The following is a 57671-nucleotide window of genomic DNA, read 5'->3' as shown; positions in this document are numbered from 1 at the left end:
ATACACTGTTAATACTTGAACAAGACGCGCAAGTACGTGCAATAAAATTAGCAGATAACGATAAAGCAATTAGCTATGAAGACTTTGTGGCACTCACTTTATCAACTAATCAATCAATTACGTGGTAACTCATGCTTGAATTTAACAACCAACAGATTGAAACCGACAAACAAGGCTACTTGCTCGACCATACTTTATGGTCAAAGGAGCTGGCGCCTATAATTGCTACTCAAGAAAACATCACTCTTAGTGAGCAGCACTGGGAAGTTATTAACTTTGTTCGTGATTTTTACATTGAATATAACACCAGTCCAGCAATTAGAATGCTTGTAAAAGCAATGGCTAAAGCACTCGGTGAAGATAAAGGAAATAGCCTTTATTTATATAAATTATTTCCTAAAGGCCCAGCCAAGCAAGCAACAAAAATTGCCGGATTACCAAAACCAGCTAGGTGCATATAATGAGAGCTAAATCAGGCAATAATCAAGCAACACAAGCCAAGCCAAAAAGAAGTACTGGGCGTACTTATTCACGCAGTGCACTTAACAAAACGCCATCTGGTAAAAGAGAAATAAAGCCGCAAATAGCATCTAAAGACAGAAAAATTGTGTTATTCAACAAGCCGTTTGATGTGCTATGTCAATTTACGGATGACGCAGACAGAAAAACGCTTGCAGAGTTTATACCTATTAAAGAAGTTTACGCAGCAGGAAGGTTAGACAGAGACAGTGAAGGTTTATTGCTTTTAACAAACTGTGGGAAACTACAAAACACCTTAACTGCTCCTGATAAAAAAACGAATAAAACCTACTGGACACAAGTTGAGGGTGAACCAACGAGTGAATCAATTAATGATTTATGTAATGGCGTAGAACTTAAAGACGGGCTTACACTCCCCGCTAACGTTAAAATAATTGATGAGCCAACAATTTGGGCGCGTAATCCCCCTGTACGCGAGCGAAAAGCAATCCCTACCACTTGGCTAAGTATTACTATTAATGAAGGTAGAAACAGACAAGTTCGTCGTATGACCGCGCATATTGGACACCCTACACTTCGCCTCATCCGCTATAGCATTGGCAACTATACGTTGGATGATATTAATTGTGGTGAATACAAAGTAATTAAGGGCGTAGTTGATGCATAAACCGCATGTCACGGTTGCAGCAATAGTAAAAAAGCAAAATGAGTTTTTACTTGTAAAAGAGCGCGATAAATTTACAAAGCAAATTTGTTACAATCAACCTGCGGGTCATTTAGAGCAAAATGAGACACTTGCACAAGCTGCAAGCAGAGAGCTACTAGAAGAAACAGGCTTAGCGCTTGCGCCTATTGGGTTTTTAGGTGTTTATAATTTGCATGCCGATAACGCAGTGCACTATTTGCGATTCTGCTTTTTATTTGAAGCACCTAATAATATAAAAGCACCAACACCAATAGATTCTGACATTATCAGCGCTAACTGGCATACATTAGAGCAAATAAAATCATTACCGCTTAGGAGCCCTTTAGTGCTCAAGTGTATTAACGACAGCCTGAATCGACCAGCGTTAAGCTTAGAAACTATTTATAATTGATTTACTCAGAGCTTAGCGCTATACAATTACGCCCTTGTTTTTTAGCATAATACAGGGCGTTATCAGCGGCTTTAACAAAGCTGACTTCATTACTATTTGTATAGTTGCTGATGGTATTAATACCCATACTTATAGATAAAAATCCGGTAAAGCTATCCTGGTGAGCAATAGCTAAGCTTTCTACAGCTTTTTGTATTTGCTCAGCTATAAACAACGCTCCTTGCCTATCCGTTTGTGGAAGTAAAACAACAAATTCTTCTCCACCATAGCGAGCCACAAAATCTTCTGGGCGACTAACCGTTGAAGCAATTTTTTGAGCCACGTCATATAAGCACGTATCGCCCGCTACATGCCCATACCGGTCATTAAATTGCTTAAAATGGTCAATATCAATAATAATCATCGATAGCATGCCTTCGCATTCTTTTGCTCGTTCAAACTCATGCGTTAGCTTTTCATCAAACCGACGCCTATTCGCAATTTTGGTTAATGCATCCAAAAAGGCCATATCCCTGAGTATATCTTCTGCTTCTAAACGCTCTGTTGCATCATTAAAAACAGCTAAAAACTCTTCACCTATATCAATCCCTGAAATTTCCATCATCACTTGCGAGCCATCACGACAAGACACTCGATAGTTATTTGCGGGTATGTCGTTATTGTTATTTAGTGCCTTTTCAAGTGAGTCTTGCCACAGCTCTTTTGCAAGTGCTCTGTATTGGGGATCTGGATACGCTTTTTCCCACCATGATTTAAGATTTGGCACATCTTCTACTGTATAACCAAAAACATCTACAAAACGTTGATTAACTTTCAAAATATCACCCGTTTTGGCACACACATTACATACAGGCATTGGCAAAACGGTAAATAACCTAGCGTAGTGACTTATCTCATGTTTGCGCATAGGGTTGAGTGTACTTTGAGGTAAGTAACTCATTGGCATATCACTTTTTTCTATACTAAGCTTTTCGTCCATTTCTAAAGCGAAATACCATTCAAGCCACCAGTGCTCTACATGCTCAAGCACCTTTAACTCAACGTTCTTTTTAACTGTTGAACCTTTTATTAAGCTAAATAACTCATGTACATGGTTTGGCTCTTGGTAAATATGAGGGTTTTTGAGTTTTATTAACTCATAAAAAAGATGATAGGCTGATTTTTTAAACCCTGTCGTTTTGCTAGAAAGTAATTCGCTATCCACAAAATCAGGTTTTCGTGTGTAATGCTCAACTAAAGAATTTATCTTGTTTATTTGATAGGCATAATTCATATATTCATTCCATTGACTATATTTCAAGCGGCTTTAAAGTGGTTTACATTCATATACTCACCACTATTTTATTTTTATTAAGTGTATATTTACCCTAGTAGTTTTGAAAGAAAATACTATTAATAAAACTCAATAACTACATGAATTATTCTATAGTCTTAATTTATTAGTAAAGATCACTTTAATATTACTAAAGTTACAGCCTGATAATACGTCTAAGTCTAGTTTGCTATTTGTTATACAAATAAAATAGTGACAAATTATGTCCTTTGCCGCCCTACGCTCTTTAAGCACAAACAAAATACATGCTATAATCGCGGCCTTTCCAAGTTAACAGCAATCTGTATAAGCGAAATTATTCATGAGCGAAAATAGTCACATTAAAGTCATTGTTGGCATGTCCGGCGGTGTTGATTCTTCTGTATCTGCATATTTATTACAACAACAGGGCTACCAAGTAGAAGGCCTGTTTATGAAGAACTGGGAAGAAGACGACAATGATGAATACTGTGCCGCCGCTGATGACTTAAAAGATGCACAAGCCGTGTGCGACAAATTAGGCATTGAGCTTCACACAGTAAACTTTGCTGCTGAATACTGGGATAATGTATTTGAATACTTTTTAGCAGAGTACAAAGCGGGTCGTACTCCAAACCCAGATATAATGTGTAATAAAGAAATTAAATTTAAAGCCTTTTTAGAATTTGCGGCTCAAGCACTCGGTGCTGACTTTATTGCAACCGGACACTACGTTCGCCGTGAACTTCGCGATGACAAATACGTAATGTGTCGCGGACTTGATAACAATAAAGATCAAAGCTACTTCTTATATACCCTAAGCCATGAACATATTGGCCAAACGTTATTCCCTGTAGGCGATATCGAAAAACCAGAAGTGCGCCGCATAGCAGAAGAACAAGACCTAATCACTCACGATAAAAAAGACAGCACCGGAATTTGCTTTATCGGTGAGCGTAAATTTAAAGACTTCTTACAAAAGTTCTTACCAGCGCAACCTGGCGTTATCGAAGACACTGACGGTAACAATGTAGGCGAGCACGAAGGCTTAATGTACCACACACTTGGACAACGCAAAGGCTTGTTAATTGGTGGTATGAAGGAAGGTTCTGGCGAACCATGGTACGTAGTTGATAAAGATTTAGAACGTAACGTACTTGTTGTTGGCCAAGGCAAAGATCACCCTCGCCTATACAGTAATGGTCTTAATGCAAACCAATTACATTGGGTAGACCGCGTTGGCCCTAAAGGTACCACTCGCTGCACAGTTAAAACACGTTACCGCCAAGAAGACTTAAGCTGTACCCTACTTGTAGGTGAAGACGGCATGGCTCGTGTATTATTTGATGAACCACAAAAAGCAGTTACGCCAGGTCAATCTGCTGTATTTTATGCAGAAGATGTGTGTTTAGGTGGTGGTATTATTGACTCGGTGATTAAGTAATGAATGAATACCAAGTCATGGCGCTTGCTGCCATGTGCCAGGTTGCTAAACAAGTTCAAAAAATTGCCCAGTACGGCAGTAATAATGAGCACGACTTAGAAGTATTACTTTCAAGCATTATTCAAACATCACCGGCTTCGCCAGAAGATGTTTACCAAGGTACTGACAACTTACGTGATGGCTATAAAACATTAATGGCGCAGCTAACCGCAGGCGCTCAAAAAGATGTTGAAATAGTAAAGTACGTAGGTGGTTTAATGCAGCTTGAACGTGCACTAAGTGCAAACGACAAAAGCTTAAACGAATTAGGCAAACGAATTGATGATATTCATCGTCGTTTAGATCATTTTGCTATTACCGACGAGAGCGTTGTTGCCGGTTTAGCAGATATATACTCGTCGGTGCTGAGCCCCCTTGGGCACCGAATACAGGTTTATGGTAAACCCGAGTTATTAAAACAGCAGCTCACTCAAAATAAAATCCGTGCGTTATTACTAGCCGGTGTTAGAAGTGCAGTATTATGGCGACAAATGGGCGGTAAACGCCGTCACTTTTTCTTTGCAAAAAGAAAAATACTCGCCATTGCTAAAACAAAAATTTAACTATCGTTCAAACTAAAATTTAGGAGTTATTATGGAGCTTTCAGCGTTAACGGCTATCTCTCCAGTGGATGGTCGCTACGGCAGCAAAACCACTGAACTGCGCAGTATTTTCAGCGAATTTGGCTTAATCAAATACCGCGTAATTGTTGAAGTGCGTTGGTTGCAAGCGTTAGCTGCAGCAAGCGATATAAAAGAAGTACCTGCATTTAGCGAAGAAGCTAATGCACTACTTAACGCTATTGTAGATAACTTCAGTGAAGCTGATGCACAGCGCGTTAAAGACATTGAACGCACGACAAATCACGATGTTAAAGCGGTTGAATACCTACTAAAAGAAAAAGTCGCCGATAACAGTGAGCTTCACGCAATTAACGAATTTATTCACTTTGCTTGTACTTCAGAAGATATTAATAATCTATCTCATGGTTTAATGCTAAGCGAAGCGCGTAACAAGGTTTTGCTTCCTTATTGCGATGAGCTTTTAAGCGCAATTAAAGAAAAAGCGATTGAGTACAAAGCCATTCCAATGATGACTCGTACGCACGGGCAACCAGCTACACCATCAACGATGGGTAAAGAGTTTGCTAACGTATACATGCGTTTGAAGCGTCAACGAGACCAAATTGCTCAAGTAGAAATGCTAGGTAAAGTTAACGGTGCTGTTGGTAACTACAACGCTCACCTTAGTGCATACCCAGATTACGACTGGCATACTCACGCAGATAAATTTGTATCAAGCTTAGGTTTAACACTAAATCCATTTACGACACAAATTGAACCGCATGACTATATTGCAGAGTTGTTTGACGCAATTGCACGTTTTAACACTATATTGCTCGATTTTGACCGTGACATGTGGGGCTACATTGCCCTTAATCACTTTAAGCAAAAAACTATTGCTGGCGAAATTGGCTCATCAACAATGCCGCATAAAGTTAACCCAATTGATTTTGAAAACTCAGAAGGTAACTTAGGTTTAGCAAACGCTATTTTTTCTCATCTTGCACAAAAATTACCAGTTTCTCGCTGGCAGCGTGATCTTACCGATTCAACGGTATTACGTAACTTAGGTGTAGGTATGGGTTATGCGATTATTGCATACCAATCAACACTTAAAGGTGTGAGCAAGCTTGAAGTAAACGAGCAACGTTTAGCTGACGAGCTTGATCAAAACTGGGAATTGCTAGCCGAGCCAATTCAAACAGTTATGCGTAAATATGGCATTGAAAAGCCATACGAAAAACTTAAAGATTTAACACGCGGTAAACGTGTAAATCAAGAAATAATGGCTGACTTTATCGATGGTCTTGACCTTCCAGAGCACGCTAAAGTAGAAATGAAAAAACTAACACCTGCTAATTACATTGGTCGTGCTGTTGAGTTTATTGATGATTTAGTTTAAAAACTAAATTGCTCTTTTAAAAAGCGAAAGGATCATCCTTTCGCTTTTTTTGTTTTAACCCCATTGCACTAACTAGTAGGCATAATGTATGTATCAATTAAAAATAAATAATTTGTCTGAGCAAGAGTTTTTAAGCCATTTTTGGCAAAAAAAACCGCTTTTAATCAAACAAGGTTTTGCTGATTTTCAAGACCCGCTTGATGCTAATGAACTTGCCGGTCTCGCAATGGAAGAAAGCATAGAGTCACGTATTATCACCAATCATAAAAATGACTGGCAAACGCACCAAGGTCCATTTGAAGACTTTGAGCAGTTAACAGACGATCATTCTACATTGCTCGTGCAAGCAGTTGATCACTGGCATAGCGAAGCTGCACAACTACTAGAGCCATTTAGGTTTATTCCAAACTGGCGCATAGATGATTTAATGATCAGCTATTCAACGCCTAATGGTGGTGTTGGCCCACATTTAGACCAATATGACGTATTTATTATTCAAGGCGAAGGTAAACGTCATTGGCGCGTAGGCCTGCCCGATCCAACACTTAAGCAGTTTGCTCAAAACAAAAAATTACTGCAAGTAGAAGCATTTGAAGCCGTAATCGATTGCATATTAGAACCAGGCGATATTTTATATATTCCACCAGGGTGCCCTCACGAAGGTTACGCTGTAGAAAACGCACTAAATTATTCAGTTGGTTTTAGAGCACCAAATCAACAAGATTTATTGTCGAGCTTTGCCGATCATATTATTGATACCGAAAGCGGACAAAAACGTTATACCGATCACAACATCACATTAAGAAAATCAAAGGGTGAACTTACAAACCTTGAAGTTGATAAAGTTAAAACATTGATGGCGGCACTTTTAGAAAATGACGATTTATTTAAACAATGGCTAGGCTCAACGCTTAGTCAGCCCAAACATGAAATGGATTTAGCGCCAGTAGAGCCTCCATTTACGTCAGAGCAAATAAGCGATGATTTAAGTAATGAAGAAGCAGTGTTTGAACGCTTAGGTGGCACACGCGCTATTTATCAGCAACTCGATACAGAAATTTTACTAAGTGTAAATGGCGAAAATTACGCTATGCCGTTAACCGACTTAGCGGCGGTAAAACTACTTACCGATCATACTGACTTTGAAAGTTCAGCATTAAATTTAACAAAGCCAAGTTTAGTTTTTACTCAAACTTTTACTACACTTGTTAATGAGGGGATCTGGTTTAATATAGACCACGAGTAATAATACCAATTATATTAATAATGATGAGCATTTTACAGCGTAAGATATTATGTATACAGGTCAGTTAAAATTTTTAATTTTCATCTGATATTGGCTTAAATAATTTTGCTGTGATTGCTTACTCATTCTAATTTGGTATCAATAGGAGTTTGCAATGGGCTATCTGGTTGATAAGGTTGAATGGGATATAAAAAAAGATATGCTACAAAAAATTCGAGAGCGAGTTTTTGTTTACGAGTTACATATCCCCAAGCATATCGAATTTGATAGCCTAGATAAAATTGCATTACATGTACTTGTTACAGACGATGCAAACTGCCCAATAGCAACAGGTAGATTATGTACAGATGGCTTAATCGGCAGAATAGCTGTATTACCTGAGCACCGTAATCGCAAAGTATATACATCGCTTCTCAACTTTATTGTTGAATTAGCCTCAAACCAAGGTATTAAAGAAGTAAGCATTAATTGTATTTTAAATGAGGTAGAACGTTTTAAGCGAAATGGCTTTATTCAGCAAGGGAATGTATTTATGGAGGCGGGAATTCCTAGGCAACGTATGCAATGCCCTGTTTCGGCGTTTAATACTACTCCCTTTACACTTGTGCATTAGATAAAGAAAAGGGCAATAAATAAGCTATCACCCTCTACTTTTTTACTTAACCCAAACTGTCGTTACTTTGTCTCATTTGCCCACAACGGTTCATTATCATACATTTCGTACAAGCCATGTGCTCTATTTATAAGTAAGTTAGCAAAGTCTACCTGTGTTTTATCACGCGCGCCTGTACTCATAATCTGATCCGCTTTTAATTGCCACTGCAAAGAAAAGTAACGCATTGCATCACGAGCATCTGTAGCTGCACTTACCTCAGCATGATCTGTAGGTAACCGCCCTGTTACTACCCAATATGTTTTACCGTTCTGTGCTTTAAATTTCCACATTGCACAAAGTGGTGCTAAAAATCGGCTGTCTTTATCAACTACTGATTTTGGCATAATACCCTTTTCGGCTAAATGCTTTTGCGCTGTTTGAAAACATTCGCGTTGCCACTGCATTCTTTGCTCATCAGTTATAACTTGTTCTTTTGCTGTTAACGGCTTTTTTTCTTGTTGCTGCATTTTTATTAACCTTTTACTTCTTTTTTAACACTCTAAGGGCTTAGTAAATAAGGTGCAAGTATAAAACGATCATTTGCACCTTAAAGCGCTCTGTTTGCTGTGTTTTTAGCCAAACTATTATTTTATATTGTGATCAAACGAACCCACATCACCCGGAAATACTACTGGCGACTCAACACCGTCTTTACTAACAGAGGCTACACCAAAGTAATAATTATCAATCACTACGTTTTTAAGTGTGTACTGTGAAACCTTACCAACGTATTTACTAAACTGCCATTGCGGCTCGCTCGTGTAACGCCAATAAATTTTATAGCCAGCAATATTTTCATCACTGCTTTGTTGCCATGAAAACGACGTATCAGCTGTAACAGCTCCCTTTATTTTAACTTCTTTTGGTGGTGCGGGCGCCCACGCCATAGATGCCATCGTTACCGCATTAAGTGAAGTTAACTTAGCTGTATAATCAAAATCAACGCCTTCAATAGTATCGCCATACTCAACGCCATTTTCAGTGCGTAAATCTTGATGTTGACGATCGTAGTGCTCGTTAGTTTCCATAATACGCACTGCAGCAAAACCTGCATCATTAAATGGACGATGATGCCCACCACGGCCAAATCTATCTAATCGATATACAAGCATTGTATCTAAATTAGGAATGTATCTGTCAGCAATAGTATCTATGTAACGAGCTAAATTTCGACTCGCCGAATCAACTTCACCACCTGTAAAGCGGCGAGTATTAGCTTGCTCTTTTGTTTCTACAACACGGGTACCTTCTGAAAATATACGCGCAGTTGTATTATCAGTTACCCCATTAATACCGGTAATATTGCCAATCATATCGTTGTTTAAAACGCCATGAACTTGCCAGTCATGCTTTTGCGCATAAGCCGTTAATATTTTTCCGCCAAACAAACCCTGCTCTTCGCCCGAAAGCGCCGCGTAAACTACCGAACCATTAAATTTGTATTTACTTAAAACACGAGCAGCTTCAATTACTCCCGCAACACCTGATGCGTTATCATTTGCCCCAGGTGAATCACTCGTAAAGTCCATAACATCACTTACACGAGAATCTATATCACCCGACATAATCACCATGCGATTAGGCTCGCTTGACCCTCGTTGAATAGCCACAATGTTAACCACTTCAACAGGATTAGGAATGCGTTTTTCGCCCGATATAGTGTCCTTTACCTCAATAATTTCCAAGCAACCGCCACACTGCGCGGATATTTTTTCAAATTCATTCTTTATCCAGCGCCTAGCCGCACCAATGCCTCGAGTATCCGATTTAGTTTCTGAAAGCGTATGGCGAGTACCAAAATCCACCAGCGTTTGAATGTCACTACCAATACGTTCGGCTGATACTTGAGCTGCTATATCATGTAATTTTTGCTGTTCTGTGTATTGAAGTTGTGTTTTCCCATGTGCTGATAATGCAAGTGTGCAGGCGCCTGCAATTGCAGTAAATTTAAGTAACGTTGTTGTGATTTTTAAAGGTGTTTTAAGCATCTATTAGCTCCTAATTATTATAGTGTAACCATTACTTAACTAAGATTTTATGGCAATACATTTGAGGTAGATGCAGAAAGGAGCACGCTAAAGCGCATTTACAAGAGGTTACTAGGAAAGTAAAAAGCCCACTACCTTTAGTAGGTACTGGGCCAAAATTTATTGTGCATACTTTTAATGAGTGGTTTTAATATCAAATTCTTTCAAAAAGGCCTCATGTCCTCCTAAGCTTGCAAGCACACCAGCAGAAAACATAAATATTAATACAAATGCTAAACAGCTCAAAAACTCCGAACTATTTTCAGGCTTAATATAGTAGTTAAGTAAAAAACCACTCAATACACCTATAAAAGCTATTTTGCTAAATAAAAAGTAACTTGGGATCTCAAATGCCCAAACTGAGGTATTGTTTACAAACTGCCTATATCCATACGTCATAAAAGCCAACATACCAACAATACTAATTGCAAAAGTAGACACTGTGGTTAACACGCTCATATTTTTATAAATAAGCACATACCCTAATCGTAAAGAATAGATAAATACCGCAAACCACGCTAAAACAGCAGGCCCTAAAATCAATCCCATTTCCAATCCTTGAATAACGTCTAAGTAATTAATTGCTAATACAATATTATATTTAGAGGTTAAATTACAAACCTTGTTACACAATAATCTATAAAAAAATGCGATTTTCGTGGCACACTGTCATTGTGTATACATTAATAGTTTAAGTTATGCGTCAACTAAAAGAAGATACAATTAAAAGTAACCTTATTGAGTCGCAGCAAAGCGCGTACGGCCCCGTATGCGTGTATCAAAATAAAGAATACCGATGGTTAACGCTTGCACAAAAAACCAATGAAGATATAACAATTCAAGGCGTTATGAACCTTATACACCCTGAGCAAGTAATCGTACCGGTAAACCAATGTATGATGTTATTTTTACTTAAACCGGTAGATACACTAAATATATTAAATCTAGGTTTAGGCACTGCTGGGTTTGAGCGAATTATGTATCACTTACAAAGTAGTACGCCTTACATAAACACCATCAATACATTTTACACGGTAGAAATAAACCCAAACATTGCCTTAATTGCTGCACAGCACTTTAAGTTACCAATTAAGCACAGCAGCTATTTACAATGCGCCGAACAATATATTACCCAATGCCCTGATCACTTTAACGTAATCACTATCGATATTTTTAGTGGTGAATATCATCAGCCTTTTTTAACCAGCGATAGCTTTTGGCAAAATATAAATCGCTGCAGTGAGCAAAATACGCAAGTAATCATTAATTTAAACCCACAAACAGGCCAAGAGCTGCAAATGCTTTTAGTACTTTTAAGGCAACATTTTAAGTGCTTAGCGATAATAGAGTTTAACGAATACAAAAATATAGTGATCATACTAAGCCAGCAAACATTAATGCATATAAACGTTGATGAAATACAAAACTCACCGGTGTTTATAAACTTTGCGCCAGACCTTTATAAAAGTATTAACAGCATTTACCATATTGAATAAAACGCTTTACCGACCAGGTTCATGTTTTTCATAGCATGGTAAGCTTGTTTCGAGCTGCTCCCAGTTAGCTTTAGACGTAACAAAATTATGCGATAATACCTGCTCAGTAATATCGGTATCGAATATTCCTAAACGAATTCGTATTCTGCTTTTGTCATCATTATTGCTACTGTAGACAGGCGAGCCACAACATCTACAAAAATAACGTGTGCGCCCTGCTTTAAAACTATATTCACTGAGTCGTTCTTGACCTTTTGTTATTGTAAAGTCATCTGTATTTACAAAGCCATTGGTTGCAAATGCAGTCCCGCTGTTTTTTCTGCACAGTGAACAATGACAATGAATAATGCTGGTTATACTGCCCGACACTTCAACGCTTACCTCACCGCACAAACATGAACCCGTATACATATAACATCCTAACTATTAAATTATTTTAAACTCAGCTTAAATTTGCTGAGTTGCTTTAATGGATAAGTTTACTGGTTAATTTTCTGAATGGAATAATAATTTTTATATCTCCGCAATTCCCACGCCATACCTATTTTTTTAATGATTGACATAAAAACATTAAATTGGTTACATAACCTTTACTTTAAAGTTATAGCCAAAACAATAATTGGTTAACCAAAAAACCTAAACTTACTGAGAGCCAATTATGCATTGTAAACACATGTCACTTTTATGTTTGTTAAGCGCGTTAGCGTCGTGTTCAACCATTTCTAAAAACACGTCAAGCGATTGGCTACTTATTGATGACTTTGAAAATTCACTTAGCAAGTGGCAAAGTGTCGATACCCAAAATGAAACTAAGCCACAGGTTAAAAATCCACAAATCACGGTTATACAATCAGAACAAGCAAACTCATCAACAAATCATTATTTACTCAAAAAGCCTGCGGCTGAGGGCATTGTAGGAAATCGTAAAGCGCTTTCTTATACAAAGCTTCCACAAGCGGTTGAAGTTGGTCAAACCTACACATTTTATATACGTATAAACGTCGCTGCGTTTCCTAATAACCATGCTTTTGGATTGAGTAACCTTACTCCAGCGCTAATAAATAAACATGCTTACGATGCCTTTGAGCCAACACTTCGCGTAACCGATAAAACAGAATCAAACGGGTTTGTAAACGATGGCGCTTTAATGGTTAAAACCGACAGCGGATATAGCAACATTCAAAACTACACTACAAAACAGTCAGCTAAACCTCTGCAGACAAATACTTGGTACGACGTATGGTACGTTGTTAATAACGCAGCAGCCTCAGAGCAAGGTCAGCAATATGATGTTTACGTAAAAGGTGGTGAGTTTAACAGTCAAACGCTGGTATATAAAAATGCACAATTTAGAATGAAGCGCGAACAACCTCTTATATACTTTTTAGCAAACTGTAATACAGGCCCAATTAAAAAGCCTTACGGAAATGGTGGTCTCAGATATGACGATTTATACATGAGCGAAGGAATAAACCTAAGTAACCCAACGCAATAAATAAGAATAATACTCATAATTAGTGCCCTACAAACCTGCATTTAAAAATACTTAAATGGTATGATACTCGTCATTATTTGCCATTTAAGTTTTTAAAATGTATCGATTATTTGAAAAAATGACAAAAGCATTTCCTGAGGACCAACCCACTCAGCCGCCTTCTACTTTATTTGCTTTTTGTCGCCACTACACCAAAGGAATGGAACTGTCGTTGCTGCTTATGTCAATCAGTGCCGCCATGCTCGCTATTTTAGAGGTTTCTTTATTTAGCTACATGGGCCAACTTGTTGATTGGTTAACGGCCTACACGCCCGAAACCTTGTTTGTAGAGCAAAAGTCAGAGCTTATTAAAATGGCTGTCATGCTGTTATTAGTATTGCCCATTGTTGTCTTTTTCCATTCTGCTATTTTGCACCAAGCATTGCTTGGCAATTACCCTATGTCGATTCGCTGGTTAGCGCATCGTTATTTACTGCGCCAAAGTGTTAGCTTTTATCAAAATGAATTTGCAGGAAGAATAGCCACTAAAGTGCTACAAACCTCTTTAGCCGTTCGCGAAACAGTGACCAAACTACTCGATGTATTAATGTACATAGTGGTTTATTTTGGCTCAATGGTATTTTTAGTTGCCGAAGCTGATTGGCGCTTAATGATCCCTTTATTAGTTTGGTTGGTTTTATACATTTGCGTGCAACTTTACTTTGTACCGCGCCTTAAAAAAATTGCCAGCTCACAAGCCGATGCGCGCTCAGAAATGACCGGCCGTATTGTTGATAGTTACACTAACATTTCAACTATTAAATTGTTTTCGTATACCCAGCGTGAAGAGCAATACGCAAAACAAAGCATGGATGTATTTTTACAGCCTGTGTACAAGCAAATGCGCTTAGTAACCAGCTTAAACTTTGTTATTCAAAGCTTAAATTACCTATTAGTATTTTCGGTTGCCGCTGTATCACTTTATTTATGGTCACTTAGTGCAATTAGCGCCGGCGCCATTGCAGTTGCTGTTAGCTTAGCGCTCAGATTAAACGGTATGGCGCAGTGGATCATGTGGGAAATAAGCAGCTTATTTGAAAACATTGGCACCGTAGCCGATGGTATGAAAACACTGTCAAACCCTATCGAAGTTGCCGATAAACCAAACGCTAATACGCTTAACGTAAGCCAAGGTGCCATTGAGTTTAACAACGTACACTTTAATTACGGAAAAGCTGCAAACGAGACTAATCGCAGTCCTGTAATGAACGGTTTAAACTTAAATATTAAACCTGGCGAGAAAATTGGTTTAGTTGGTCGCTCTGGCGCGGGTAAATCAACACTTGTTAACTTATTACTGCGTTTTTATGATACCGACTCTGGAACAATAAAAATTGATGGGCAAAACATCACAGACGTAAGCCAAGAAAGCCTACGCAGATATATAGCCATGGTAACGCAAGATACCTCCTTGCTTCATCGCTCAGTAAAAGACAATATTTTGTACGGTCGTCCTGATGCAACCCACGATGAGATGATCAACGCGACCAAGCAAGCTAAGGCGCTTGAGTTTATAAACGACTTGGTCGACAGCAAAGGTAATAAAGGCTTTGATGCACAAGTGGGCGAACGCGGTGTTACGCTTTCAGGCGGTCAACGCCAACGTATTGCTATTGCACGTGTACTACTTAAAAATGCCCCCATACTTATACTCGACGAAGCCACCAGTGCACTCGACTCAGAAGTAGAAGCCGCAATTCAGGCAAGTCTTGATGATTTAATGACAGGTAAAACAGTTATTGCCATAGCGCACAGGCTCTCAACCATTGCACAAATGGATAGATTAATTGTACTTGATGACGGCGGCGTAGTTGAGCAAGGCACTCATGAACAATTAATTGCTAAGGGTGGAATATACGCAGCACTATGGACACACCAAACAGGCGGGTTTATAGGCGTCGATTAACCATTAATATTACCTTACGGTAGAGGTGGTTTTATTCTGCTTCTACTTTAAACAAAAAAGCGAAGATGCCTTAGAGGCTCTTCGCTTTTTTTATCGTTATAAATAAATTATATAACTTTTTTATAAATTAAGAGATTAGTCTTAACCCTATCATTATCAGCATAACCACATTAGCAAGTACGCCGATTAAAAAAAAGTAACTACGTGGGCTTGGGTTTTTCTCCGTTGCTATAGCGTAGTAAAGCGCCATGTGAATTAAACGCGCAATTAAATACACCCAAATACACATTGCAAAAATCGGGCTTTGATAATTAATTACAAACGCAAATAACACCGTACCTATAAATAATGCACTGTTTTCAAGCGTATTATGAAACGTACGATGTGCTCTAAATATAAAGCTGTCGTGCGATAAATCCTCGTCAATTTTACCTGGTACAGCATTTGGTTCTTTAGCTTTGCTAAACGTAGCCACAGCCCACTGTACAAGTAACATAATTAAATAGAGGTAAAATGCCAAATAGGCCGAAAGTGCAACTTCAGTCATTATTAAATCCCTTGTTTTGTTTTTAACTTAGTATTGATTGCAATTTTAAAGCCTAAGTTAATACACTGATATTAAAGGAGTTAATTTAATAAGCCTAATTACATATGTAAGTAACACACAGCATTATATAAAATTTACTTGTTATAATTTAAAAAAATAACATCAAAACTAAACTGTATACTGCTGGTTTACTCCGATCTAAAAAGCTTAAACTCTTCAAGCGAAGCATCCCATAACGCAACCTGATTACGCCCCAAGGACTTAGCCTCATAAAGAGCTAAATCTGCCTGTTCAATCAACTCAGAAGGTGTTCTTGCTTTAAATTTAATAGACGTAACCCCAAAGCTACACGTAACAGGAATATCATCAAATGTCGCTTTTTCAACTTTAATACGAATAGCCTCAGCTATACGTATTGCTTGCTCTTGAGTTGTGTTGGGCAAAATAATACAAAATTCTTCGCCACCAAAACGGGCCACGCTATCACTTTTACGTATATTAGCTTGTAAAAGCTCGGCTACGCCACAAAGTACTGTGTCGCCAATGCTATGCCCATAGGTGTCGTTAACGCTTTTAAAATGGTCAATATCGACCATTAAAATACAGTACTCTTCAATCTGAGGTAAATCCAAAAAGTCGCGATTCATAACCTCAAATAAAATACGACGGTTATAACAATTGGTTAAAGGGTCTCTTGCTGCCAAATAGTCTAACTCTTCATTACGTTTTTTAGAGGCAATAAAACTTCTATAAACCAGTAATACAATAGCTAAACAAGCGGCTAATAAAAATGCGAGCGCAATACTGGCGTATTTATTCTTTGATAGCTCTAGCTCTGATATAACTCTAGCTTGGGCGGCGATTTCAATTTGATTATTTTTCTTTTCAAGCTCAAGCTGATGGCGTTTTTCTTTTTCTCTTAACGTCTCAAGCTCTATTTCCATTTTGTACGAATGCAAATGTGCTTTTTCAAGCGCCAATTTATCTTCATTTCTTTCATTTTGAATAATATCGGTTAGGGCTATTTCTTCTTCTGCATAACGAAGTGACTCTTCTATACGACCACGCAATTTTTCTGCTATTCGAATTTCACGATAGGCATATAGCATATGTAATTTATCATCTATTTCGGTTGATAAAGCGAGTGACCTTTTCAGTAAAGTAATCGCCTCATTTGTATCAATACCAATTAAAATGCCCGCAAGCGCAGTAAGCGACTTTATCTCATAAAGTTTACCACCTGTTTCTCTGGCAAACGACAACGACTCTTTGTAATACTCTATAGCCTTGTTGTTATTTCCTTGGGCACGATAAATATTACCAATAATACGTGCTGTTGTAGAAATGTACGATGTAAGGTTTTTGTTTTTATAAGTGATATAAGCTTTTTTAGCATATTGCATTGCTGATGCTAAGTCGCCAGATTCGAGGTTAATAACAGCCATTTCTCTTAAAGCTGAAGCGAGCGTTTTTTCCTCGACCATACCTTTTGGCAAATCGATAGTTATTTGATAGAAAAATTCGGCCTGATCAAACTGCCTTAATCGTGTATATACCAGTCCCATTTGATTTGATGTTTTAGCAATCCCAAGCATGTTATTTACTTTTTTATAATATAAATATGCCTCATTTATATGTTCAAGTGATTTTTCATAAAGATTAATATGACGATAAATAATACCCGCCCCTAGTAATGCCTTAGCAAAGCCAACAGGATCGTCAATGTCTTTATGTATTTCTAATGCGCGAGTGGAGTAATCAAGGGCTAAAACTAAGTTATCTAAATAACGGTGTGCTTCTGCTAGTGTATTTAAAGTACGCGCCATTAGCTTTAAATCACCTAAACTTGTGTATATTTCTAAAGCTTTTGTATAAAAGTGAGCCGTTTGCTCTCTATTTTTGAGGCGTTTGTACGACTGAGCTAATTTTTTATACGTTTCACCTAACTGTCTTTGTATTAATTCGTCTTCGTCAACAAGGTATTTTAAAGCAGATGTATATTGCGCGTTCGCGTTATCGTACTTTTTTTGCCCATAAAACGAATCTCCCTTAATAAGTAGCACTTGCGCTATAAAAAAGTCATCGCCATACACAAGGGTCGTTGGTAATAAAGTTTCAATGCGGGTAGTAAGTTCGTCATAACGTTTTTCTTCTAATAATATATTTATATAATTAATAGACGCCTTTATTTGGTTTCGTGAATCATTTAATTTGCTGTAGTAAACAGAGGATTGTAAAAAGTGCTCGAGCGATGCATTAATATTGTTATTTTTTTTATTCGCCCTACCTAGCAAGTTATGTAGCTTTGCGCTGAGTAACATGTCATCAGCACTTTGCGCTTGTGACAACAACGACTTACTTAGTTCAATACTAGTTATAACGTCAGTATCTATAAGTAATTCAGCTCTTTTAAGCAGCCCTGCATTAGATTCGTTAGTTAAACTGTATGAGGTGGTTTCTTGTGCGTAAGCGCTGTTTAAGCTAACAAACAAAGCAAAAAGCAAAGCTTTCACTAAAAATGTAAAATTATAAATTCGCTTTACAATGAAACTATGTATTTGCGAAGGTAAATCCATATTTCGCTTATGATTCAAGTAGGTATAAAATTCCATATTTACCATTTTAGTAATTTATTATTAATACAATTCAAAAGACTGGTGATAAAATATACAAACCGGCGCAATACATCAAGTATTGCTGCTATATGAATACTTTTAATTTATAATTTTAGCATAATTATGCATAGAGCAAGCCTAACTTCTTAGTTTTAGTGTAACTAACACAATTCCATGATCAGTACTTAAATCATCACGCTCAAATTCGGGGTTTATTAAGTGACGATCATAAGTATTATACTCAATCACCTCAAAAAAACTGCCAAGGTAGCTGGCATCAAACTCACAAGATAATAAAATATAATCAAGCACGGAGCTGCTCGCGCCATAATAATGTGTTGGTGCTCTTAAAGGCATAAGCTTAGTTGTATTAACATTTTTTGCTTCGTTTTCATCAGCTAAATCAAAAATGCTATGGCTTTCACTATGGCTTATTTCATCGCTAGCCATTGCCTCACCATTAGACAGTTCATCTTCGCTTAGCTGCGACTTAACAAACAAATCCCATGAATCATTTAAACAATATTTAGCGAGGTAGGTTTTATCATCAAATGCAGGCGCAAAGCGTAGCGTACTTGTCAGTAAATGGCTTAATACGCCATCCGCAAGTTCATTATTAAAGTCTCCCATTAATAGCATGGGTTGTTGCGTAGCTTCGCGACGAGCAATCATTTGTATCATTAGTAATGTAGCTTCACTGCCACGCTGAATAGTTGAGCCCCACCCACCCGCTACATTCGCTTTTAAAATTTCAATTATGTTTTGCTCGGGTGTAAGCTCTTTATTATGTTCATCAACATTAATCATTGGGCGCTTAGATTTAAAATGCACCACGTAACAATCGGTATTACCTATATGCGGCAGCGTTATAGTTGCTCTTAGTACTTTACGACTAAAAGTAAACTCACTATTAAGGCCAAGCGCATTTGCAAGCTCACTATCGTGCTCAACCGCTGCTACTTCAACTATGGGGTATTTAGAGGCGATTGACACTACAGGGCGTTTATAAATAAAGTCATCAATCACCTCTGGCGTATCAACTACAGCAAAGTAATTATAACCTTGCTCGCCTACTAGCTCTTTTAATGAGTCAATGCTAAACACTTCCTGAAAACCAATCACATCAGGGGCATGTTCTGTTAAGTAATCAACAATCCAACGCTGCTTTTTAGCCCACTGCTGCGCGGTATAAATTTTCTCAAACTCATAGTATGCATTGGGCGGCTCAAGATAGTTAAACAGGTTAAATGTGGCTATTTTTAGTTGGGTGTTAATAATTCCAGATTCATCACTGTTTAAATCTGTATCTAACTGTTTAAGATCTTGATTGCTGATGGGGTTCGCCTAAGTAAAGTTGAAAGTGTTGCCTGCTTATAAATTATCATTTTATTACATGTTTACGTAATAAATCAGCCAGCTTAATTGTAATTTTATGCACTCTTTTATTCTATACCAATCCGCAATAATACTTAATCATTTTGCGGGGCTAAACGTGTCGCTACCTGTGTTAAAAAATTCTCATTTACGACTGCATGGATGCAGAAGGTAGAGCAATGCAGGAGCAATTGACGAGAACAACTAAATAGCGAATTTTTTGCCTAGCTATCAACACGTTTTTCCAGCCTCAAAATAGATCACTTAATTAAGCGAATTGGTATTAGTCTTTATTATATCCCTCAATAAATAGCATTAACGTGCTTAACCATATAAAATTCGCGGCAATTAAATATGAGCGAAGCGACATTGTAATGAGTAGAAAGATTGAACTATTAGCCCCAGGCGGTGATGTAAACGCGGTAAAAGCCGCCATTGTAGCCGGTGCTAATGCGGTTTATTGTGGATTAGATACCTTTAATGCACGTAACCGAGCGTCTAATCTTTCGTTTGATGAGCTTAACGGCGCACTTCGTCTAGCCCATGAATACGGCTGTGAAATATTTTTAACGCTAAACGTAGTTATATTAGAGCACGAAATGGGCGCGCTATTTAAGCTACTTAACCAACTCGTAAATACCACGCTCGATGGCATTATTGTGCAAGATTTAGGGTTGTTCAACATAGTTAAAAAGCACTTTCCTACTTTGCATATTCACGCATCAACTCAGTTAACCACCCATAACGAATCACAGGTTGAGTTTTTAGCGCGCATTGGCGCTACACGTGTAAATTTATCGCGCGAGCTTAACCTAACTGAAATTAAAATATTGACCGACGTAGCGCACAAATGCGATGTATTGACCGAGGTGTTTGTACATGGTGCATTGTGTATTGCGTTTTCGGGGCAATGTTATTCAAGCTCAGTAAGTGTGGGTAACTCAGGTAACCGTGGTCGTTGCTCACAAGCATGTCGTGATGAATACGAGCCAACCGCCATGGGTAACAAACATCCGTTAAACTTAAAAGATAATTCAGCCTATTTTGATTTACCGGAGTTGGTAGCCGCAGGTGTTGACTCGTTAAAAGTAGAAGGCCGTATTAAAGGCGCTAACTACGTTCATACCGTTATTGATAGCTGGCGCAAACAAATAGATACCTTTGTACAAACAGGTAATTTAATTGAAGACGATTCAAGCTTATATAAAGTATTTAACCGTAATTTTACTAATAAGTTTTTGCAAGGTGACATGACAAAAAACATGTTTACCGACAACCCGCGCGACCATAGCTTTGATCACGCTAACGAAAAGAATAACGCAATTTCAGTTGTGCAGATTTACGATGCACAGCAAGAGCTCGCCGCAGAAAAAAATGACATTGATACGTTAGTTAAAAAGAAGATTGAGTTTTTAGATATTTCAAAACGAGAACTACGCTTTGAGTTTGGCGGTCAATTAAACCAGCCATTTACAGTAACACTGATAATAAACGATAAACACGACAACACCCTAGCAGAGCAAAGCGCCCTTCAACCTCTACGCTTTGAAGTTCAATCGCAAATGCCTATGCAAACCGCCGATAAATCAGTTGTTGATATTGCTGCCATTGATAAGCGCTTTAAAACCTTTAGTAATGCCAATTTTGAAATTAAAAATATGGATTACTCAAACTTAGGCAACAACTTAAGCATTCCGTTTAAAGAGCTTGCCCGTATTAAAAAGCAAGTCGCGTTTTTATTAAACGAAGGCAGAGACGTACTCGCCCCTGTTGAACTGCCAAAACTAGTAAACCACCCTAAAGCCGATAACAAAACAACACTCTCTATTTTAATATCGGACATAAAAGATGTTCACCTATGTGATTTAACAGGTGGCGATGTTTACTTTAAATTACCAGAGAGCTTTAGAACCGATAACGATAAATACATTAATGTATTTTTAGAGCACCCACAGTTAATTCCGTGGTTTCCGGCGGTGTTAATTGGTAAAGATTTTGAAGAAGCGGTACGTTTGCTCGAGGTTGTAAAACCTAAGCTTATTATTAGTAACAACACAGGCGTTGCATTTAAAGCAGTACAAATGGGTATTGACTGGATTGCAGGCCCGTTGTTAAACACCACAAACTCTTATGCGTTACTAACACTACAAGAAGATTTAAACGCAAAAGGCGCGTTTATTTCAAACGAAATAAACAAACCACAAATGCGTAATATTAAACGCCCTAACAACTTTAAAATGATGTACAGCATTTATCATCCAATACTAATGATGACTAGCCGACAGTGTTTTTTCCAACAAACAGTAGGATGTAAAAAACCACGTATTGACGCAAGCTGTATGCTGAGCTGTAAAAAAGAAACTACCGTTACCAATGTTAAAGGTATTAGCTTTGCTATTGATAAGCAAAAAGGCGGCTACCCAAGTATTTATAACCATGAGCAATTTTTAAACATGGATATTGTGAGTGACTTTGCCGACAAATTTGACGAGTTTATGATTGATTTAACCGACATTGGTTCAGGCGATAAAGAAAAACTGGATAAAGCCGTGTTACTTGCGCATTTTCAAGATTTAATTAACGGGCAAACACAAGCGGTTGAACACTTAAATAGCTTGGTTAAAGTACAAACCCGTCAGCAGTATGTTGAAGGCCTAAACAGCTAAGGTAACTAACATGACATTGCCATTATTATATTCATTACAACACTGCCCATACGCAATGCGTGCACGAATGGGTATTTTAATGGCAGAGCAACAAGTACTTCTACGCGCTATAAAAACTAAAAATAAACCGCCGCATCTATTGCAAATATCGCCTAAGGGCACTGTGCCTGTTTTATTACTGCCTAATAACCAAGTTATAGATGAAAGCCTCGATATTATGCTGTGGGCTTTAAAGCAAAACGATCCGCATAATTTACTGCATACTCAAGACCCATTAGCACTTGAGCGCATGCTTGAGTTAATTAATCTAAACGATACGCAATTTAAACCTGTGCTCGAAAAGTACAAATTTTATGCGCGTACAAAAGACATGGCACAAATTTATTACCAAAAAGCCTGCGAAGAGTTTATTAAGCAATTTGAAGCAAAACTAACCACCCATAAATACTTAATGGGCGATGAAAAAAGTCTAGCCGATTATGCCCTGCTGCCATTTATTAGACAGTTTGCCCGTGTAGATAAACACTGGTACATACAAAGTGAATACACGCATGTACGCGCATGGTTAAACGAGTTTTTACACGCCCCCATGTTCACCAAAGTCATGGCCAAATTTGATTTGTATATGGACTGCGGCGAAGAGTTTTTATACGGCGTTAAAAAGTCTTAAATTAGCCTTTGTTTTATAAGAAATTACATTACTTTAACTAGCTGTAAATCTTAGCATTGAATTATTCTCATCATCGGATTTAAGCCCTATATTTACGCTATACTGCCCTCCCCATTATTAACAAACGCTATGCATTATGAACTACTCAAACTTTGGCACTAAATTTACACAACCCAACGGCATTACCCAATTAATGGAAGACTTAGGCGGGGCTAAAAACAGTAACAATCCTAATATTGTTATGCTGGGTGGCGGTAATCCCGCATTAGTACCACAAGTAAATGAGGTTTTTTTAAGTGAATTACAAAAACTTGTTGCCAGCAATAAAGTATCGCAAGTATTTGGCCTTTACGATGGCCCAACCGGTAACGACGAGTTTAGAGCTGCATTAGCTGGCCAGCTACGTAAAGAGTACGCATGGGATATTAGCGCTGATAACGTAGCACTCGGTAATGGCAGTCAAGCTAACTTTTTTGTGCTGTTTAATATGTTGGCAGGTGAAATGCCGGATGGCAGCCATAAAAAGATTTTATTTCCCCTTGCGCCAGAGTACATAGGTTATGCCGATCAAGGTTTATCGGCTGATATGTTTGTTGCCATAAAGCCTGATATCGAAATTTTAAATACAGGCAGCACATCAAAACAGTTTAAATACGTCATTGATTTTAAAGCAGTTGAGAAAACACTAGCAAACGACAGCAGTATAAGCGCGCTGTGCGTCTCACGTCCTACCAACCCAACAGGTAATGTAATTACTGATGATGAAGTAAAACACCTTGATTTGCTTGCTAAGCAATATGGCATTCCACTCATTATTGATAACGCGTACGGCGATCCGTTCCCAGGTTGTATTTACACCGATGCAAACCTAACGTGGAACTCAAACATTATTTTATGTATGTCACTTTCAAAACTGGGCCTACCGGGTTTACGCAGCGGTATTGTGGTTGCCAATAATGAGATTATTAAAGCAATTGGCCGCGTAAACGGCAGCATGGTGTTATCGCCAAATAGTATTGGCCCAAGCTTAGTGACACGCTTAATTAACGACAACGAACTACTGCCACTGAGTCGTAATGTTGTACTGCCTTTTTATCGTAATAAAGCACACATAGCGATTGAGTTGTTTGACGAAGTATTTGCCGAATTGCCTGTTTATTTGCACAAAGTTGAAGGTGCATTTTTTATGTGGCTGTGGTTTAAAGATGCAAAAATAACAAGCGAGGTATTGTATCAACAACTCAAAGAGCAAGACGTGTATGTGATCCCAGGCCATAACTTTTTTATCGGCATTGACGATGATTGGGCGCACAAGCACGAGTGTATTCGTATTAACTATGCTACCGATGCAGATACCCTAAAAAAAGGCTTAGAAGCGATTAAAAGCCTAATAAAGTAAATATACTGATGCCGATATAAATATCGGCATCAGTATATTTAATTCGCTTATATATTCGTTTAAAATTCATGCAAACGCACTGTATCCCCTTTAAATTTATATACAAGTTGGTATCCTACGCGCCCTTTTTTAATAGCAATTCGCTTAATTAAGTGAGCTATCTGAGGTGAGAAAATCGTGTCGATAACCAGGCAAAAATTTCGTTATTTAGTTGTTCTATATCAGAAATTTTTAACGCAATTAGCGTCAGATTTAATCCCTCAAATTGATTAAGTATTATTGCGGATTGGTATAACATATGCTTATAAAAAAGAAATCGTCAAGGAGCGAATACTGCTGCAAGGCACTTACTGTAAGTGACAGCTTTAACTCAACAGGCATCGCGTATAATTATTGATTTTAAACGTAAGATGTAACTTTAAATAGCAACATGCATTAGCACTATTAAGGTCAATTATGCGATTAGGACCAGGACTACTCGTCACTGCAGCCTTCATTGGGCCAGGAACAATTACTACCGCAAGCGTGGCAGGTGCAAACTTTGGTTTTGCACTTATATGGACATTACTGTTTTCAGTAGTTGCCACTATATTATTACAATCTATGGCGGCGCGCCTTGGCGTTGCTACTGGTCAAGATTTAGCTCAAGCGCTCAGAGCACATATTCAAACGCCTTTATTTAAATCTTTAGCTATATTTTTAGTCATTAGCGCCATTGGCGTGGGCAGTGCAGCTTATGAAGCGGGCAACTTAAGTGGCGCTAGCATGGGATTAATTGAAATATTCCCTCAAGTTAGTCCTCAACTATGGACACCACTTATTGCTTTTTTTAGTGCAGCTTTACTGTATAGCGGCAAACATAAAGTGGTTGAAAACGCGCTAATTTTACTCGTTATTTTAATGAGCTTAGTGTTTATCTCAACACTTGTAATGGCAGCGCCTTCACTGGGTGATGTATTTGCTGGCTTTATTCCTAGTATGCCTGAAGGCTCTATTACAACCATACTAGCTTTAGTTGGTACTACCATTGTGCCGTATAACTTATTTTTGCACTCCGGCGTACTCGCTGCTAGACACGACAGTAACAGCGACATGCAAAAAGTGATTAAACAAACAAATGTTGATACAGGCCTATCAATCACTTTAGGCGGTGTGATCACTTTAGCTATTTTATCTACAGCTTCAGTTGCATTTTATGGCACCGATGCGGGGCAAATTAGTGCGGCTAACATGGCCGTGCAGCTAGAGCCATTGCTTGGCGACGCCGCTCATTACTTTTTTGCTATTGGTTTATTTGCTGCAGGTTTAACAAGTGCTATTACAGCGCCGCTTGCCGGTGCTTATGCTGTGTGTGGCATGTTAGGCTGGTCTAACGATATGAGCAACACGCGCTTTAAAGGCGTTGCTATTGTTATTTTATTGTTTGGTGCTGCGGTGGCGTCACTCGGTTTAGACCCTGTCGCGGTAATTATATTCGCGCAAGCGGCTAACGGGTTATTACTTCCTATTGTTAGCACCTACCTTGTATGGCTGGTTAATCAAAAAGGGGTTATGGGAAACTACACTAACTCTTTGGTATTAAACCTGGTTACCCTACCCGTTTTAATCCTAATTTTTGGGCTAAGTAGCTACAAACTAATTAGTTTAATTTTTTGATTAAATTCTAAAAACCATATTTAAAGGCCGCTGTTTACAATAAACAGCGGCCTTTATTTATTAATCACTAAATAACGTATAAGCCGTACTTATATTCACACATCTAATACGCTTTTTGGTTTTTAGTGGCCTTAACTAATTGCGAAAACGCCAAACCACCTAACGCGCCTGCAAGCAGTTGAGCATAAAAACCCCAGCCTCTTGCGCCCGCTATAATATGAATATTCATAATTGATTCAATGGCAATTAACACAATAGCAAATGCCACAATGCCAGCAATAACAAATAGCTGAGTACTGTATTTTTTAACCTTTTTATTAAGCTTTACGGTAACAAAAAAAGCGATGGCAAGTGCTAGGGCAATAATAGCGCCGTAGGTAGGTAATAGGCCTAACCAATCATCAAGCGTTAAACTAGCACGATCACTAAAGCCCACCACTACACCTACATTAACTAATTGATTGACAACGTATTGGCTATGAAACAAGCTAGCAAGTGTGAATGTAAGTAACCAAGAAACTAAAAATGAAGGCAATATACGTGTTAAAAACGACATGGTTATCTCAACTTAAAATAAAGCTTTTTTCTTATACTAGCCATGCTAGCAAAGGCTTGCCCCGTAAACAATGTATCTCTTTTTTTGCTCTACTTTCGCTTTGTGCGTTTTCTGTTAATGCAGGCGCTGCGCTACCAAAGGAGAAATACAGTACAAAAACACTGGCTACGCAATTACAGTCTCCGTGGAGCATGGTTGAACTACCAAACGGCACATGGTTAATTACAGAGCGTGATGGTCATGTAGTTATAGTTAAAAACAATGCGCAATCAAGAGTAAAATTAAACCTAACAGGTTTATACGTTGCAGGCCAAGGTGGTTTACTCGACATTGTATTATCGCCAGATTATAACGACTCAAAAGAAATTATTTTTACTTATGCCCAAGGTAATGCAAGCGCAAACAGGCTGGTTGTTGCCAAAGCCACGTTTAATGGCACTGACTTTTCAAAGCCTAACGTTATTTATAAAGTAGCGACTGATAAAAACACACCGCAACATTACGCAGGGCGCGCCCTTATCCTACCCGACAATACATTATTAGTTTCAACGGGCGATGGGTTTGACTTTAGAGAGCAAGCACAAGTTATCACCAGCCAACTTGGTAAAATATTACGTATAAACCTAGATGGCACCATTCCAACAGACAACCCATTTATTAATCACAAAAACCCAAATGCACATGCTGTTTACTCACTTGGTCATCGTAACCCTCAAGGCTTAGTTTATGATTACGATACGCAGCAAATTGTTAGCCACGAGCACGGCCCTGCAGGCGGTGACGAGCTAAACTACTTAACCGCTGGGACTAATTACGGCTGGCCGGTAATAACCTATGGCAAAGATTACTCGCAAGCTCGTATTTCACCCTTTACCGAATATAAAGGCATGCAAAAACCAAGTGTTAATTGGACGCCATCAATAGCGCCATCAGGCATGGCATATTACGGCTCTAAACATACCGCCTTCCCTTCACTACAACAACATGTGCTTATCACTACTCTTGTTGATAAAAAGCTCTACAGCGTTAATCTGGCAAGTGGTCAATTTACGCAGTCTCACGTATTTCCAGAAGCCGCAGGCAGGTTAAGAGATGTGTTTATAACTGATAAGGGTAACGTCGCGGTATTAATGGATGGAAAAAATGCAGAGCTGATGTTAGTGAAGCCAAATTAGTTCACAAAGAGAGTTAAGGCGCTTCGCTTTTAGAGGATAATAGCGGCTTTAGTGCATCTAAGTTCTTATGTATGAAGTCTATATTAACCTTTCATCTATAAAAAATAATTCTCATAAATTTTAACGATTTTTAATAACTTTAATTTATCTACTAAGATTAACACTTTAAATTAGGTACATGCCTGTTGTCTGTATAGTAGTGCGAATGCGCACCTCTTAAGTCCATCATTATCTGCTCCTTTTATTATTAAGAAGCAGTTCGTAATTAAGCTCAAGTAATCGTTCCCAAAATAATCACAATTTTAACGCGCCATTTATTTACAAATAAATCAATTGGTTTACAATTCGTACAAATTTAATTAAGAAGGAACTGAAGATGAAACAATCATTTACACTCATCGTAGTGGCTTTAGCTGTTGCCGGATGTGCTAGTACCAAAGTAGAAGATACAACTCCACTAAATCCAACTTCTGTACTGAAGGCTGAGTATGCAATTAATGGTTTATATGTACCTGACTACACAGGAAAGCAAACTGTACTAACTCGTGAATCGAAGCGAGTTATCCATGAAATAAATACATTTGATAGCTGGCTAATGCGCTGGGCAAATTCTGATAAGTCTCGTGTTTTTGATTCCCCTAAAAATAAAAGCTATTACATTGACTATGATGACGAGACATATAGCGAATGCCCTATGGCAGGTTGTGATGAAGTAAGCTTTACTGATAGCATTTTTGAGAAAGATGAAGATGCTGAAGAATATCAAACATACGAAGAAGTTGGTTGTAGTGTTGACTTGAAAGAGAATTCATTTGCTGTAGAAAAAACGGGAAAAAGCCGAATAATTAATGGGTTCGATACAGAGCAGTACGTTGTTAACTGGACTACCCGCTACCACGATACCACTGGTGCAGAAGATAAAAACATCGTGACTTTTGATTTTTGGACCACAGCGCAAAATGCAAAAACTAAACGTGCATTACAAGTTCATGAGAAGTTTCAAGACAGCTACCTTAAAGCTATTGGCGATGACAATGCATTAATGAACTTATTAGGTGCGCAAGCCTATAAAGCTATTGCTGGATTTACAGGTGATATAAGTAACGAAGATAATCAGTTCGTTGGTGAGATTGGCCAAAAATTAGCAACTATTAAAGGTTACCCAATTTCAGTTAAACTTGAATGGAAACAACAATTGAAAGCCTGTAAAACCGCACGTAAACCTGTTGATTACAGCGCCGGATTAGATGAAGTTGGTTCACAACTGCTTGGTGGGCTAATGGATAAAGGTAAAGAAATGGTAATGGATCACTGGCGTAAAGATCCTGTAGTGCGCTATGTTTACGAAATAAAGTCTGTTGAAATGAAAGACGTTCGCGATAGTAAATTTGCGGTACCTAAAGATTTTAAATTAATAAATCGCTCGTAACCTCTTAGCCATTAAAAGTACCGACACTTAAGTAAAATTTATATGTGTCGATAAAAATTAGTACCGATATAAATTTTTACTCAATAAAAAAGCCGCTGTTTTTTAAACAGCGGCTTTTCTTTTAAAGCTTAACTAAACTGATTTTTATTGTTTACCAATCACTTCAAGTCCACCCATGTATGGGCGTAATACTTCTGGTACTACTACTGAACCATCGGCTTGTTGGTAGTTTTCTAGTATGGCTACTAGTGTACGGCCAACGGCTAAGCCTGAACCATTTAGTGTATGTAGTAACTCTGGCTTTTTAACACCTTCACGGCGAAAACGTGCTTGCATACGACGCGCCTGAAAGTCAGCCATGTTTGAACATGATGAAATTTCGCGGTATGTGTCTTGCGCAGGTAACCATACTTCTAAATCGTATGTTTTAGCTGAGCCAAAGCCCATGTCGCCCATACATAAAATTACTTTACGGTACGGAAGTTCAAGCGCTTGTAGTATTTGCTCTGCGTGACCTGTTAACTCTTCAAGCGTTGCCATTGAGTCTTCTGGTTTTACAAGTTGTACAAGTTCAACTTTATCAAACTGGTGTTGACGAATTAAGCCACGTGTATCGCGACCATAGCTGCCTGCTTCGCTTCTAAAACATGGAGTGTGAGCAACTAAGCGAATTGGTAAATCGCTTTCATCGTAAATTTCGTCGCGTGCGCTGTTTGTAAGCGGTACTTCTGCTGTAGGAATTAAGCTAAAGCCGGCTTGTTGTTCGCCGTCGTCGTTTACAAGGCCTAATGTGTGGAACAAATCGCCCGCAAATTTAGGTAATTGGCTCGTGCCGTAAAGGCTTGCGCTATTTACTAAGTACGGTACATACATTTCTGTATAGCCGTTTTTATCAGCGTGTGTATCTAGCATAAATTGCGTTAGTGCACGGTGCATACGCGCAACTTGGCCGCGCATTACGGTAAAGCGTGCACCACTAATTTTAACGCCCATTTCAAAGTCTAAGCCGTTTAGGTCTTGCCCTACATCTACGTGGTCTTTAACTTCAAAATCAAACTTTTTAGGTGTGCCCCACGTTAAAATTTCAACGTTGTCGTCTTCGTCTTTACCTTCAGGTACTGACTCGTCTGGCAAGTTTGGAATTGCTAACGCAATGTCGTTAATCGCGGCTAATACTTCATCTTGCTCAGTTTTAGCTGCGTCTAGCTCACTACCTAAGTTAGCCACTGCATCAAGTAATGGCTGTGCGTCTTCGCCTTTTGCTTTGGCTTGACCAATTGCTTTTGCGCTTGCATTACGTTGACTTTGAAGTTCTTGCGTTTTTACTTGTAATGTTTTGCGTTTTTCTTCAAGTGCCGTTACCGTCGCTACATCGAGTTCGTAACCGCGCGCCGCTAAACGTGCTGCAGTTTGTTCGATGTCTTGACGTAAAAATTTAGAATCTAACATGTTAGTTTTTTAACCTTTTTGCATTACTAGCTGAAGGCCCAGCCAAGCCATAAAAATACACACCATCACGTTTAAGATGATATTGAGGGCCATTTTAATAAAGTGACCTTGTTGTAATAACAACAACGAGTCCATTGAGAATGTTGAAAAGGTGGTTAATGCACCTAGAAAGCCAATACCGATAAGGGTTTTGGCGGGGCTTGCGGTGATAATTTCTTTATCTATCAAACCGTACAAAATGCCCATTAACAATGAACCCAGAATATTAACCGTCAACGTGCCAAAAGGGAATCCCCTACCGAGGAGTTTTAGCATGCTTTCGCTAATAAAAAACCGTAAACACGCACCTGAGGCTCCGCCAAGGGCGATCATCATATAAAGTTTAATCATTTTCGTATCGTCTAAGTGGGCTTTGCGCATCGCGCTCTTTTAGGTAATCGAGTTTTTGTTTAATTTTTTGTTCAAGTCCGCGCTCGCTCGGTAAGTAATATTCTTTGCCGTCCATTTCTGGTGGTAAATATTTTTCACCTGCGGCAAATGCGCCTTCTTCATTGTGCGCATAGCGATATTCAGCGCCGTAACCTAAGTCTTTCATTAAGTTAGTTGGCGCATTACGCAGGTGCTCTGGCACGGGGTAACTTGGCTCGTTTTGAGCGTCTGCTTTGGCTTGATTAAACGCCATATACACCGCATTACTTTTGGGTGCACTGGCTAAATACAATGTGGCTTGTGCAATTGCACGTTCGCCTTCGCCGGGCCCTACTCGCTGAAATATATCCCACGCATTTAAGGCCACTTCCATCGCACGCGGATCGGCGTTACCAATGTCTTCTGTAGCTATGGCAAGTAAACGCCTTGCTACATACAAAGGGTCGCCACCACCGGCTAAAATTCGACAATACCAATACAGCGCACCATCGGGAGAGCTACCACGTACTGATTTATGAAAGGCTGATATTAAATCGTAAAATTCATCGCCGCCTTTATCGTATTTAGCTAAATGAGTAGGTAAAACTTGGCTAAGTACGTGCTCGTCTACGTTGTATTGACCGTTTTGCTCGGACGTTAAATCAACCGCTTGTTCAAGTAAATTAAGTACTTTACGCGCATCGCCGCCACTTGCTTGGCATAGTGCCTTTTTAGCGTTGTCGGCAATAGTAATATGCTTTTGGCTTAGCTGCTCGTCTTGTTTAAGTGCACGTTCTATTACGGTATATAAGTCGGTATCGGCAAGCGATTTTAAAACATACACGCGTGCACGCGACAATATAGCGTTATTAAGGGCAAACGATGGGTTTTCGGTGGTTGCACCTACAAATATAAAGGTGCCGTCTTCTATGTGCGGTAAAAACGCATCTTGCTGAGACTTATTAAAGCGATGAACTTCGTCAACAAACATAAGGGTGCGTTGGCCACGGCTTTCTAGGTTGTCCCGCGCTTGCGTTACGCTGTCGCGTATATCTTTTACGCCTGCAGTTACCGCCGACATTTGAATAAGTGAGGCATCAGCATGGTTAGCAATTATTTGCGCAAGTGTTGTTTTACCCACACCCGGCGGACCCCATAAAATTAAACTATGGCATCGCCCCGCGACAATGGCTTGATGCAGTGGTTTATCAGCACTTAATAAGTGTTGCTGACCAATGTACTCGTCAAGCGTTGTGGGGCGCATACGCGCAGCAAGTGGCCGTACATCGGGCCCAAAATTAAATCCTAAATTACTCACCGTTACTCTGATCGTCTATTTCAACACCTTCAGGAGGCGTAAATTCAAAAGTGCTTTGATCAAGCGGCGTATTAACTTGGGCATTGTTAAACGTAAATGACGATAGCTGCCCTGAGTTATCAGTTACCACTAGTTTAGCAAGACCTTGTTCGTTACCCGCAAATGCTATATCAAGTTGTTCTACTTGGCTTTCTACGCCTTTATTTGGCGTTACGCTAAAGCCTGTACTTGTTGCAAGTACGCTGTATTTTTCCCACTGTGCTGGGTCTTTTGATGTCAGTAGCACAAATGGTGTTGAATCGATTAGGCTGCTGGTTTTCATAATCGTTACTTGCTCAGCAAAGCTGTCGAAGTAATAGGTTTTATCACCGTTTGATACAAATAACGTATCGTCTGGATTAGTTTGCTGCCAGCGAATCATCATAGGCTGTTGGAGCGCTATTGTGCCCTCGCCTTGCATAACTGCTTGGCCTTCTTTGTCTGTTACTTGTTGTGCAAACTGCGCTTTAAAGCTTTTTAAAGTGGCAAGTCTGTCTTGTAATGCTTGGCTGTCGTCAGCAAAGCTTGGTGCGGCAAGTACGCTGCCTAACACTAATAATAAGGCGTTAACTTTTTTCATGAATTTGCTCCATTAGGTACTAATACATCGCGAGCACCGTTATGACCTGGTGAACTCACGATACCCGATGTTTCCATTTGTTCTACTAAACGTGCTGCGCGGTTGTAGCCAACACGTAATTTACGTTGCACTGACGATACCGATACTTTGCCGGTTTCAATTACAAACGACACAGCTTCGTCGTATAACGGATCAGATTCTTCATCTGCATTTTCGCTAGCTTCACCCGGTAATAAAATATCTTCAGTGGCATCGCCATTGAGTATTTCGTCAATGTAATTTGGTTTAGCACGTGCTTTCCAATCGTTTACTACGGCGTGTACTTCATGGTCGTCTACAAACGCGCCATGCACACGCTCTGGTACGCTAGTGCCTGGCGGTAAATAAAGCATGTCGCCCATGCCTAGTAAGTTTTCTGCACCTTGTTGGTCAAGTATTGTCCGTGAATCTATTTTGCTCGATACCTGAAACGCCATACGTGTTGGGATATTAGCTTTAATTAAGCCGGTAATTACATCAACCGATGGGCGCTGCGTAGCAAGCACTAAGTGAATGCCTGCCGCACGTGCCTTTTGGGCTATACGTGCAATAAGTTCTTCTACTTTTTTACCTACAATCATCATCATGTCGGCAAATTCGTCTATTACTACAACAATACTTGGTAATTTACCTAGCTCGTCGGGGCCTTCTTTCATGCCATCGGTGTCTTTAAATAATGGATCAAGAATTGGGTAACCCGCTTCATTGGCTTCAAGCACTTTTTGGTTGTAACCTTTTAAGTTACGCACACCCAATGCTGACATTAATTTATAACGACGTTCCATTTCGCCAACACACCAACGCAGTGCGTTAGCAGCTTCTTTCATATCGGTAACTACTTCACACAATAAATGCGGAATGCCTTCGTATACTGAAAGCTCAAGCATTTTAGGGTCAATCATGATCATACGTACATCGTCAGGACCCGATTTGTAAAGCAAGCTTACTATCATGACATTAACGCCCACTGATTTACCTGAACCAGTTGTACCGGCTACCAATAAATGTGGCATTTTACCTAAATCAGCACATACCGGCTGACCAGCAATGTCTTTACCAAGCACCATAGTAAGTGGCGACGGATTTTGCTCAAATTTAGGGGCGTTTATTACTTCTGATAAACGAACTATTTCACGGTGTTTATTTGGAAGTTCGATACCAACATAGGTTTTACCTGGAATAACTTCTACAACACGTACACTAATTGCCGAAAGCGAACGGGCTAAATCTTTAGCTAAGCCTGTGATTTTAGACACCTTTATACCTGGCGCTAAATCTAGCTCAAAACGCGTAACAACGGGGCCTGGGTATACCGCTACTACGGTTGCTTGTACATTAAAGTCGAGAAGTTTTGTCTCTACTAGGCGCGATACGCTATCAAGCTCTTCTTGCGAAATTGGGTTTTTAGCTTTATCCGGTCTGTCGAGTAAATCGAGCGATGGTAATGGCCCCGGTGGTGGCTCTTGCGTTAATAATTGCTCAAACTTTTCTTTTGCCGTTGGTGGTGGTTGATATTGCGCTTTTGGTTTAGGCATTGGTCTTGCTGGCGATACCACCGTTGTAACTGGTTTTTCAGGCTCCACAACTGGGCTTTGATCAAGCGCATTTAATGCAGCAGCCGTGTCCATTGGTTCGTCATCTATTGCGCTAAAGCCAATTTCTTGATCGAGTATATCGTCAAGTTCATCAAACGGCATAAAGTCATCACTGATTTGTGGTTCACTAAACGGTGTTTGGGGCTTATCAATTGCTTTTTGTTTATCTGCTTTTTTAGCTGATGTAGGCAGCTCTATTTGCTCTTTTATATCGTCTTCAAAATGGGCGTCTGCTTCATCGTTATTATTTACTTTACCTGCAGTGTGTTCTCGGTGCATCCAGCCTTTTGCATACGATACAACATAGCGATAAAGCCTAACCATTAAATCGCCAAGGTAATCTACAAAATCAACCCACGATACTCCCGTCAATAAGGTAAGCCCTGCAAAAAAGAAACACAGCAATAATATAGATGTACCGGTAAAGTTAAACGCAGGCATCATGGCTGATGCAATAACATCGCCCACTACTCCACCCGATGAAAAGTTATAAATATCGTCGAAATTAATACTACTAATAGCGGTAGCTGAGGTAATAAATAAAGCAAAACCAATAACACGCAGCGCTAAGGTGGTGTAATCAAGCTGTAAAATGCGGTGAGGTTGTTTAAATAGCAAGTAGCCAAATAGCTGAATGGCCGCAGGCACTAAGTAAGCCAACCAACCAAAGGTGAGTAATAAAATGTCGGCTATCCATGCACCGGCTGCTCCTGTGATGTTGCTTACTTCGCTAAAACTAGTTTGCGACCATGCAGCATCTGCTGGATCAAAGCTGATCAAGGCACATAAAATAAATATTGCCGTAAAGGTACTGATAATCAGCCCTGTTTCTAATAGTCTTTGCACACCATTTAGGCGCATAGTTCCCTATTCCTCTTTATTATTCTATTTTTATTCACACTTACTTAGCAGTGAAATACCTTAGCAGGAAATGCAATTTGTTGCACTTTATCTTAACCTTGATGGCCTGATTATGAACAAGTTTTTATAATTTGAGCTTACTATAAGCAAATGACGCAGTTAATATAAATAACCTTAAGTAATATAAGGACGAATAATTACGCCTTCTTCACCTTTTACTTCTTCCATTACTACATAAGTTCGGCTTTCACTTACGTTAGGCAATTTTAATAATATGTCGCCTAATACGCCACGGTATTCTGACATATCATTTACGCGCGTTTTAAGTAAAAAATCAAAATTACCCGATACTAAATGACATTCAATAATTTCTTCGTGCTTTTTAACCGCAGCACTAAACTCATCAAATACGTCGGGAGATGTTTTAGTAATCGTTACTTCTACATACACCGATAAACCTTGCCCAAGCTTAGCGGGATCGACCACCGCTTTATAGCCAAGTATGTAGCCTTCTCGTTCTAGCTTTTTTACTCGCTCCAAGCAGGGCGTGGCGCTTAGGCCAACTCGTCTGGCCAGTTCTACGTTCGACAAGCGTCCATCGTGTTGTAATTCCATTAAAATTTTACGGTCAATTCTATCTAATAATTGATGCATAGTACCAACTAGTTTTTTATGCTGTTTATTTTTATTATCTAGATGATAACACTAGATTTGACTTTAAAAAAGGTGAGACACACGGGCTTATGATGAATATAATAGTGGAAAATGTTAATCCGTTCTTAATAAGGCAAATGATATGATTATTGGTGTTCCTAAAGAAATTAAAAACCATGAATACCGTGTAGGTATGGTTCCTGCAAGTGTTCGTGAATTAGTAAACCACGGTCACCAAGTGATTGTAGAAACTGATGCAGGCATGGGCATTGGTTTTACTAACGAAGATTACACACAAGCGGGTGCTGAAATTTTAGCAACTGCAGCTGATGTTTTTGCAAAAGCAGACATGATTGTAAAAGTAAAAGAGCCGCAAGCTGTTGAACGTGCAATGCTACGTGAAGACCAAATTCTTTTCACTTACTTACACCTTGCACCTGATCTTCCACAAACTGAAGACCTTGTAAAAAGCAAAGCTATTTGTATTGCATACGAAACTGTAACTGACTCACGCGGTGGTTTACCGCTTCTTGCTCCTATGAGCGAAGTTGCTGGTCGTATGTCTATTCAAGCTGGTGCACAAGCGCTAGAAAAATCTAACCACGGTCGTGGCATGCTACTAGGTGGCGTACCAGGCGTTGAAGCTGCTAAAGTTGTTATCATTGGCGGCGGCATGGTTGGTCGTAGTGCAGCGCAAATGGCTGTTGGTCTTGGTGCTGAAGTTGTCGTTCTTGATCGTAACATCGACGTATTACGTGCACTAGACGCGCAATTTGGTAATAAAGTTAAAGCTATTTACTCAACTGCTGATGCACTAGAAAAACACGTACTAGAAGCTGATTTAGTAATCGGTGGTGTACTGATCCCTGGTGCAGCTGCACCTAAACTAGTAACTGCTGAGCACATTAAAGCAATGAAACCTGGTTCTGCAATTGTTGACGTTGCAATCGACCAAGGTGGCTGTATTGCTACTTCTAAAGCAACTACGCATGCTGATCCAACTTTCATCGTTGATGAAGTTGTTCACTACTGTGTTGCTAACATGCCAGGTGCAGTTCCACGCACATCTACGTTTGCACTTAACAATGCAACATTGCCTTTCATCATTAACCTTGCAAACAAAGGCTATAAAAAGGCGCTACTAGATGACGCTCACTTCTTAAAAGGCTTAAACGTAATTAAAGGCCAAGTAACTTACAAAGAAGTAGCTGAAGCGTTCAACATGGAATATGTTGACCCACGCACAGCGGTAGAAAACGCATAATTTAGCGTTTCGTAGTTAGGTTGGTATTAAGTAATGTAGCTACCTAACTACAACCCATAAAAAAAGCAGCTAATTAGCTGCTTTTTTTATGTCTGATTTAAAGTAAATTTATATGAAACGCTTAATTATAAAATCTACTTTTACGCGCTTAGCTTGGCCAAGGAGTTTTTTAACTGGCTGCGGGTAATCATCCATTGTTTCTAAATCATCTGGGCCTGTTAAACGTCGGCAGTGTTGTAAAATTTCCTGCTTTTCGTTATCAATAGCATCCATAATTGTTTGCTCTGGATCTTCTATTAAAATACCGTTTTCGATATCAAGACCCCATGCACGCGGATTTAAGTTATGCCCACTCAGTAAATGTTTTGTTCTATCTGAGCAAATACCTTTTAAATGAAACGAATTACTTTCATCTTTCCACAGATACACATTTAAATTACCGTTATCGATGTGACGTTTTTGCGTTTTTACAAACTTATGCAAAATAGTTTCGTATAAATAAGGTAATGCCCCTATTTTACTAAACGGCTCACTTGGCGGTAAATAAAAGTCATTGGCTGTTTTATCCCCCACCACAATAGTAACTTGCTTACCTTGCTTTAATAATCGGCGCAGTGATCGCATAAGTGGCGCCGGAAAATTAAAGTATGGCGTATACAACACAAGCTCTTGCTCTGTGGTATCAAATAACGCTTTTATTAAACGATTTAATTCGTTATTACGACGACCAAGCCCTAAAAACAAACGAATACCTAATGCTTGCGTATTTAGTTGCTCTGCTGCGTTGTAACTTGCGACTTTTAAATCACGCATTAATTGCTTTTGATCAAGTTTGAAGTCGTGTAAACGCTTAAGCGGTCGTGTGTCTATGCGTGGCACAGCAACGGAGCTAATTAGCTTTGTCTCAATAAAATCAACCACTGAGTCACACAGCTCGCTCTGCGTTATTAAAAAGTAACGATCGAGTCTGTAACGCTCGTTATATTGCAAATACACGTTGTTTAAGCTTGCGCCGCTGTAAAGTAAGGTATCGTCAATGACAAAACCCTTTAAATGTAATACGCCAAATAATTCTTTAGCTTTTACAGGTACGCCATAAACTTGTACGTTCGATTTAAACTTTTCTAAATCGTCACAATATAAACTTGCGTTACCATCAGATTTCTCTGCACCAATTAAACCACGTTGCGCACGATGAAAATCCACCAGCACTTTTACATCAAGCGCAGGGTTCTCTAATGATACTCGATGCAGGGCTTCTAAAATCTCGCGGCCTGCTTCATCATCCTGTAAATAAAGCGCTGTGATATAAATTCGTTTTTTTGCATTAGCTATCAAACGTAGCAATTGCGTTCGGTAATCTTGCGCATTGGTTAAGACGTTAACGTCTTTTGAAGTCAACCCGAATGCGGGTTTTTCCTGCCAAAATAACATAGTTGCCTATTCGCTTAGGTCACATAATCTATCAGTGACAAATAAAATTAGGTAAAACATAACAAAAAAAATCAAAGGGGTCATGAATTAACGCTGTTTTGTTGCCTGTTAGTCTATTTATTGAGCTACTTAGGTGTTTTAACTGTAAAAGTACTGAGCTCTAGTACACAATACTGCACAGCTTTTCGATTTGCGAAAAAAAATAATCGCGGATTTTGTTTACATCCGCCTTGATTTTCTTAGAATCGAGCGCATTAAAGACCGTATTAAACGTTTAGGAAAAAATAATGACTGAAGCAAAACATTGTAAGCTACTAATTTTAGGCTCTGGCCCAGCTGGTTATACTGCCGCAGTATATGCAGCACGTGCAAATTTAAACCCTGTTTTAATTACAGGCATTCAACAAGGTGGTCAATTGACAACCACAACTGAAGTTGAAAACTGGCCTGGTGATGCACACGGCTTAACGGGCCCTGCATTAATGGATCGTATGAAAGAGCACGCTGAGCGCTTTGAAACTGAAATCATATTCGATCACATCAATAAAGTAGATGTATCTAAGCGCCCTTTCACACTAACTGGCGACCAAGGTACTTACACATGTGATGCGTTAATCATTGCAACAGGTGCTTCTGCTAAATACTTAGGCTTAGAGTCTGAAACTAATTTCCAAGGCCGTGGCGTTTCAGCCTGTGCTACATGTGATGGCTTTTTCTATAAAGGTCAGAAAGTAGCGGTTGTTGGTGGTGGTAATACAGCGGTTGAAGAAGCGCTATACTTATCTAACATTGCTGACGAAGTACATGTTATTCACCGCCGTGATAGTTTCCGTAGTGAAAAAATACTTGCAGATCGCCTTGCTGAAAAAGCAGCTAACGGTAACGTTGTTTTACATTACAACCGTACGCTTGACGAAGTATTAGGCGACCAAATGGGCGTAACTGGTATTCGTATTAAAGATGCACACTCTGATGCAACACAAGAGCTAGATTTAGCCGGTGTATTTATTGCTATTGGTCATAAGCCAAATACAGATATGTTTGTTGGTCAACTAGAAATGAAAGACGGCTACTTAGTTGTAGAGTCTGGATTGAATGGTAACGCAACTCAAACAAGTGTAGAGGGCGTTTTTGCTGCAGGTGATGTGTCTGACCACATTTACCGTCAAGCAATCACATCAGCGGGTACAGGCTGTATGGCTGCCCTTGATGCAGAGCGTTTCTTAGATAATTTATAAGCAATTAAATAAATTATAATAGGGCTGATTATTCAGCCCTTTTTTTATGTCTAAAATATAGTTACACTTTTACGATCAATTATAAAATAAGTACTGTATGAGAAATCAGCTATACCAATTAAGTGAAACCGATATAGCATTCCCCAATCCGGAATACGCATTAGAATCCCCTGATGGCTTGTTAGCAATTGGCGGAGATTTAAGTTTACCTCGCCTAAGTAATGCCTACAAAAGCGGAATATTCCCTTGGTTTAGCGAAAATGAGCCTATTATGTGGTGGTCGCCAAGCGAGCGCGGGATTTTTGAACTGGATGATTTTCATATAAGTAAGAGCCTGCGTAAACATTTAAAAAAGCACCCTGTAAAAGTAACCATTAATAATGCCTTTGAGGAGGTAATAGAAGCTTGTCGCGATCAACGCCTTGATACCGATGGCACTTGGATCACCTCTGACATGCTCAACGCTTACGTTAATGCACATAATGCTGGCATTGCCCATAGCTTAGAAGTGTGGAGCAACGGAGAGCTTGCAGGTGGCTTATACGGTATTATGCAAAATGGTGTTTTTTGTGGTGAATCAATGTTTCATCATCAAACCAATTGCTCCAAGCTTGCTATGTGGGCACTGGTAAATTGGCTTAAACGTCATAATGCGCATTTTATTGATTGCCAGTTAGAAAACCCTTATTTAATGACCTTAGGTGCACAAGTAATCCCCCGTTCCACATTTTTGACTAAACTAAAAGCTGCACATAACTATACTGTTAACCCTATTATGTGGGAGCCACAAGAACTTGACGCAATCTATGAATGAGCAACTTCCTGCACGTGTTGGTTTAACCCAAGAGTTTGACTGTAGTTATTTACCCAACAGACAAGAGCAACTATTAGTTATTCTAGATCCTAGTTGCTACAGCACAGACAAATTTGAGTCATTATTAGGCTTAGGGTTTCGTCGCAGTGGTAACCAAATATACCGTCCGCACTGCCCAATATGCAGTGCATGCAATTCTGTACGTGTATTAGCACAAGACTTTATCCCTTCAAAATCGCAAAAACGTAAACTAAACAAAGCAAAAAACCAGTTTGAAGTGAAATACTCGACGCAAGAACGCCCTGAGTATTATCCGCTCTATAGTAAATACATAACGATGCGCCATCAGGATGGAAGTATGTATCCTCCTGAAAAAGAACAGTTTCAAAGCTTTTTACTTTGCAGTTGGCTCAAAATCACATTTATTGAACTATGGCACCAAGATACTTTAGTCGCAGTTGCCGTAACTGATTGTATGAACAGCTCTATTTCTGCAATTTATACTTTTTTTGACCCCGACTTTGAACACTATAGTTTAGGCTCTGTGATGATATTAGAGCAGCTTAAATTTGCAAAAGAGCAAAATAAGCAATACGTGTACTTAGGCTATCAAATTGATGAATGCGATAAAATGAAGTACAAAACTCAGTTTTTACCAGCTCAAAAACAGCTCAATGATGAGTGGGTGGCTATTTAATTTGCAAATATAGCCCCTGCGCCTTTACTTATTGGTGTATTTTGGGCAAAATCTGCAGCGTTTAACTATTAAAGAGGTGTTACGCTAAACATGGCGAAAGAAGACGTAATCGAAATGCAAGGGACAGTCCTTGATACTTTACCAAATACAATGTTCCGAGTTGAGCTAGAAAATGGTCACGTAGTTGTGGCTCACATTTCAGGCAAAATGCGCAAAAACTATATCCGTATTTTAACCGGCGATAAAGTAACGGTAGAAATGACTCCTTACGATTTATCAAAGGGTCGTATCGTATTCCGTGCTCGCTAAGTAAGTGCGTAAACGAGATTTAGTTTTTGGCTAGTGTTTTACTAGCTTTAAGCGTTTATTAAATGTAATTGATAGACATTGACTAGCAATTACATTTAATAAACAAAAAACCCAGTTTTTACTGGGTTTTTTGTTGCCTATAAAAATGGCAAAAAAATGGCCCGCTATTATTTAGCGGGCCATTTTTATTTAACTTAGTTGTGTAATTAACGTTTTACGCTGGCGTTAAATTGCTCTCGTAATCAAAGCGAATCTTCTTGTCTTTAACCGATACTTTAACTGTACCGCCATCAACAAGTTCACCAAACAGTATTTCATTAGCTAATTGCTTTTTAAGCTCTTCTTGAATAACACGTGCCATTGGTCGTGCACCCATAGCCTTGTCATAACCTTTATCTGCGAGCCATTCACGCGCTTTAGGCGTAAGCTCAAGATTAACCGATTTTTTATCAAGCTGAGCTTGCAGTTCCACAATAAATTTATCAACAACCAGTAAAATAACTTCACGTTCGAGGTGATTAAACCAAATAATGTTATCTAAACGGTTTCTAAATTCTGGCGAAAATACTTTATTAATTTCGCCCATTGCATCGTGCGTGTGATCTTGCTCTGTAAAACCAATCGACTTACGCGTGGTTTCTTGTACGCCCGCATTGGTAGTCATTACAACCACTACATTTCTAAAATCAGCTTTACGACCGTTATTATCGGTTAACGTACCGTGATCCATAACTTGTAGTAAAATATTGTAAATATCTGGATGCGCTTTTTCAATCTCATCTAAAAGTACAACCGCATGTGGGTTTTTAATAACCGCCTCGGTTAATAACCCGCCTTGCTCAAAACCAACATATCCTGGTGGAGCACCAATTAATCGGCTGATTGCGTGGCGCTCTACATACTCAGACATATCAAAACGAATAAACTCAACACCCATACATTTAGCAAGTTGCTTAGTTACTTCTGTTTTACCAACACCTGTTGGGCCTGCAAACAAGAACGAACCCACTGGTTTTTCTTCGCTTGATAAACCCGAGCGGGATAAACGAATAGCCGATGTAAGTGCATCAATAGATTGATCTTGTCCAAACACAAGCATTTTAAGATTACGGTCTAGATTTTTAAGCGTCTCTTTATCTGTTGAAGACACATTTTGTGGTGGAATACGTGCCATCTTCGATATTATTAGCTCTATATCAGCCACACCAATGGTTTTTTTACGTTTAGAACTAGGCTGTAAACGTTGGTTAGCGCCCGCTTCATCAATTACATCAATTGCTTTATCTGGCAAGTGGCGCTCATTAATGTATTTAGCACTAAGTTCAGCAGCTGCTTTTAATGCTTTTTGGGTGTAACGAATACCATGGTGCTCTTCGTAACGCTCTTTTAATCCATTTAAAATTTTAGTGGTATCAGCAACACTTGGTTCAAGTACATCAATTTTTTGAAAACGACGTACTAATGCACGGTCTTTCTCAAAAATATTTTTATACTCATTGTAAGTGGTTGAACCCATACAACGTAACTTACCACTTGAAAGAAGTGGTTTAAGTAAGTTTGAAGCGTCCATAACGCCACCAGACGCTGCGCCAGCACCTATTATGGTATGTATTTCATCAATAAATAAAATAGACCCAGGTTGTGCCTGAAGCTCTTTTAATAAGCTTTTAAAGCGCTTTTCAAAATCGCCACGGTATTTAGTACCTGCAAGCAATGCCCCCATATCTAGTGAGTACACAACTGCATCTGCAATTACTTCTGGTACTTGCTCGTTCACAATACGGTACGCTAAACCTTCAGCAATGGCTGTTTTACCAACGCCCGCTTCACCAACAAGTAATGGGTTATTCTTTTTACGACGACACAATACCTGTACCGTACGCTCTACTTCGCTGTCGCGCCCAATCAGTGGGTCAATATTACCTTCACGAGCCTGAGCGTTTAAGTTAGTTGTAAAGCTGTCTAGCTTACTTGCTTCTTCGTTTTGAACTTCTTGCACTTCTTCATGTATATCATCGCTGTCGTCGCCTAGTTCATCATCAGCTTTTGAAATACCGTGCGAAATAAAATTAACAATATCTAAGCGCGATACATCATGCTTTTTAAGTAAATAAACAGCTTGGCTCTCTTGCTCAGAAAAAATAGCAACCAGAACATTGACACCCGTCACTTCGTTTTTTCCTGACGATTGCACATGAAACACAGCACGTTGTAATACACGCTGAAAACCAAGCGTTGGCTGAGTTTCACGCTCTTCTTCTAAATCTGGGATGACGGGTGTTGTTTCGTCAATAAATTCTAATAATTCGGTTTTTAAGCCTGAAAGATTAACACCACACGCGTTTAAGGCTTCTCCTGCAGAAGGATTATCTAATAGCGCAAGTAAAAGGTGCTCTACGGTCATAAACTCATGACGGCGAGTGCGCGCTTCACGAAACGCGGCATTTAAAGTGAGTTCTAAGTCTTTGTTTAGCATTGGCAACCCCTTACTGAGATAATAATTTATACCACAACAATCGGATGTTTGATCACCCTAATTGGTATTTATACCAATTGTATTAAATTGGTATTATTCCTGCTCACAACTACAAAGCAGTGGATGCTCGTTATCCCGTGAGTAACGGTTAACTTGTTCAACTTTGGTGTGGGCAACATCGGCGCTGTAAACACCGCAAATACCCTTACCTTTTTCATGAACCTGAAGCATCACATCGGTTGCTCTATCGCTATCCATATTAAAAAACGTCGTTAAAACTTCAATTACGAAGTCCATCGGCGTGTAGTCGTCGTTATTTAAAACAACTTTATATTTTCGCGGCGGCTGTAGCTTTTGCTTTTCACTGTCGCGAACTGTGTCGATAACACCTGAATCTTTCATACCACTCATAATTAAATATAGTCTTGTCTTTGTAACTCAAGCAAACTTGAATAAAAAATAAATAAAATGTTAAAAAATAACTCAAAACACTTGACTGGTTGGCTAAATAAACTACAGTCAAACATAGATTGATTAAACCTTAGTCAGTCTAGCAAATTATACGGTTTAGAATAACTAAATTAGTCAACTTATTGAAGGATGTAGAAGTATGGCTTGTGGTAAAGTTAAATGGTTCAACAACGCCAAAGGTTTTGGTTTCATCGTAGAAGACGGCTGCGAGAATGATATCTTCGCTCATTACTCAACAATTGTAATGGACGGCTATAAAACGCTTAAAGCTGGTCAAGATGTAACATTCGAATTAGAACAAGGGCCTAAAGGCCTACACGCTAAAAATATTGCACCAGATGGTGACATTATTGAGTGACGATTGTTTTGTTCGACTAAAGCGAGCGACCTTTTAAGATCCTCGCTTAATTCCTTAAGCATACTAACTTATCTCTTCTTCTCTTATTTATTGCCTCTTTTCATTCAAATTCAACCCTTTTCCTTGAATTTATTTTATATACCCCAATGTTCTAAGAGTTGATTGTTTAACTGCTTATTGGGCATGCTCAAACTCTAGCCCTTTTTATTTAAGCTTGTTACACTCTTGGTGCTAAAAATTGCGCATAACACCTTATCGCCTCTTTTATATGTACTAGGCTAAAGGCTGATTTATTTTTGTTAATTTTTTAGCTATAAATACGATTCCAGTTCGTCAGGTGTGACTATTCTGCTTTTATAAAAGAGCAACGCTGAGTACCAACACCTAACAAACTATTCATTACGAGCGTACGTGTTCATTAACTTGTTTAATAATATGTACTCACTCATAAGTAATGATTTTCTTTGCATTGTTGAATAAGACCTTATCGGTCGACTATCTAGGAATGATGATGACATCAAAAATTATCTATACAAAAACGGACGAAGCTCCGGCACTAGCAACTTATTCGTTGCTACCGATCATCCAAGCATATACAAATGCGGCCGGTGTTGAAGTTGAAACTCGCGACATTTCATTAGCAGGTCGTGTAATTGCTAGCTTCCCTGATTATTTAACAGAAGAACAACGCATTGGTGATGCACTTGCTGAACTTGGCGAGCTTGCTAAAACACCAGAAGCAAACATCATCAAATTACCAAACATCAGTGCATCTGTACCACAGCTTCGCGCTGTAATTAAAGAGCTTCAAGCAAAAGGTTACGCTCTTCCAGAATACCCTGTTGAACCTAAAAATGATGAAGAAAAAGCAATTCAAGCGGCTTACGACAAAATTAAAGGCAGTGCAGTAAACCCTGTACTACGTGAAGGTAACTCAGATCGTCGCGCGCCAGGCTCTGTAAAAGAATATGCACGTAACAACCCACATTCAATGGGTGCGTGGAGCAAAGATTCTCAGTCTTACGTTGCAAGTATGAGCGAAGGCGATTTCTTCGGTTCAGAAAAATCAGTAACTGTTGATACAGCCACTGATGTGCGTATTGAACATGTTGCAACTAACGGTGACGTTACTGTTCTTAAACAAAGCACACCTCTTTTAGCTGGCGAAGTTATTGATGCTTCAAGCATTAGCGCTTCTAAGCTTCAAGCTTTCTTAGCTGCAGAAATTGACGCTGCTAAAGAAAAAGGTGTTTTGTTCTCGCTTCACATGAAAGCGACAATGATGAAAGTATCTGATCCAATCATCTTCGGTCACGCTGTTAAAGTATTCTACAAAGATGTATTTGCTAAACACGGTGCGCTTTTTGAAGAGCTAGGTGTTGATGTAAATAATGGTTTAGGCGACGTATATTCTAAAATTCAAACATTAGACGATGCTAAGCGTGAAGAAATCGAAGCAGACATTCAAGCTGTTTACGCTAACCGCCCTGCTATTGCTATGGTTGATTCTGACCGTGGTATTACAAACTTACACGTACCAAGTGACGTGATCATCGATGCATCTATGCCTGCAGCAATCCGTTCAAGCGGTCAAATGTGGAATAACGATGGTAAATTACAAGACACTAGCTTTGTAATTCCTGATCGTTGTTACTCAAGTGTTTACCAAGCAACTATCGATTTTTGTAAAGAAAATGGCGCGTTTGATCCAACAACAATGGGTAGCGTTCCAAACGTTGGCCTTATGGCTCAAAAAGCTGAAGAATACGGTTCACACGACAAAACATTTGAAGCAAAAGCGGACGGTTCTATCCGTGTTGTTGATGCAAATGGTAATACATTACTTGAGCACAGTGTTGAGCAAGGCGATATCTGGCGTATGTGTCAGGTTAAAGACGCACCAATTCAAGATTGGGTTAAGCTTGCAGTAAATCGTGCACGCGCAACAGGCGTTCCAGCTATTTTCTGGTTAGACGAAAACCGTGCACATGATGCGCAGCTAATCAAAAAAGTAAATAAATACCTACCAGATCACGATACAGCGGGTCTAGATATTCAAATTTTAGCACCGCTTGAAGCAACATTGTTCTCACTAGCGCGCATTAAAGAAGGTAAAGACACGATTTCTGTAACAGGTAACGTTTTACGTGATTACCTAACAGATTTATTCCCAATTTTAGAGTTGGGTACAAGTGCTAAAATGCTTTCAATTGTTCCGCTTATGAACGGTGGTGGATTATTTGAAACTGGCGCGGGTGGTTCTGCACCTAAGCATGTTCAACAATTCGAAAAAGAAAACCACTTACGTTGGGATTCTTTAGGTGAATTTTTAGCACTTGCTGCATCACTTGAGCACTTAAGCGTAACTGCTGGTAACAACAAGGCACAAGTACTTGCTGACACCCTAGATAAAGCAACAGGTACGTTCCTTGCTGAAAACAAATCGCCTTCACGTAAAGTGAAAGAAATTGATAACCGTGGTTCTCATTTCTTCCTATCTTTATTCTGGGCACAAGAACTTGCTAAGCAAAATGATGACAGTGAACTTAAAGCACAGTTTACTCAAATCGCTAGCGACCTTGAGTCTAATAAAGAGCAAATCGTAAGTGAACTTAACGATGCGCAAGGCCCTGCAGTTGATTTAGGCGGTTACTTCCAGCCTAACGATGATGCAGCCTTTAAAGCGATGCGTCCAAGCACTACATTTAACGATATTCTTGCTAAATTAGTATAAATATCGGTTTAAATTTAAAAGCCGCTTACTTGCAAAAGTAAGCGGCTTTTTTATGTCTAAACTTTACAAATAAAGGCCGCTATTTATAAAATAGCGGCCTTTAAATAATTAAATTTATTTAATTAATTATTTAGTATCATACCAATTCGCTTAATTAAGTGATCAACTTTGAGGCAAGAAAATCTTGTCGATAACAAGGCAAAAATTTCGTTATTTAGTTGCTCTATATCAGAAATTTTTAACGCAGTTACCGTCAGATTTAATCCCTCAAATTGATTAAGTATTATTGCGGGTTGGTATAAGCACGTGGCATTTTTGAATCTGTCGTATAGCGGTCACGCAGTTTATCTTGACGAGATTGTGTAGAAACCTCAACGCCATTAATAAACATTTTGCTCACATGGCTGCTTAGCTCAAACGGGTCATTACTCCATATTACTACATCAGCAGCTTTGCCAACTTCAAGACTACCTGCATTAATGCCAAATACATCAGCAACGTTTGATGTAAGCGCTTTTAACGCACCTTCTTGGCTCATACCGTACGACACAGCATTACCAGCATCAAAACGCAGCTGATAAATATTGTGACTTGCATCACCACCTACCGTTAATAATACTTTAACGCCTGCTTTTTCAAGCACACTAGCATTATCTAAACTTGCATGAAGCGAATCAAAGCTTCCTGGTAAGCTATCCATTGCACTAATAATCACTGGAATATTTGCTTTAGCAACGCGCTCTTTTACTACAACAGCATCTTGCGCGCCGTTAAGTACTAGGTTAATACCAAATTGCTCTTTTACTTTAATTAGCTCAATAATATCCGCCGCACGCGAAACGCCAACCACTAATGGCATTTCACCACTGAGTACTTTTGCCATTACTTTATCTTCAGTACTTGGCTTGTCATCGTCTTTTTTCGCTTTTTTACCAGCTTTAGTTTTGTGCTCATCAAGCTTATTAATAAGTGTTTGCAAAGTAAAAGCACGTGAGCCTTTACTACGCTCACCTAAGTAAACAATTAAAGCCGCTTGTTTTTGCATGTCGCTGTCAAAACTACCACTTAAATCAACAACACTGGCAAGGCCTGAAAAAATGCTATCGCCGCCATGAGGAGTAATTACATCGCGTGTTACACCGCCTTTACGAGCGTAAGGAATTAAGCTTGAATGTGCGTTGTAAGCAAGGCTTACATCAAAATCAATACCAGCTTTTTCCTCACCTGCATCGCGAGAGCCTGCAACTGCACTTACTTCAACTAAACCAAGTTGATTAATACTTGCTATAAAGCCAGGGGTTACAATTTGCCCCTTTGCATCAATAATTTGATCTACTTTAATTTCAGCTGGGTTAATCGCTGTGATTTTACCATCTGTCATTACAATGCTTGCCGCTTCTAATACACCTTGATCAGATGACGTATGCAATGTTGCATTAATAATTGCTAGTGATTGTGCGCTTACAGCACCAGATGCTAATAATCCTGCAGCAACCAGAGAAAGCGAAAACGAACGTGATAAATTTTTCATTCTGGGTGCTCCTTATTGTTGACCTAACATAAAATCACTTGTTGCTTGGTACGCGCTGTCGTTTCTATCGTAAACTTTTGCACCATCAACAAACACTTGTTCAGCTTTAGCATAGACACTAAATGGGCTTTGATTCCAAATAACAACATCGCCCTGCTTACCCGCTTCTAGTGAACCTGTTTTGTCATCAATACCTAACGATTTAGCAGCGTTAGACGTGATCCATTTAATAGCGTGTTGCTCAGAAATATCAAACCCATTTTCGTTAGCTCGGTACATCACCTTGCCCGCTTCTTGGTTTAAACGCTGAATAGTAGTATCTGAATCTGAGTGAACAACTGCACACGAGTTTTTAACCGCATCAACAATAGCCACATTTTCTTGAACCATGTCGTAGGCTTCCATTTTAAAGCCCCACCAGTCTGGCCAAAGTGCAGCACACGAACCATTTTGCGCAAGTAAGTCAGCAATTTTATATGCTTCTACACCGTGATGAAAAGTACCTGCGTGGTAACCAAATTCTTTTGACAGGTCAATCATCATTGCCATTTCTTCTGCTTTATAACAATGATTATGAATACGTACTTCGCCTTCAAGCACACCGCGTAGCGTATCGTGTTTAATATCACGTACTGGTGCTTCTGGGTTTAAACCTGCTTCATAATCGGCATCGTATTTATCCCATGCACGTTTATATTCAGCGGCTTCAGCCCACGCCATACGGTAACCAGCCATATTACCCATACGGGTTGAAGGCAATACACCTTGACGACCATAAACACGTTTAGGGTTTTCACCACACGCCATTTTTAAACCATACGGCGCCTCTGGAAATTTCATCCCTTGCATAGTGTGCGCTGGTACGTTTTTAAGCGTAACGCCGCGTCCACCAAATAAGTTAGCTGAGCCTGGTAAAATTTGTAGAGAAGTAATGCCGCCTTCGCGTGCACGATTAAAGCCTGGGTCTTGTGGCCAAACAGAATGCTCAACCCACACTTCTGCAGTGTTAGGGCTGGTCATTTCGTTACCATCTTGATGCGACTCGACTGACGGACTTGGGTATGCGCCTAAATGTGAATGTACGTCAATAATACCCGGTGTTACCCATTTCCCTTGTGCATCAATTGTTATATCAGCAGTGGCTGTTAAGTCTTTACCGACTTGTTGTACTTTACCATCAACAAGTAATACGTCAGCCTCATCTAAACGCTCACCAGTACCGGTAAGTACTGTTGCATTTGTAATAAGAGTGCTTGATGTAGAAAGTGGCTGATAAGTACTTGGGTAAGGATTTTTGTTAATTGTTATTTTATCGTCTTGTGGGCCGTTTTCTTGGCAGCCTACAAGTGCAGCAGCTAAGCCAACCGCTAATAAAGAAGGTGCAAATTTTTGCATGTTGTTTGGATCTCCTGTTTTTTTGCTACTTTAGCGAAACCTAAAGGATAAAGCCAAAAAAACAGGTGAAAACGCAGTTAATTAAGATGAATTTCTGTAATTATTTCTTTATATAATTGTTATACAGCTTTTCAAGAGCACCTTCGGTGGTAAGCGAGGGATCTTTACTAATAAAGTGCTTAACCGTACGCGTTACAAAATCTGAGTTTTGCTTATGTAGCTTAGAAAAATCTTTAATAAGTGTATTACCGTCTTTAGCCGCAGTTACTTTGTCATGACGATGACGATACTGACTCAATGCTTTATTAAAATCGCCTTGGTAGTCTTCAACCAAAATTTTATAAAAGTCGCTTTTTTGAACATTTAAATCGTTAATGCAGTAATTTAACGCCTCTTTAAAGTCGGTAAATATCATGCCTTCTACATCAAACTCTTTTGTTTTTTCGCGCACTGCTACTTTGGCATCTTCTGTGGCATAGCTAAAACCCGTAAAGGCTAAACGCTCAGCGGCTTCTTTGCCTAATTTCATACCCGCTTGAATACTATGGGCAAACTCGTCGCTCATGTCGCCAAGTTCGCTTTCTTCCCACATGTTATAAACGCGCAATGGTTTAGCATATTTATTTGAGAGCTTTTTTTTAAGCTTGGTAAAGCGCTCATCAATCGTCATCAGTCTTTCGTTATGTAAAAGTGCATGGCACTCATAACACGCAGGGATTGAGATAAAGTCAGCCTCTTCACCTAAATCAACGATACTTTGTAGCATATGCAGTGGCGGACAATGATCGCGCTCTGTCGCTTCGCAGCCACAATAAAAACACTGATTAAAATGCTGCTGATCGCACGCATATGCTTGCTGATAATAACTGGCTAACGTTTTGCTCACCGTTGCTCCTAAAAAACACGACTAAATTATGGAGGCGATAATAACAGCCTGAAAAAATAAGTTATACCAATTGCATTAAATTAGTGCTCTATTATTTCGCTAAAAAGTAGTGCAATAACAGGCACAAATAAAAACGTGTAGTTATTCTATACAAATAATTTTTAACGCAGAAAGTACACTATTTAATGCAATAGAATGATTATGTTTTTTATTAGTCGCTAGATTTAAATAACGGCCGCTATTAAACCAAATAAACCACCAAACACACCGCCCCATACTACAAGCCAGCCTAGATGCTCGCGGATCATGGTCTGAATAATCTCTTTAACCATTTTAGGAGTAAGCTCATCTAAGCGCTCATCAACTAGTTTAAGCACCGTTTTATGTAGGCTTTCTGCGCTATTACCTTGTGAAAGTGTTTGGCTTACTAATGCTTTAAAGTCGTCAGTTTGAGAAATCTCACTAAGAGACAATTGCATTTTTTCAATAAACTTTTCACGCATCGGCTCTATTGCCGCTGTACCGCCAAACATTCCTAGCATACTACCAAACTGAGACTGCTCTATTACCTCTAACAAATTGTCGAATGCAGGGTTTAAATCAACATTGCTAATTATTGGCTCAAAGTCGATATTGGGCTGCGCTTTATTGAGTAAATTATTAATTTTTTGCTCTGAAAAAAACTCCGTTAATATCAGGTTTCGTATAGCGACTTTAAAGCTTTCAAACTTAAGCGCTATAACACCTGAACCATATAAAAACGGGACTTTTTCGAATAACATATGAATAGCTAATAAATTAGTTACCGCGCCAGAAAGTGCAAATAAACCAACAGACAACACAATTGCTTGGTTAAACATAAAACCTACAACAACACATAAACCCGCTAGCAAATTGGTTATTAAACTTTTGTTCATTTTAACTCCACTACAGTAAGTGTAATTTTATTCAATATAGCCGTTAATTTTACAACGTTTAGATTGTTAAATTAATACCTTTTTGCCATAGTTTAAGTATCTGTTTAAAAGGCGAGCAATTGTTATGTGGAAAACAGTAAATGAGCACATCAGCCGAGCCATCAATTTTGACTTTAAGCGCACCTACAAACGCCAATTACAAAGTACAAACACCGACAAACTATTTCATATTACCAATGGTACGCATAACTACCTCGTTAAAATAGCACTAAAAAGCGAGCTCGAGCGTTTAGAAAGTGAATTTATTGGCTTAAAGCTTTTGGCGCAAAATAGTAATTTTAAAGTACCTGAATGTATTACAACTGGTGCAAATATAGAGTTTTCGTTTATTGTTTTACAATGGCTCGTTTTAGATAAACAACCCCACGACACGTGGACTAATATGGGGCGTAACCTCGCTAAAATGCATCAAAAACATGACCAAGCTATGTTTGGTTTTGATGTAGATAATTATCTAGCCACAACCATACAGCCAAACCGCTGGCACAAAAAGTGGGATGTATTTTACGCCGAAGAGCGTATAGGGTGGCAATTACAACTACTCGCTGAAAAAGGCATTAGCTTTATTGAGCCCGAACGCTTAATTAATACCGTAAAAGAGCAACTACATAGTCATCAAGTAAAACCTTCATTACTGCATGGCGATTTTTGGCGTGGCAATATGGGATTTTTAAAAGCAGAACCAACAATATTTAACCCGGCTTGTTATTATGGTGATCGGGAAGTGGATATTGCAATGAGCGAACTATTTGCCCCACTGCCTAAAGACTTTTATAGCGCCTATAACGCGCACTACCCGCTTTCTCAAAATTACGAAAAACGTAAGTTAATATACCAGCTATACCCCATTTTAAATCATGCCAACATCTTTGCCGGTCACTATCTTACTGAAGCTAAACAACATATAGAAAAGCTGGTATTTGAAGATATAAAATAAGTGTCATAAGCTGCATTTCAGCACTATATTTAATGAGTAAGTAGACGTTCATCTGTAAGCGATTAAGTTGAACCTAACTTAATTATTTATAACTGGAGTGATTATGAAAGATTTTTTATCACAACGAATAACGTGCCCACACTGCGGACACCACATACATCTAGACTTAGACGCAAGCAGCGGCGATCAAGACTATATAGAAGATTGCACTGCCTGCTGTAACCCAATTCATTTAAATATGCATATAGACCATGCTAACAATAAATTGGAGCTACACGTAGACAGTGACGACGAACAAATATTTTAACTTAAGCCTGATGGCGTAAGTAGTTCTCTACCGTATTTACAATAGTGTAAGTTTGCTGATCAACTTCAATATTAAACTTGTCACCCACTTGCGCTGCACCAATGTTTGTAATGGCGAGCGTTTCCGGAATTAGGTGTATCCAAAAACCTTGTTCATCAACTTCGCCTACGGTTAAGCTTGCGCCATTTATAGCAACAAAGCCTTTATATAACACGTATTTTTGCCACTCTTTTGGCAAGCTTAATTGTATTTTGCAGTTATTCTCAAGCTTCACTATTTGAGAGATTTGTGACGTACAATGAATATGCCCAGACACTATATGCCCACCTAGCTCAGTACCAAACGTAACAGAGCGTTCGTAATTTACTAAACTACCTAGCTCAAGCAGGCCTAAATTAGTTAACTTTAGGGTTTCGTCAATCACATCAAAATGCACTTGCGCCACCACATCATGATTACTTAGCTCAACTTGCACAACCGTTAAACAACAGCCATTAATAGCAATACTAGCGCCTAAATCTAAATGCTTAGCGTACTCATCGCTCACCGATACAACTAAGCGTAACACACCATCAGCTTGAGTTTTAGAGACCACTGTTGCTTGTGTTTGCACTATTCCTGTAAACATAAAATCACTTAAAATTATTACAAAGTGCTAGTTTAACGTATCAACTCATAAAATCATTCACTACTGTGATTTTTATTTGAAACGCAATAGATTACAATTGCTGCCTGTTTTATTTAATAGCTTTTTTTATGACCTTTTGCAATTGGGAAGCCAAGCGTTTACTTTCCCTAGCTTTACCTGTTTTTTTAGCACAAGTTACACTTATTTTAATGTCGGTAGTCGACACAATTATGGCCGGCCAAGTTAGCCCTACTGACTTAGCTGCACTTTCTATTGCAACAGGAATATGGAACCCATTATTACTTGCTCTGCAAGGTATTTTATTAGCGCTTACTGGTATTATTGCGCAGTTTTCGGGCAGCGATGACCGCAAAGGCATTAGCCACTATTTTCAACAAGCGCTTTATTTAACCGCTATTTTAAGCTTTACAGGTTTTGGTATTGCCCATTTAGCAGATGCCATTATTTTAAAGCTCGATACAACGCCTGCTATTGCAAACCTTGCCATTGACTACATCCATTTTGTGAAATGGGGTGTGTTTGGATTTTTAATTTTTACAGTATACAGAAACGTTACCGAAGGCATGGGGATGACCAAACCCGCCTTTTACATAAGCCTATTAGGTTTAGCCGTTAATATTCCAGTAAATTATATTTTCATAAATGGCTTATTTGGTTTTCCTGCTTATGGCGGCGCAGGCTGTGGCATTGCCACAGCAATTGTTTTAACTGTTATGGCCATAGCACAAGTTACTTACTGCCAAATGAGTAAAAAGGTAGATGCTAAAGGCCTGCTTTCATCATTCGAAAAACCTAATTTCACTACCATTGGTATTATTACTAAGCTAGGTATACCAATTTCACTTGCCACCTTTTTTGAAGTCACTTTATTTGCGTGTATACCGCTATTTATTGCGCATTTAGGTGCAGTGGCTGTATCGGGGCATCAAATAGCAGCGAGTGTAACTACATTGCTGTTTATGATGCCGCTGAGCCTCTCTATCGCTATAAGTATTCGTATTGGTAATCTATATGGTCAAAATAATTTACAGCAGTTAAAAGTTGCCGTATCGACTAGTTACATATTAGCTATTGTAATTGCACTATTTTTGGCACTTATGACTTTTACAGGTCGTGATTTAATTAGCCAACTTTATACCGACAGCCCCGCTGTAATGGCTCTGGCTTCATCAATTATGATACTAGCGTGTGTCTACCAGTTACCCGATGCATTACAGGTTGCTGCAAATGGCATGCTTCGTGGGTTAAAATACACCACGCCTATATCGTATATTACGTTTATATCGTATTGGTTAATCGGTTTTTGTTTAGGTTACGTATTAGCAAGAACAGACATAATTGTGCCAGCTATGGGGCCGCATGGCTTTTGGGTTGGAATAATAGTAGGCCTTAGTGTCGCTGCTATTTTATTAATGCTAACAGTAAGAAAGCGTCTAAAATATGAATTTGCTAACAGTGATGCACTCAATCAAAACTAATAAGCTCAGCCTTAAAACATTACCAGCTGCTTTGCTGGTAATGTGTTTTTTAATGCTTACTGGCTGCAACAAACCACAAAGTAGTGTAAACGCTACTTATATTGAACGCTTAAGTAGCACAGTTAATGCAAGCCCAACACAGCCTACGCCACTCAAGCAACTCCCTTTACTGCAGCCTCCCCCAATAGCACAAAGTGACTTAACACTGAGTATTGTTGAGCTTGCAGGCATTAGCCAATGTAAGCTTAACGTACTTATAAGTGAGCACAACAACCAATTAGGAAAAACAGCCAGCGCTGCTGGGCAATTAAAATATCAAATAAACTTTATTAAAAGTGCGCAGGTTTGCTTAAATACGCTTGATAAAAATAGCCCTAGTTACACAAAAATACTCGCAGCCAAAAACTATAAAGAAACACACCTAATGTACTTTTTTAATACCATGTTATTTAAAGAACCTGAGTTAAATCGTACCTGGCAACTCACCTCAAACGAGCTCACTACTGAACCCGCTGGTTTTAGCGATACCGTATTTGCGCTAAAGCAACTTGTACTCATTAAACAGCAAATTAAGGCTAAAGAATTTAGTGAAATTAATAGCGACTCTATTTTTAGTGCACTCGAGCAGCTTAATAAATTTCAATTTAACCAAGCACTCATTCAATCAGTCCGCATGCAGGTCGTATTAAATAACAACGCTACACAGTTTGTAAAAACACTAAACTTTAATACGCTGTGCCCAGAGGATAAAAATAATAAAAACGCAAAAATCATAAGCAACGTATTTCAAAAGTTTTACCTAAAAGAAATTCAGCCCTATCAAGCGCAATTAACTGGTTATCTAGAGGTACTACAACCGCTTTATAATGAGCTTTGGTTTAACGAAAGTATCTCAAGCCCTCAAATTAATAACTTAGTCAAAACGGGCTCGACAAGTAACTTACTGAACTTACTTAAAAGCTCAGCTAAAAAGCATGTGGTTTGGTGGCAAGGTTTTTATAAAACGTGTGAAATAAGCCCAATATGAATAAAAAAACGGCAAATAAACTCAAAAACAACAAACTTGCTTGATTCACCAACCGCCACGCTATATATTAGCCGCCGTTGTTAAGCAATTAACACTTACTTAAATAAAGTAATACGACTGTAGCTCAGTTGGTTAGAGCACTACCTTGACATGGTAGGGGTCGGTGGTTCGAATCCACTCAGTCGTACCAACATTAATGAAACGTATAATTGAAGGAAAGAGCACTATCTACTCTTGACCACCCGGTCCAAGGGTCAGTAGTTCGAATCCACTCAGTCGTACCAACATTTAAAAAAGTATAATTAAAGGAAAAAGCACTACCTACTCTTGATCACCCGGTCCAAGGGTCAGTAGTTCGAATCCATTTAGTCGTACCAACATTTAAGTAAAACCTCAAAATTGTACGACTGTAGCTCAGTTGGTTAGAGCACTACCTTGACATGGTAGGGGTCGGTGGTTCGAATCCACTCAGTCGTACC

Annotated in this window: 52 protein-coding genes and 2 tRNA genes (1 of these 54 running past the window's edge); 31 read left to right on the top strand and 23 right to left on the bottom strand. The window is 39.1% G+C overall.

Annotated elements, in window-relative coordinates:
- The 4 genes in view from QMA08_RS00690 to QMA08_RS00675 are tightly spaced (at most 3 nt apart) and all read left to right on the top strand, a layout consistent with a single transcriptional unit that may run on beyond the window.
- On the top strand, window positions 1-128 hold the 3' portion of the coding sequence (locus QMA08_RS00690) for a DsrH/TusB family sulfur metabolism protein (protein ID WP_008133664.1). It extends 139 nt beyond the left edge of the window; 128 of the gene's 267 nt are visible here — the last part of the coding sequence; its start codon lies off the left edge, out of view; its stop codon occupies window positions 126-128.
- A gap of 3 nt (window positions 129-131) precedes the next feature.
- A complete protein-coding gene (locus QMA08_RS00685) occupies window positions 132-461 on the top strand; it encodes a TusE/DsrC/DsvC family sulfur relay protein (RefSeq protein WP_002962700.1) in 330 nt (109 codons plus the stop codon).
- Window positions 461-1147 carry a pseudouridine synthase gene (locus tag QMA08_RS00680; protein ID WP_290173347.1) on the top strand — a complete coding sequence of 229 codons (687 nt, stop codon included), beginning with the start codon at window positions 461-463 and terminating at the stop codon, window positions 1145-1147. Before QMA08_RS00685 ends, QMA08_RS00680 begins: the two co-directional genes overlap by 1 nt.
- On the top strand, window positions 1140-1577 hold the full coding sequence (locus QMA08_RS00675) for an NUDIX domain-containing protein (RefSeq protein ID WP_033028398.1): 438 nt from the start codon (window positions 1140-1142) through the stop codon (window positions 1575-1577). Before QMA08_RS00680 ends, QMA08_RS00675 begins: the two co-directional genes overlap by 8 nt.
- Before the next feature lies 1 nt (window position 1578).
- Here QMA08_RS00675 and QMA08_RS00670 read toward each other — a convergent pair whose 3' ends face one another.
- Window positions 1579-2850 (bottom strand): sensor domain-containing diguanylate cyclase, encoded by a 1272-nt coding sequence (locus QMA08_RS00670; protein WP_290173346.1) that lies wholly within the window; start codon window positions 2848-2850, stop codon window positions 1579-1581.
- 361 nt (window positions 2851-3211) lie between these two features.
- Between QMA08_RS00670 and mnmA the strand changes: the two genes are divergently transcribed.
- From mnmA to QMA08_RS00645, 5 genes are all read left to right on the top strand, one after another.
- Window positions 3212-4312, top strand: a complete 1101-nt coding sequence (gene mnmA / locus QMA08_RS00665) for a tRNA 2-thiouridine(34) synthase MnmA (protein WP_002962705.1) — start codon at window positions 3212-3214, stop codon at window positions 4310-4312.
- Complete coding sequence (hflD, locus tag QMA08_RS00660; protein ID WP_290173345.1) at window positions 4312-4914, top strand: high frequency lysogenization protein HflD; 603 nt, start codon at window positions 4312-4314, stop codon at window positions 4912-4914. Before mnmA ends, hflD begins: the two co-directional genes overlap by 1 nt.
- Window positions 4915-4945: 31 nt before the next feature.
- Window positions 4946-6316, top strand: a complete 1371-nt coding sequence (purB, locus tag QMA08_RS00655) for an adenylosuccinate lyase (protein WP_290173344.1) — start codon at window positions 4946-4948, stop codon at window positions 6314-6316.
- 88 nt (window positions 6317-6404) lie between these two features.
- Window positions 6405-7562, top strand: a complete 1158-nt coding sequence (locus tag QMA08_RS00650) for a cupin domain-containing protein (RefSeq protein ID WP_290173343.1) — start codon at window positions 6405-6407, stop codon at window positions 7560-7562.
- Between the two features lie 154 nt (window positions 7563-7716).
- Entirely contained in the window at window positions 7717-8175 is a 459-nt protein-coding gene (locus QMA08_RS00645; protein ID WP_002962713.1) for a GNAT family N-acetyltransferase, read from the top strand.
- Window positions 8176-8237: 62 nt separating this feature from the next.
- Here QMA08_RS00645 and QMA08_RS00640 read toward each other — a convergent pair whose 3' ends face one another.
- From QMA08_RS00640 to QMA08_RS00630, 3 genes are all read right to left on the bottom strand, one after another.
- On the bottom strand, window positions 8238-8684 hold the full coding sequence (locus QMA08_RS00640) for a DUF4826 family protein (RefSeq protein ID WP_002962716.1): 447 nt from the start codon (window positions 8682-8684) through the stop codon (window positions 8238-8240).
- Window positions 8685-8801: 117 nt separating this feature from the next.
- Entirely contained in the window at window positions 8802-10205 is a 1404-nt protein-coding gene (locus tag QMA08_RS00635) for a M28 family metallopeptidase (RefSeq protein ID WP_002962717.1), read from the bottom strand.
- A 174-nt stretch (window positions 10206-10379) separates the two neighbouring features.
- Window positions 10380-10793: a hypothetical protein gene (locus tag QMA08_RS00630; protein ID WP_002962719.1), complete on the bottom strand. Its 414-nt coding sequence runs from the start codon at window positions 10791-10793 to the stop codon at window positions 10380-10382.
- A gap of 149 nt (window positions 10794-10942) precedes the next feature.
- Here QMA08_RS00630 and QMA08_RS00625 point away from each other — a divergent pair, with 149 nt between their 5' ends.
- Window positions 10943-11740 (top strand): hypothetical protein, encoded by a 798-nt coding sequence (locus QMA08_RS00625; RefSeq protein WP_290173342.1) that lies wholly within the window; start codon window positions 10943-10945, stop codon window positions 11738-11740.
- A gap of 6 nt (window positions 11741-11746) precedes the next feature.
- On the opposite strand, the gene QMA08_RS00620 is transcribed toward QMA08_RS00625, so the two are convergent.
- Window positions 11747-12151, bottom strand: a complete 405-nt coding sequence (locus QMA08_RS00620) for a GFA family protein (RefSeq protein WP_290173341.1) — start codon at window positions 12149-12151, stop codon at window positions 11747-11749.
- 247 nt (window positions 12152-12398) lie between these two features.
- Here QMA08_RS00620 and QMA08_RS00615 point away from each other — a divergent pair, with 247 nt between their 5' ends.
- Together QMA08_RS00615 and QMA08_RS00610 are read left to right on the top strand one after the other, a co-directional pair.
- Complete coding sequence (locus tag QMA08_RS00615) at window positions 12399-13235, top strand: hypothetical protein (RefSeq protein ID WP_290173340.1); 837 nt, start codon at window positions 12399-12401, stop codon at window positions 13233-13235.
- A gap of 97 nt (window positions 13236-13332) precedes the next feature.
- A complete protein-coding gene (locus tag QMA08_RS00610) occupies window positions 13333-15180 on the top strand; it encodes an ABC transporter ATP-binding protein (protein WP_290173339.1) in 1848 nt (615 codons plus the stop codon).
- Window positions 15181-15307: 127 nt separating this feature from the next.
- On the opposite strand, the gene QMA08_RS00605 is transcribed toward QMA08_RS00610, so the two are convergent.
- From QMA08_RS00605 to QMA08_RS00595, 3 genes are all read right to left on the bottom strand, one after another.
- Complete coding sequence (locus tag QMA08_RS00605) at window positions 15308-15727, bottom strand: MAPEG family protein (RefSeq protein ID WP_002963227.1); 420 nt, start codon at window positions 15725-15727, stop codon at window positions 15308-15310.
- 188 nt (window positions 15728-15915) lie between these two features.
- A complete protein-coding gene (locus QMA08_RS00600; RefSeq protein WP_290173338.1) occupies window positions 15916-18303 on the bottom strand; it encodes a GGDEF domain-containing protein in 2388 nt (795 codons plus the stop codon).
- A gap of 177 nt (window positions 18304-18480) precedes the next feature.
- Window positions 18481-19584: an endonuclease/exonuclease/phosphatase family protein gene (locus QMA08_RS00595; protein ID WP_290173696.1), complete on the bottom strand. Its 1104-nt coding sequence runs from the start codon at window positions 19582-19584 to the stop codon at window positions 18481-18483.
- A gap of 506 nt (window positions 19585-20090) precedes the next feature.
- Here QMA08_RS00595 and QMA08_RS00590 point away from each other — a divergent pair.
- The 4 genes from QMA08_RS00590 (at window position 20091) to QMA08_RS00575 (ending at window position 26107) form a co-directional block, all read left to right on the top strand.
- Window positions 20091-22382: a peptidase U32 family protein gene (locus QMA08_RS00590; RefSeq protein ID WP_290173337.1), complete on the top strand. Its 2292-nt coding sequence runs from the start codon at window positions 20091-20093 to the stop codon at window positions 22380-22382.
- A gap of 10 nt (window positions 22383-22392) precedes the next feature.
- Complete coding sequence (locus QMA08_RS00585; protein WP_290173336.1) at window positions 22393-23052, top strand: glutathione S-transferase; 660 nt, start codon at window positions 22393-22395, stop codon at window positions 23050-23052.
- Between the two features lie 136 nt (window positions 23053-23188).
- Window positions 23189-24451: a valine--pyruvate transaminase gene (locus tag QMA08_RS00580; RefSeq protein WP_290173335.1), complete on the top strand. Its 1263-nt coding sequence runs from the start codon at window positions 23189-23191 to the stop codon at window positions 24449-24451.
- A gap of 456 nt (window positions 24452-24907) precedes the next feature.
- Entirely contained in the window at window positions 24908-26107 is a 1200-nt protein-coding gene (locus QMA08_RS00575; RefSeq protein WP_149602550.1) for an Nramp family divalent metal transporter, read from the top strand.
- 103 nt (window positions 26108-26210) lie between these two features.
- Here the strand turns inward: QMA08_RS00575 and QMA08_RS00570 are convergent, their stop codons facing one another.
- Window positions 26211-26663, bottom strand: coding sequence for a hypothetical protein (locus QMA08_RS00570; RefSeq protein ID WP_290173334.1), 453 nt, complete (start codon window positions 26661-26663; stop codon window positions 26211-26213).
- Between QMA08_RS00570 and QMA08_RS00565 the strand changes: the two genes are divergently transcribed.
- Both QMA08_RS00565 and QMA08_RS00560 read left to right on the top strand, forming a co-directional pair.
- Window positions 26648-27838 (top strand): PQQ-dependent sugar dehydrogenase, encoded by a 1191-nt coding sequence (locus QMA08_RS00565; RefSeq protein WP_290173333.1) that lies wholly within the window; start codon window positions 26648-26650, stop codon window positions 27836-27838. The genes QMA08_RS00570 and QMA08_RS00565 overlap by 16 nt on opposite strands.
- Before the next feature lie 376 nt (window positions 27839-28214).
- Window positions 28215-29267: a hypothetical protein gene (locus tag QMA08_RS00560; RefSeq protein ID WP_278381879.1), complete on the top strand. Its 1053-nt coding sequence runs from the start codon at window positions 28215-28217 to the stop codon at window positions 29265-29267.
- A gap of 144 nt (window positions 29268-29411) precedes the next feature.
- On the opposite strand, the gene serS is transcribed toward QMA08_RS00560, so the two are convergent.
- The 6 genes from serS to lrp all read right to left on the bottom strand — a co-directional run bounded on the left by serS (window position 29412) and on the right by lrp (window position 36210).
- A complete protein-coding gene (gene serS, locus QMA08_RS00555; RefSeq protein ID WP_182673391.1) occupies window positions 29412-30716 on the bottom strand; it encodes a serine--tRNA ligase in 1305 nt (434 codons plus the stop codon).
- Window positions 30717-30725: 9 nt separating this feature from the next.
- Window positions 30726-31106: a fluoride efflux transporter CrcB gene (crcB, locus tag QMA08_RS00550; RefSeq protein ID WP_021032117.1), complete on the bottom strand. Its 381-nt coding sequence runs from the start codon at window positions 31104-31106 to the stop codon at window positions 30726-30728.
- Window positions 31099-32442 carry a replication-associated recombination protein A gene (locus tag QMA08_RS00545; RefSeq protein ID WP_290173332.1) on the bottom strand — a complete coding sequence of 448 codons (1344 nt, stop codon included), beginning with the start codon at window positions 32440-32442 and terminating at the stop codon, window positions 31099-31101. Before QMA08_RS00545 ends, crcB begins: the two co-directional genes overlap by 8 nt.
- Window positions 32435-33061 carry an outer membrane lipoprotein chaperone LolA gene (gene lolA, locus QMA08_RS00540; RefSeq protein ID WP_138489158.1) on the bottom strand — a complete coding sequence of 209 codons (627 nt, stop codon included), beginning with the start codon at window positions 33059-33061 and terminating at the stop codon, window positions 32435-32437. The genes QMA08_RS00545 and lolA overlap by 8 nt, the downstream gene beginning before the upstream one ends.
- Complete coding sequence (locus QMA08_RS00535; RefSeq protein ID WP_024595504.1) at window positions 33058-35556, bottom strand: DNA translocase FtsK 4TM domain-containing protein; 2499 nt, start codon at window positions 35554-35556, stop codon at window positions 33058-33060. The genes lolA and QMA08_RS00535 overlap by 4 nt, the downstream gene beginning before the upstream one ends.
- A 174-nt stretch (window positions 35557-35730) precedes the next feature.
- Window positions 35731-36210, bottom strand: a complete 480-nt coding sequence (gene lrp / locus QMA08_RS00530) for a leucine-responsive transcriptional regulator Lrp (protein WP_007582985.1) — start codon at window positions 36208-36210, stop codon at window positions 35731-35733.
- Window positions 36211-36352: 142 nt separating this feature from the next.
- On the opposite strand from lrp, the gene ald reads away from it, so the two are divergent.
- On the top strand, window positions 36353-37474 hold the full coding sequence (gene ald, locus QMA08_RS00525) for an alanine dehydrogenase (protein WP_039489605.1): 1122 nt from the start codon (window positions 36353-36355) through the stop codon (window positions 37472-37474).
- A gap of 108 nt (window positions 37475-37582) precedes the next feature.
- Here the strand turns inward: ald and pssA are convergent, their stop codons facing one another.
- The gene (gene pssA / locus QMA08_RS00520) at window positions 37583-38908 is read right to left on the bottom strand and encodes a CDP-diacylglycerol--serine O-phosphatidyltransferase (RefSeq protein ID WP_002962483.1); all 1326 of its coding nucleotides are present in this window, start codon (window positions 38906-38908) and stop codon (window positions 37583-37585) included.
- A 287-nt stretch (window positions 38909-39195) separates the two neighbouring features.
- On the opposite strand from pssA, the gene trxB reads away from it, so the two are divergent.
- The 4 genes from trxB (at window position 39196) to infA (ending at window position 41966) form a co-directional block, all read left to right on the top strand.
- Entirely contained in the window at window positions 39196-40146 is a 951-nt protein-coding gene (gene trxB, locus QMA08_RS00515; protein WP_002962484.1) for a thioredoxin-disulfide reductase, read from the top strand.
- A 97-nt stretch (window positions 40147-40243) separates the two neighbouring features.
- Entirely contained in the window at window positions 40244-40960 is a 717-nt protein-coding gene (gene aat, locus QMA08_RS00510) for a leucyl/phenylalanyl-tRNA--protein transferase (protein ID WP_290173331.1), read from the top strand.
- Entirely contained in the window at window positions 40953-41657 is a 705-nt protein-coding gene (locus tag QMA08_RS00505; RefSeq protein WP_039489600.1) for an arginyltransferase, read from the top strand. The genes aat and QMA08_RS00505 overlap by 8 nt, the downstream gene beginning before the upstream one ends.
- A gap of 90 nt (window positions 41658-41747) precedes the next feature.
- A complete protein-coding gene (gene infA, locus QMA08_RS00500; protein WP_002962494.1) occupies window positions 41748-41966 on the top strand; it encodes a translation initiation factor IF-1 in 219 nt (72 codons plus the stop codon).
- A 214-nt stretch (window positions 41967-42180) separates the two neighbouring features.
- On the opposite strand, the gene clpA is transcribed toward infA, so the two are convergent.
- Window positions 42181-44442: an ATP-dependent Clp protease ATP-binding subunit ClpA gene (gene clpA, locus QMA08_RS00495; protein ID WP_024595509.1), complete on the bottom strand. Its 2262-nt coding sequence runs from the start codon at window positions 44440-44442 to the stop codon at window positions 42181-42183.
- A 93-nt stretch (window positions 44443-44535) separates the two neighbouring features.
- On the bottom strand, window positions 44536-44844 hold the full coding sequence (gene clpS / locus QMA08_RS00490; RefSeq protein ID WP_002962498.1) for an ATP-dependent Clp protease adapter ClpS: 309 nt from the start codon (window positions 44842-44844) through the stop codon (window positions 44536-44538).
- A gap of 208 nt (window positions 44845-45052) precedes the next feature.
- On the opposite strand from clpS, the gene cspD reads away from it, so the two are divergent.
- Window positions 45053-45271: a cold shock domain-containing protein CspD gene (cspD, locus tag QMA08_RS00485; RefSeq protein ID WP_002962500.1), complete on the top strand. Its 219-nt coding sequence runs from the start codon at window positions 45053-45055 to the stop codon at window positions 45269-45271.
- Between the two features lie 511 nt (window positions 45272-45782).
- Window positions 45783-48005, top strand: a complete 2223-nt coding sequence (locus QMA08_RS00480; RefSeq protein WP_272452067.1) for an NADP-dependent isocitrate dehydrogenase — start codon at window positions 45783-45785, stop codon at window positions 48003-48005.
- Window positions 48006-48288: 283 nt separating this feature from the next.
- Here QMA08_RS00480 and QMA08_RS00475 read toward each other — a convergent pair whose 3' ends face one another.
- From QMA08_RS00475 to QMA08_RS00460, 4 genes are all read right to left on the bottom strand, one after another.
- A complete protein-coding gene (locus QMA08_RS00475) occupies window positions 48289-49536 on the bottom strand; it encodes an amidohydrolase family protein (RefSeq protein WP_039489581.1) in 1248 nt (415 codons plus the stop codon).
- A 12-nt stretch (window positions 49537-49548) separates the two neighbouring features.
- Window positions 49549-50931 carry an amidohydrolase gene (locus QMA08_RS00470; RefSeq protein ID WP_002962503.1) on the bottom strand — a complete coding sequence of 461 codons (1383 nt, stop codon included), beginning with the start codon at window positions 50929-50931 and terminating at the stop codon, window positions 49549-49551.
- 100 nt (window positions 50932-51031) lie between these two features.
- Window positions 51032-51817 (bottom strand): hypothetical protein, encoded by a 786-nt coding sequence (locus QMA08_RS00465; RefSeq protein ID WP_002962505.1) that lies wholly within the window; start codon window positions 51815-51817, stop codon window positions 51032-51034.
- A 224-nt stretch (window positions 51818-52041) separates the two neighbouring features.
- Complete coding sequence (locus tag QMA08_RS00460; RefSeq protein ID WP_024603971.1) at window positions 52042-52734, bottom strand: hypothetical protein; 693 nt, start codon at window positions 52732-52734, stop codon at window positions 52042-52044.
- Window positions 52735-52858: 124 nt separating this feature from the next.
- On the opposite strand from QMA08_RS00460, the gene QMA08_RS00455 reads away from it, so the two are divergent.
- Window positions 52859-53731 (top strand): fructosamine kinase family protein, encoded by an 873-nt coding sequence (locus QMA08_RS00455; RefSeq protein WP_290173330.1) that lies wholly within the window; start codon window positions 52859-52861, stop codon window positions 53729-53731.
- Window positions 53732-53834: 103 nt separating this feature from the next.
- Window positions 53835-54038 (top strand): CPXCG motif-containing cysteine-rich protein, encoded by a 204-nt coding sequence (locus QMA08_RS00450; protein WP_002962509.1) that lies wholly within the window; start codon window positions 53835-53837, stop codon window positions 54036-54038.
- A 1-nt stretch (window position 54039) separates the two neighbouring features.
- Here the strand turns inward: QMA08_RS00450 and QMA08_RS00445 are convergent, their stop codons facing one another.
- The gene (locus QMA08_RS00445; RefSeq protein ID WP_290173329.1) at window positions 54040-54666 is read right to left on the bottom strand and encodes a riboflavin synthase subunit alpha; all 627 of its coding nucleotides are present in this window, start codon (window positions 54664-54666) and stop codon (window positions 54040-54042) included.
- Between the two features lie 128 nt (window positions 54667-54794).
- Between QMA08_RS00445 and QMA08_RS00440 the strand changes: the two genes are divergently transcribed.
- The 4 genes from QMA08_RS00440 (at window position 54795) to QMA08_RS00425 (ending at window position 57669) form a co-directional block, all read left to right on the top strand.
- Window positions 54795-56165, top strand: a complete 1371-nt coding sequence (locus QMA08_RS00440) for an MATE family efflux transporter (RefSeq protein ID WP_200218733.1) — start codon at window positions 54795-54797, stop codon at window positions 56163-56165.
- On the top strand, window positions 56128-57192 hold the full coding sequence (locus QMA08_RS00435) for a DUF3080 family protein (protein ID WP_290173328.1): 1065 nt from the start codon (window positions 56128-56130) through the stop codon (window positions 57190-57192). The genes QMA08_RS00440 and QMA08_RS00435 overlap by 38 nt, the downstream gene beginning before the upstream one ends.
- 113 nt (window positions 57193-57305) lie before the next feature.
- A tRNA-Val gene (locus QMA08_RS00430) sits at window positions 57306-57382 on the top strand.
- Between the two features lie 213 nt (window positions 57383-57595).
- Window positions 57596-57669: transfer RNA gene (locus QMA08_RS00425), tRNA-Val, on the top strand.
- Window positions 57670-57671 lie beyond the last annotated feature (2 nt).

It is taken from the genome of Pseudoalteromonas sp. APC 3355 (assembly GCF_030407615.1).
GTDB classification, from domain to species: domain Bacteria; phylum Pseudomonadota; class Gammaproteobacteria; order Enterobacterales; family Alteromonadaceae; genus Pseudoalteromonas; species Pseudoalteromonas distincta.
The sequence above is the reverse complement of the archived record's forward strand: the minus strand, read 5'-3'. Positions and strand labels throughout refer to the sequence as shown.

Coding starts and splice junctions, on each gene's coding strand:
- QMA08_RS00475 (WP_039489581.1), bottom strand. CDS start 49,536: ATGAAAAATTTATCACGTTCGTTTTCGCTTTCTCTGGTTGCTGCAGGA.
- QMA08_RS00670 (WP_290173346.1), bottom strand. CDS start 2,850: ATGAATTATGCCTATCAAATAAACAAGATAAATTCTTTAGTTGAGCAT.
- QMA08_RS00505 (WP_039489600.1), top strand. CDS start 40,953: ATGAATGAGCAACTTCCTGCACGTGTTGGTTTAACCCAAGAGTTTGAC.
- hflD (WP_290173345.1), top strand. CDS start 4,312: ATGAATGAATACCAAGTCATGGCGCTTGCTGCCATGTGCCAGGTTGCT.
- QMA08_RS00480 (WP_272452067.1), top strand. CDS start 45,783: ATGACATCAAAAATTATCTATACAAAAACGGACGAAGCTCCGGCACTA.
- infA (WP_002962494.1), top strand. CDS start 41,748: ATGGCGAAAGAAGACGTAATCGAAATGCAAGGGACAGTCCTTGATACT.
- QMA08_RS00630 (WP_002962719.1), bottom strand. CDS start 10,793: ATGGGATTGATTTTAGGGCCTGCTGTTTTAGCGTGGTTTGCGGTATTT.
- QMA08_RS00625 (WP_290173342.1), top strand. CDS start 10,943: ATGCGTCAACTAAAAGAAGATACAATTAAAAGTAACCTTATTGAGTCG.
- QMA08_RS00570 (WP_290173334.1), bottom strand. CDS start 26,663: ATGTCGTTTTTAACACGTATATTGCCTTCATTTTTAGTTTCTTGGTTA.
- lrp (WP_007582985.1), bottom strand. CDS start 36,210: ATGCATCAATTATTAGATAGAATTGACCGTAAAATTTTAATGGAATTA.
- cspD (WP_002962500.1), top strand. CDS start 45,053: ATGGCTTGTGGTAAAGTTAAATGGTTCAACAACGCCAAAGGTTTTGGT.
- QMA08_RS00675 (WP_033028398.1), top strand. CDS start 1,140: ATGCATAAACCGCATGTCACGGTTGCAGCAATAGTAAAAAAGCAAAAT.
- QMA08_RS00445 (WP_290173329.1), bottom strand. CDS start 54,666: ATGTTTACAGGAATAGTGCAAACACAAGCAACAGTGGTCTCTAAAACT.
- QMA08_RS00685 (WP_002962700.1), top strand. CDS start 132: ATGCTTGAATTTAACAACCAACAGATTGAAACCGACAAACAAGGCTAC.
- QMA08_RS00585 (WP_290173336.1), top strand. CDS start 22,393: ATGACATTGCCATTATTATATTCATTACAACACTGCCCATACGCAATG.
- QMA08_RS00575 (WP_149602550.1), top strand. CDS start 24,908: ATGCGATTAGGACCAGGACTACTCGTCACTGCAGCCTTCATTGGGCCA.
- QMA08_RS00580 (WP_290173335.1), top strand. CDS start 23,189: ATGAACTACTCAAACTTTGGCACTAAATTTACACAACCCAACGGCATT.
- QMA08_RS00470 (WP_002962503.1), bottom strand. CDS start 50,931: ATGCAAAAATTTGCACCTTCTTTATTAGCGGTTGGCTTAGCTGCTGCA.
- QMA08_RS00590 (WP_290173337.1), top strand. CDS start 20,091: ATGAGTAGAAAGATTGAACTATTAGCCCCAGGCGGTGATGTAAACGCG.
- trxB (WP_002962484.1), top strand. CDS start 39,196: ATGACTGAAGCAAAACATTGTAAGCTACTAATTTTAGGCTCTGGCCCA.
- QMA08_RS00620 (WP_290173341.1), bottom strand. CDS start 12,151: ATGTATACGGGTTCATGTTTGTGCGGTGAGGTAAGCGTTGAAGTGTCG.
- serS (WP_182673391.1), bottom strand. CDS start 30,716: ATGTTAGATTCTAAATTTTTACGTCAAGACATCGAACAAACTGCAGCA.
- lolA (WP_138489158.1), bottom strand. CDS start 33,061: ATGAAAAAAGTTAACGCCTTATTATTAGTGTTAGGCAGCGTACTTGCC.
- QMA08_RS00640 (WP_002962716.1), bottom strand. CDS start 8,684: ATGCAGCAACAAGAAAAAAAGCCGTTAACAGCAAAAGAACAAGTTATA.
- mnmA (WP_002962705.1), top strand. CDS start 3,212: ATGAGCGAAAATAGTCACATTAAAGTCATTGTTGGCATGTCCGGCGGT.
- purB (WP_290173344.1), top strand. CDS start 4,946: ATGGAGCTTTCAGCGTTAACGGCTATCTCTCCAGTGGATGGTCGCTAC.
- QMA08_RS00610 (WP_290173339.1), top strand. CDS start 13,333: ATGTATCGATTATTTGAAAAAATGACAAAAGCATTTCCTGAGGACCAA.
- QMA08_RS00440 (WP_200218733.1), top strand. CDS start 54,795: ATGACCTTTTGCAATTGGGAAGCCAAGCGTTTACTTTCCCTAGCTTTA.
- QMA08_RS00450 (WP_002962509.1), top strand. CDS start 53,835: ATGAAAGATTTTTTATCACAACGAATAACGTGCCCACACTGCGGACAC.
- QMA08_RS00455 (WP_290173330.1), top strand. CDS start 52,859: ATGTGGAAAACAGTAAATGAGCACATCAGCCGAGCCATCAATTTTGAC.
- QMA08_RS00560 (WP_278381879.1), top strand. CDS start 28,215: ATGAAACAATCATTTACACTCATCGTAGTGGCTTTAGCTGTTGCCGGA.
- aat (WP_290173331.1), top strand. CDS start 40,244: ATGAGAAATCAGCTATACCAATTAAGTGAAACCGATATAGCATTCCCC.
- QMA08_RS00600 (WP_290173338.1), bottom strand. CDS start 18,303: ATGGATTTACCTTCGCAAATACATAGTTTCATTGTAAAGCGAATTTAT.
- clpA (WP_024595509.1), bottom strand. CDS start 44,442: ATGCTAAACAAAGACTTAGAACTCACTTTAAATGCCGCGTTTCGTGAA.
- QMA08_RS00650 (WP_290173343.1), top strand. CDS start 6,405: ATGTATCAATTAAAAATAAATAATTTGTCTGAGCAAGAGTTTTTAAGC.
- QMA08_RS00535 (WP_024595504.1), bottom strand. CDS start 35,556: ATGCGCCTAAATGGTGTGCAAAGACTATTAGAAACAGGGCTGATTATC.
- clpS (WP_002962498.1), bottom strand. CDS start 44,844: ATGAAAGATTCAGGTGTTATCGACACAGTTCGCGACAGTGAAAAGCAA.
- QMA08_RS00645 (WP_002962713.1), top strand. CDS start 7,717: ATGGGCTATCTGGTTGATAAGGTTGAATGGGATATAAAAAAAGATATG.
- QMA08_RS00605 (WP_002963227.1), bottom strand. CDS start 15,727: ATGACTGAAGTTGCACTTTCGGCCTATTTGGCATTTTACCTCTATTTA.
- QMA08_RS00680 (WP_290173347.1), top strand. CDS start 461: ATGAGAGCTAAATCAGGCAATAATCAAGCAACACAAGCCAAGCCAAAA.
- ald (WP_039489605.1), top strand. CDS start 36,353: ATGATTATTGGTGTTCCTAAAGAAATTAAAAACCATGAATACCGTGTA.
- QMA08_RS00615 (WP_290173340.1), top strand. CDS start 12,399: ATGCATTGTAAACACATGTCACTTTTATGTTTGTTAAGCGCGTTAGCG.
- QMA08_RS00460 (WP_024603971.1), bottom strand. CDS start 52,734: ATGAACAAAAGTTTAATAACCAATTTGCTAGCGGGTTTATGTGTTGTT.
- QMA08_RS00635 (WP_002962717.1), bottom strand. CDS start 10,205: ATGCTTAAAACACCTTTAAAAATCACAACAACGTTACTTAAATTTACT.
- QMA08_RS00435 (WP_290173328.1), top strand. CDS start 56,128: ATGAATTTGCTAACAGTGATGCACTCAATCAAAACTAATAAGCTCAGC.
- crcB (WP_021032117.1), bottom strand. CDS start 31,106: ATGATTAAACTTTATATGATGATCGCCCTTGGCGGAGCCTCAGGTGCG.
- pssA (WP_002962483.1), bottom strand. CDS start 38,908: ATGTTATTTTGGCAGGAAAAACCCGCATTCGGGTTGACTTCAAAAGAC.